General features: G+C 55.0%; 56 protein-coding genes. 32 read left to right on the forward strand and 24 right to left on the reverse strand.

The genetic code is table 11. The features are described from left to right. Nucleotides 1-135: 135 nt before the first annotated feature. A complete protein-coding gene (locus DS901_RS00635; RefSeq protein ID WP_113774994.1) occupies nucleotides 136-840 on the reverse strand; it encodes a hypothetical protein in 705 nt (234 codons plus the stop codon). Nucleotides 841-900: 60 nt separating this feature from the next. Further along, complete coding sequence (locus DS901_RS00640; protein WP_147249819.1) at nucleotides 901-1,578, reverse strand: hypothetical protein; 678 nt, start codon at nucleotides 1,576-1,578, stop codon at nucleotides 901-903. Nucleotides 1,579-1,688: 110 nt separating this feature from the next. Between DS901_RS00640 and DS901_RS00645 the strand changes: the two genes are divergently transcribed. The 5 genes from DS901_RS00645 (at nucleotide 1,689) to DS901_RS00665 (ending at nucleotide 8,859) form a co-directional block, all read left to right on the forward strand. Further along, the gene (locus DS901_RS00645; protein ID WP_113774996.1) at nucleotides 1,689-3,017 is read left to right on the forward strand and encodes an amidase; all 1,329 of its coding nucleotides are present in this window, start codon (nucleotides 1,689-1,691) and stop codon (nucleotides 3,015-3,017) included. Between the two features lie 78 nt (nucleotides 3,018-3,095). Then, entirely contained in the window at nucleotides 3,096-3,293 is a 198-nt protein-coding gene (locus DS901_RS00650; RefSeq protein ID WP_113774997.1) for a hypothetical protein, read from the forward strand. A gap of 179 nt (nucleotides 3,294-3,472) precedes the next feature. Next, on the forward strand, nucleotides 3,473-4,648 hold the full coding sequence (locus tag DS901_RS00655) for an aminotransferase class I/II-fold pyridoxal phosphate-dependent enzyme (protein WP_113774998.1): 1,176 nt from the start codon (nucleotides 3,473-3,475) through the stop codon (nucleotides 4,646-4,648). Between the two features lie 11 nt (nucleotides 4,649-4,659). After that, the gene (locus tag DS901_RS00660; protein WP_113774999.1) at nucleotides 4,660-7,731 is read left to right on the forward strand and encodes a DNA translocase FtsK; all 3,072 of its coding nucleotides are present in this window, start codon (nucleotides 4,660-4,662) and stop codon (nucleotides 7,729-7,731) included. Nucleotides 7,732-7,818: 87 nt separating this feature from the next. After that, a complete protein-coding gene (locus DS901_RS00665) occupies nucleotides 7,819-8,859 on the forward strand; it encodes a Hint domain-containing protein (protein ID WP_113775000.1) in 1,041 nt (346 codons plus the stop codon). 42 nt (nucleotides 8,860-8,901) lie between these two features. Here DS901_RS00665 and DS901_RS00670 read toward each other — a convergent pair whose 3' ends face one another. Then, complete coding sequence (locus tag DS901_RS00670) at nucleotides 8,902-10,077, reverse strand: Hint domain-containing protein (protein WP_113775001.1); 1,176 nt, start codon at nucleotides 10,075-10,077, stop codon at nucleotides 8,902-8,904. A gap of 215 nt (nucleotides 10,078-10,292) precedes the next feature. Then, on the reverse strand, nucleotides 10,293-10,499 hold the full coding sequence (gene rpsU / locus DS901_RS00675) for a 30S ribosomal protein S21 (RefSeq protein WP_008231221.1): 207 nt from the start codon (nucleotides 10,497-10,499) through the stop codon (nucleotides 10,293-10,295). A gap of 108 nt (nucleotides 10,500-10,607) precedes the next feature. On the opposite strand from rpsU, the gene DS901_RS00680 reads away from it, so the two are divergent. Continuing rightward, the gene (locus tag DS901_RS00680) at nucleotides 10,608-11,300 is read left to right on the forward strand and encodes a COQ9 family protein (protein ID WP_113775056.1); all 693 of its coding nucleotides are present in this window, start codon (nucleotides 10,608-10,610) and stop codon (nucleotides 11,298-11,300) included. Beyond that, a complete protein-coding gene (locus DS901_RS00685) occupies nucleotides 11,297-12,274 on the forward strand; it encodes an NAD(P)H-quinone oxidoreductase (protein ID WP_113775002.1) in 978 nt (325 codons plus the stop codon). Before DS901_RS00680 ends, DS901_RS00685 begins: the two co-directional genes overlap by 4 nt. 161 nt (nucleotides 12,275-12,435) lie before the next feature. Here DS901_RS00685 and DS901_RS00690 read toward each other — a convergent pair whose 3' ends face one another. The 6 genes from DS901_RS00690 to DS901_RS00715 form a co-directional block, all read right to left on the reverse strand. After that, nucleotides 12,436-13,062 (reverse strand): trimeric intracellular cation channel family protein, encoded by a 627-nt coding sequence (locus DS901_RS00690; protein WP_113775003.1) that lies wholly within the window; start codon nucleotides 13,060-13,062, stop codon nucleotides 12,436-12,438. Next, a complete protein-coding gene (gene rnhA / locus DS901_RS00695) occupies nucleotides 13,059-13,508 on the reverse strand; it encodes a ribonuclease HI (RefSeq protein WP_113775004.1) in 450 nt (149 codons plus the stop codon). Before rnhA ends, DS901_RS00690 begins: the two co-directional genes overlap by 4 nt. Next, on the reverse strand, nucleotides 13,508-14,104 hold the full coding sequence (locus tag DS901_RS00700; protein WP_258546613.1) for a class I SAM-dependent DNA methyltransferase: 597 nt from the start codon (nucleotides 14,102-14,104) through the stop codon (nucleotides 13,508-13,510). Before DS901_RS00700 ends, rnhA begins: the two co-directional genes overlap by 1 nt. Before the next feature lie 22 nt (nucleotides 14,105-14,126). Continuing rightward, nucleotides 14,127-14,741 carry a LysE family translocator gene (locus tag DS901_RS00705; protein ID WP_113775005.1) on the reverse strand — a complete coding sequence of 205 codons (615 nt, stop codon included), beginning with the start codon at nucleotides 14,739-14,741 and terminating at the stop codon, nucleotides 14,127-14,129. Continuing rightward, nucleotides 14,741-15,691, reverse strand: a complete 951-nt coding sequence (gene ispH, locus DS901_RS00710; RefSeq protein ID WP_113775006.1) for a 4-hydroxy-3-methylbut-2-enyl diphosphate reductase — start codon at nucleotides 15,689-15,691, stop codon at nucleotides 14,741-14,743. Before ispH ends, DS901_RS00705 begins: the two co-directional genes overlap by 1 nt. A 91-nt stretch (nucleotides 15,692-15,782) precedes the next feature. Continuing rightward, complete coding sequence (locus tag DS901_RS00715; protein ID WP_113775007.1) at nucleotides 15,783-16,358, reverse strand: LabA-like NYN domain-containing protein; 576 nt, start codon at nucleotides 16,356-16,358, stop codon at nucleotides 15,783-15,785. Nucleotides 16,359-16,466: 108 nt separating this feature from the next. On the opposite strand from DS901_RS00715, the gene folK reads away from it, so the two are divergent. The 12 genes from folK to recO all read left to right on the forward strand — a co-directional run bounded on the left by folK (nucleotide 16,467) and on the right by recO (nucleotide 25,806). Continuing rightward, on the forward strand, nucleotides 16,467-17,045 hold the full coding sequence (folK, locus tag DS901_RS00720; RefSeq protein ID WP_113775008.1) for a 2-amino-4-hydroxy-6-hydroxymethyldihydropteridine diphosphokinase: 579 nt from the start codon (nucleotides 16,467-16,469) through the stop codon (nucleotides 17,043-17,045). Between the two features lie 99 nt (nucleotides 17,046-17,144). After that, complete coding sequence (gene rpoZ, locus DS901_RS00725) at nucleotides 17,145-17,498, forward strand: DNA-directed RNA polymerase subunit omega (RefSeq protein ID WP_090201487.1); 354 nt, start codon at nucleotides 17,145-17,147, stop codon at nucleotides 17,496-17,498. Between the two features lie 39 nt (nucleotides 17,499-17,537). Then, complete coding sequence (locus DS901_RS00730; RefSeq protein WP_113775009.1) at nucleotides 17,538-19,670, forward strand: RelA/SpoT family protein; 2,133 nt, start codon at nucleotides 17,538-17,540, stop codon at nucleotides 19,668-19,670. 65 nt (nucleotides 19,671-19,735) lie between these two features. Continuing rightward, nucleotides 19,736-20,371 carry a DUF2062 domain-containing protein gene (locus DS901_RS00735; RefSeq protein ID WP_404932328.1) on the forward strand — a complete coding sequence of 212 codons (636 nt, stop codon included), beginning with the start codon at nucleotides 19,736-19,738 and terminating at the stop codon, nucleotides 20,369-20,371. A gap of 28 nt (nucleotides 20,372-20,399) precedes the next feature. After that, the gene (locus DS901_RS00740; RefSeq protein ID WP_113775011.1) at nucleotides 20,400-21,152 is read left to right on the forward strand and encodes a pyridoxine 5'-phosphate synthase; all 753 of its coding nucleotides are present in this window, start codon (nucleotides 20,400-20,402) and stop codon (nucleotides 21,150-21,152) included. A gap of 1 nt (nucleotide 21,153) precedes the next feature. Beyond that, nucleotides 21,154-21,591, forward strand: a complete 438-nt coding sequence (locus DS901_RS00745; protein ID WP_113775012.1) for an ABZJ_00895 family protein — start codon at nucleotides 21,154-21,156, stop codon at nucleotides 21,589-21,591. A gap of 13 nt (nucleotides 21,592-21,604) precedes the next feature. Beyond that, nucleotides 21,605-22,006 (forward strand): holo-ACP synthase, encoded by a 402-nt coding sequence (acpS, locus tag DS901_RS00750; protein ID WP_113775013.1) that lies wholly within the window; start codon nucleotides 21,605-21,607, stop codon nucleotides 22,004-22,006. Between the two features lie 52 nt (nucleotides 22,007-22,058). Then, complete coding sequence (gene lepB, locus DS901_RS00755; protein WP_113775014.1) at nucleotides 22,059-22,892, forward strand: signal peptidase I; 834 nt, start codon at nucleotides 22,059-22,061, stop codon at nucleotides 22,890-22,892. Continuing rightward, nucleotides 22,889-23,569 (forward strand): ribonuclease III, encoded by a 681-nt coding sequence (gene rnc, locus DS901_RS00760; protein WP_113775015.1) that lies wholly within the window; start codon nucleotides 22,889-22,891, stop codon nucleotides 23,567-23,569. Before lepB ends, rnc begins: the two co-directional genes overlap by 4 nt. Continuing rightward, nucleotides 23,566-24,483, forward strand: a complete 918-nt coding sequence (gene era, locus DS901_RS00765; protein ID WP_113775016.1) for a GTPase Era — start codon at nucleotides 23,566-23,568, stop codon at nucleotides 24,481-24,483. The genes rnc and era overlap by 4 nt, the downstream gene beginning before the upstream one ends. Nucleotides 24,484-24,486: 3 nt before the next feature. Beyond that, nucleotides 24,487-24,813 (forward strand): DUF1491 family protein, encoded by a 327-nt coding sequence (locus tag DS901_RS00770; protein ID WP_113775017.1) that lies wholly within the window; start codon nucleotides 24,487-24,489, stop codon nucleotides 24,811-24,813. Between the two features lie 267 nt (nucleotides 24,814-25,080). Next, nucleotides 25,081-25,806: a DNA repair protein RecO gene (recO, locus tag DS901_RS00775; RefSeq protein WP_113775018.1), complete on the forward strand. Its 726-nt coding sequence runs from the start codon at nucleotides 25,081-25,083 to the stop codon at nucleotides 25,804-25,806. On the opposite strand, the gene DS901_RS00780 is transcribed toward recO, so the two are convergent. After that, the gene (locus DS901_RS00780) at nucleotides 25,803-27,488 is read right to left on the reverse strand and encodes an acyl-CoA dehydrogenase family protein (RefSeq protein ID WP_113775019.1); all 1,686 of its coding nucleotides are present in this window, start codon (nucleotides 27,486-27,488) and stop codon (nucleotides 25,803-25,805) included. The genes recO and DS901_RS00780 overlap by 4 nt on opposite strands. Before the next feature lie 149 nt (nucleotides 27,489-27,637). Here DS901_RS00780 and DS901_RS00785 point away from each other — a divergent pair, with 149 nt between their 5' ends. Further along, nucleotides 27,638-28,408, forward strand: a complete 771-nt coding sequence (locus DS901_RS00785; protein ID WP_113775058.1) for a sulfite exporter TauE/SafE family protein — start codon at nucleotides 27,638-27,640, stop codon at nucleotides 28,406-28,408. A gap of 19 nt (nucleotides 28,409-28,427) precedes the next feature. Here DS901_RS00785 and DS901_RS00790 read toward each other — a convergent pair whose 3' ends face one another. From DS901_RS00790 to DS901_RS00800, 3 genes are read right to left on the reverse strand one after another with little or no spacing between them, the layout of a single operon-like run. Continuing rightward, complete coding sequence (locus DS901_RS00790) at nucleotides 28,428-28,832, reverse strand: hypothetical protein (protein ID WP_113775020.1); 405 nt, start codon at nucleotides 28,830-28,832, stop codon at nucleotides 28,428-28,430. Nucleotides 28,833-28,877: 45 nt separating this feature from the next. Further along, nucleotides 28,878-29,414, reverse strand: coding sequence for a DUF3859 domain-containing protein (locus DS901_RS00795; protein WP_113775021.1), 537 nt, complete (start codon nucleotides 29,412-29,414; stop codon nucleotides 28,878-28,880). A gap of 60 nt (nucleotides 29,415-29,474) precedes the next feature. After that, nucleotides 29,475-31,073 carry a phosphoenolpyruvate carboxykinase gene (locus tag DS901_RS00800; RefSeq protein ID WP_113775022.1) on the reverse strand — a complete coding sequence of 533 codons (1,599 nt, stop codon included), beginning with the start codon at nucleotides 31,071-31,073 and terminating at the stop codon, nucleotides 29,475-29,477. Nucleotides 31,074-31,373: 300 nt separating this feature from the next. On the opposite strand from DS901_RS00800, the gene DS901_RS00805 reads away from it, so the two are divergent. The 7 genes from DS901_RS00805 to DS901_RS00835 are packed head-to-tail and all read left to right on the forward strand — an operon-like array spanning nucleotide 31,374 to nucleotide 36,718. Then, nucleotides 31,374-32,075: a response regulator transcription factor gene (locus DS901_RS00805; RefSeq protein ID WP_113775023.1), complete on the forward strand. Its 702-nt coding sequence runs from the start codon at nucleotides 31,374-31,376 to the stop codon at nucleotides 32,073-32,075. A gap of 3 nt (nucleotides 32,076-32,078) precedes the next feature. Then, on the forward strand, nucleotides 32,079-33,803 hold the full coding sequence (locus DS901_RS00810; protein WP_113775024.1) for a sensor histidine kinase: 1,725 nt from the start codon (nucleotides 32,079-32,081) through the stop codon (nucleotides 33,801-33,803). Between the two features lie 9 nt (nucleotides 33,804-33,812). Then, nucleotides 33,813-34,238, forward strand: a complete 426-nt coding sequence (locus tag DS901_RS00815; RefSeq protein ID WP_113775025.1) for an HPr kinase/phosphorylase — start codon at nucleotides 33,813-33,815, stop codon at nucleotides 34,236-34,238. After that, nucleotides 34,235-35,149, forward strand: a complete 915-nt coding sequence (rapZ, locus tag DS901_RS00820; RefSeq protein WP_113775026.1) for an RNase adapter RapZ — start codon at nucleotides 34,235-34,237, stop codon at nucleotides 35,147-35,149. Before DS901_RS00815 ends, rapZ begins: the two co-directional genes overlap by 4 nt. After that, nucleotides 35,146-35,541 carry a PTS sugar transporter subunit IIA gene (locus DS901_RS00825; RefSeq protein ID WP_113775027.1) on the forward strand — a complete coding sequence of 132 codons (396 nt, stop codon included), beginning with the start codon at nucleotides 35,146-35,148 and terminating at the stop codon, nucleotides 35,539-35,541. Before rapZ ends, DS901_RS00825 begins: the two co-directional genes overlap by 4 nt. Further along, entirely contained in the window at nucleotides 35,538-35,807 is a 270-nt protein-coding gene (locus DS901_RS00830) for an HPr family phosphocarrier protein (protein WP_113775028.1), read from the forward strand. The genes DS901_RS00825 and DS901_RS00830 overlap by 4 nt, the downstream gene beginning before the upstream one ends. Before the next feature lie 32 nt (nucleotides 35,808-35,839). After that, complete coding sequence (locus tag DS901_RS00835) at nucleotides 35,840-36,718, forward strand: lysophospholipid acyltransferase family protein (RefSeq protein WP_404932329.1); 879 nt, start codon at nucleotides 35,840-35,842, stop codon at nucleotides 36,716-36,718. Here the strand turns inward: DS901_RS00835 and DS901_RS00840 are convergent. Next, on the reverse strand, nucleotides 36,715-37,590 hold the full coding sequence (locus tag DS901_RS00840) for a 3-hydroxybutyryl-CoA dehydrogenase (protein WP_113775029.1): 876 nt from the start codon (nucleotides 37,588-37,590) through the stop codon (nucleotides 36,715-36,717). The two genes, DS901_RS00835 and DS901_RS00840, sit on opposite strands and share 4 nt — an antisense overlap. Before the next feature lie 158 nt (nucleotides 37,591-37,748). Here DS901_RS00840 and DS901_RS00845 point away from each other — a divergent pair, with 158 nt between their 5' ends. The 3 genes from DS901_RS00845 to DS901_RS00855 all read left to right on the forward strand — a co-directional run bounded on the left by DS901_RS00845 (nucleotide 37,749) and on the right by DS901_RS00855 (nucleotide 40,930). Then, nucleotides 37,749-38,597 carry a DUF6473 family protein gene (locus tag DS901_RS00845; protein WP_113775060.1) on the forward strand — a complete coding sequence of 283 codons (849 nt, stop codon included), beginning with the start codon at nucleotides 37,749-37,751 and terminating at the stop codon, nucleotides 38,595-38,597. Between the two features lie 69 nt (nucleotides 38,598-38,666). Next, on the forward strand, nucleotides 38,667-39,836 hold the full coding sequence (locus DS901_RS00850) for a class I adenylate-forming enzyme family protein (protein ID WP_113775030.1): 1,170 nt from the start codon (nucleotides 38,667-38,669) through the stop codon (nucleotides 39,834-39,836). Further along, nucleotides 39,836-40,930, forward strand: a complete 1,095-nt coding sequence (locus DS901_RS00855; RefSeq protein WP_113775031.1) for a thiolase family protein — start codon at nucleotides 39,836-39,838, stop codon at nucleotides 40,928-40,930. Before DS901_RS00850 ends, DS901_RS00855 begins: the two co-directional genes overlap by 1 nt. Here the strand turns inward: DS901_RS00855 and DS901_RS00860 are convergent. From DS901_RS00860 to DS901_RS00875, 4 genes are read right to left on the reverse strand one after another with little or no spacing between them, the layout of a single operon-like run. After that, nucleotides 40,927-41,604 carry a nitroreductase gene (locus tag DS901_RS00860; protein ID WP_113775032.1) on the reverse strand — a complete coding sequence of 226 codons (678 nt, stop codon included), beginning with the start codon at nucleotides 41,602-41,604 and terminating at the stop codon, nucleotides 40,927-40,929. The genes DS901_RS00855 and DS901_RS00860 overlap by 4 nt on opposite strands. Continuing rightward, nucleotides 41,594-42,148 carry a biotin transporter BioY gene (locus tag DS901_RS00865; RefSeq protein ID WP_113775033.1) on the reverse strand — a complete coding sequence of 185 codons (555 nt, stop codon included), beginning with the start codon at nucleotides 42,146-42,148 and terminating at the stop codon, nucleotides 41,594-41,596. Before DS901_RS00865 ends, DS901_RS00860 begins: the two co-directional genes overlap by 11 nt. Next, a complete protein-coding gene (locus DS901_RS00870; protein ID WP_113775034.1) occupies nucleotides 42,149-42,763 on the reverse strand; it encodes an energy-coupling factor transporter transmembrane component T family protein in 615 nt (204 codons plus the stop codon). It abuts the gene before it with no gap. Beyond that, nucleotides 42,738-43,490 carry an energy-coupling factor ABC transporter ATP-binding protein gene (locus tag DS901_RS00875; RefSeq protein ID WP_113775035.1) on the reverse strand — a complete coding sequence of 251 codons (753 nt, stop codon included), beginning with the start codon at nucleotides 43,488-43,490 and terminating at the stop codon, nucleotides 42,738-42,740. Before DS901_RS00875 ends, DS901_RS00870 begins: the two co-directional genes overlap by 26 nt. Before the next feature lie 161 nt (nucleotides 43,491-43,651). On the opposite strand from DS901_RS00875, the gene DS901_RS00880 reads away from it, so the two are divergent. Further along, a complete protein-coding gene (locus tag DS901_RS00880; RefSeq protein WP_113775036.1) occupies nucleotides 43,652-44,047 on the forward strand; it encodes a hypothetical protein in 396 nt (131 codons plus the stop codon). 71 nt (nucleotides 44,048-44,118) lie between these two features. On the opposite strand, the gene DS901_RS00885 is transcribed toward DS901_RS00880, so the two are convergent. The 5 genes from DS901_RS00885 to DS901_RS00905 all read right to left on the reverse strand — a co-directional run bounded on the left by DS901_RS00885 (nucleotide 44,119) and on the right by DS901_RS00905 (nucleotide 47,928). Then, nucleotides 44,119-45,045 carry an electron transfer flavoprotein subunit alpha/FixB family protein gene (locus DS901_RS00885; RefSeq protein WP_113775037.1) on the reverse strand — a complete coding sequence of 309 codons (927 nt, stop codon included), beginning with the start codon at nucleotides 45,043-45,045 and terminating at the stop codon, nucleotides 44,119-44,121. Further along, nucleotides 45,045-45,803, reverse strand: coding sequence for an electron transfer flavoprotein subunit beta/FixA family protein (locus DS901_RS00890; RefSeq protein WP_113775038.1), 759 nt, complete (start codon nucleotides 45,801-45,803; stop codon nucleotides 45,045-45,047). Before DS901_RS00890 ends, DS901_RS00885 begins: the two co-directional genes overlap by 1 nt. A 472-nt stretch (nucleotides 45,804-46,275) precedes the next feature. After that, nucleotides 46,276-46,848, reverse strand: coding sequence for a cob(I)yrinic acid a,c-diamide adenosyltransferase (locus tag DS901_RS00895; RefSeq protein WP_113775039.1), 573 nt, complete (start codon nucleotides 46,846-46,848; stop codon nucleotides 46,276-46,278). A gap of 3 nt (nucleotides 46,849-46,851) precedes the next feature. Further along, nucleotides 46,852-47,058 carry a twin transmembrane helix small protein gene (locus DS901_RS00900; RefSeq protein WP_113775040.1) on the reverse strand — a complete coding sequence of 69 codons (207 nt, stop codon included), beginning with the start codon at nucleotides 47,056-47,058 and terminating at the stop codon, nucleotides 46,852-46,854. Between the two features lie 42 nt (nucleotides 47,059-47,100). Continuing rightward, nucleotides 47,101-47,928, reverse strand: coding sequence for an SDR family NAD(P)-dependent oxidoreductase (locus DS901_RS00905; RefSeq protein WP_113775041.1), 828 nt, complete (start codon nucleotides 47,926-47,928; stop codon nucleotides 47,101-47,103). A gap of 94 nt (nucleotides 47,929-48,022) precedes the next feature. Here DS901_RS00905 and DS901_RS00910 point away from each other — a divergent pair, with 94 nt between their 5' ends. Next, nucleotides 48,023-50,329 carry a DNA topoisomerase IV subunit A gene (locus DS901_RS00910; protein ID WP_113775042.1) on the forward strand — a complete coding sequence of 769 codons (2,307 nt, stop codon included), beginning with the start codon at nucleotides 48,023-48,025 and terminating at the stop codon, nucleotides 50,327-50,329. Nucleotides 50,330-50,579: the final 250 nt, after the last annotated feature.

The raw sequence follows: 50,579 nt of genomic DNA on the forward strand, positions 1-50,579 counted from the left end.
TTTGCGCACCCGCACGGATTGTGGGTTAATGTCTTATTTTATTGGGAAATGTAGTGTCGGCGAAACGTCGGACTTGCGTCGGCAAAGCGTCGGGCATTTTGGGTCGGCGTGAGTAAGGTAAATTGTCGTAAACAGTCACTGGACGCCGTCATCGAATTTCTGGAGAAGGTCTAGCGACCAGAATGACCGCGCGCTGAGATTCTTCCACCCTCTAGGACTATCGTCTGGTAGCTGAAGGGAGCTCATTGCATTGTAGGGGCCTGATCGTTTTTCCATCCACCAATACAACATTGTCTCGACCACTCCAGTGGTCACTTCTTCATCCGTAATTTCAAGAGTTACCTCAGCAAGCGAGTAGCCTGCACCAAACGTGTTTGCCAACGTTTCTGGATCGACCAAAATTACGCTAGTCGGGTCTGCAATATCTGTGAATGTGACCATCATGGGATAAGCATCCTGCGGCACTTCGGCTGATCCGCGATGGCGTTCAATTGATCTGGCCCAGCGGTCGAATTCGCTACCACGCGTGTAGGGGAACTGCGTGAATGTGTGGTAGGCGAGGTCTTCCACGCCGTCCAATAAGACAAACAGGTATTTGCCCGGTGCAACCTCGACCACGACCGCTTCGCCCCGGACATCGCTACGCACGCCGCGTGCTTCGGGGAGGTCGTACCAGCTGTCGCTATGGGTTTTTGTGATCTCGGTGACGCTATACCCGCTGACTTCCCCAGTTGGGGTTTGCACGGTGACGGTTAGTTTTTGGTGCCACGTGTATACCTTGTTGCAACTGGCGGTCAGCAGCAAGCACAGGACAAGCGTCGTGCGAGATATGATACTCATTCCGTTGGTTCCTTAACAAAATATGGTCGGTTCAAGGTAGAAGCAAATGTAGTGAAATAGTCACTTGAATAACTCCGTTGAAAAATCATTGGCGCTAAGTGAGTTGGCAAAGCGATTCTGAGAATTTACCGTCGTATAGCGTTGGCCATCCAGTCTGTTTGGCCAAATGGAAATTAACCAATTCAGCAATTGGGTGATTCCATCCGCTGTTACCACCTCATCCGTAATCTCCAACGCCATCCCAGTTAGCATAAAACCTTCACCGATGATTGTGGTCAGGTTGTTCGGATCGACCCTCTGCACGCTGGTTGGATCGTTGATATCGCTGAATGTGACCATCATGGGATATGCATCCTGCGGCACTTCGGCTGATCCGCGATGGCGTTCAATTGATCTGGCCCAGCGGTCGAACTCGCTGCCGCGCGTGTAAGGGAACTGCGTAAACGTTTGGTAGGCGAGGTCTTCCACGCCGTCCAATAAGACAAACAGGTATTTGCCCGGCGTAACCTCGACCACAACCGCTTCGCCCCGGACATCGCTACGCACGCCGCGTGCTTCGGGGAGGTCGTACCAGCTGTCGCTATGGGTTTTTGTGACCTCGGTGACGCTATACCCGCTGACTTCCCCGGTGGGGGTTTGCACCGTGACGGTCAGCTTTTGGTTCCACGTGTAAACCTTGGTGCAACTGGCGGTGAGCAGGAGGGTCATTAGTAAGCAAATGTGAATAAAAATACGCATTTTGGGTAAGGGAATTCCGGTTTTATGTTTGGTATTGAATTTTGATCGGCATTATTTCTTTCTAAGGTATACAGGGACGCGTAATCATTCAACAAAACCGGAGAATTTACATGCAAGACTGGCGATGGATGACGGCGGCTGATTTGGGGCGTGCGATTGGGGCGGGGGATATTGACCCGGTGGCCCTGACCGAAGTGTATCTGGATGCCATTGATGCGCATGAATTTCGAGATCGCATTTATGCGCGCGTGACGCATGCGCGTGCGCGGGCAGAGGCTGCGGCGGCGTCAGAACGGGCTAAATCTGGGTTTCGCCGGGGGCCGCTTGATGGTGTGCCTGTGTCTTGGAAGGATTTGTTTGATACGGCTGGCGTCGCGACCGAGGCTGGGACCGCCTTGATGGAAGGCCGGGTGCCTGAAACGGATGCGCTGGTGTTGCAAAACGCGACGGCGGCCGGGCTGGTGTGTCTTGGTAAAACTCATATGTCCGAGATCGCGTTTTCGGGGCTTGGGCTAAACCCGATCACAGCAACGCCGCCTTGTGTGAATGACCATGATGCAGTTGCGGGTGGGTCATCGTCTGGGGCGGCGACGTCAGTTGCGTTTGGATTGGCGGCGGCGGGCATCGGGTCTGATACAGGCGGGTCGGTGCGTATTCCTTCGGCTTGGAATGATTTGGTTGCGTTGAAAACCACGCATGGAAGGCTGTCGTTGGACGGTGTTGTGCCGTTGTGCCTGACGTTTGATACGGTCGGCCCGCTGTGCCGGTCGGTCGAGGATGCGGCGTTGCTGTTTGCGGCGTTGGATGGGGCAAAGCCTGTCGACTTGGGTGGTGAAACCCTAAAAGGTAAACGGTTGATGGTGCTGGATACGATTGCGCCGGATGATGTCCGCGATGCCCCCCGCGCCGCATTCCAAAGTGCGGTTGAGCGGTTGCAAAATGCGGGCGCGATTGTTGAACATTTTGCATTTCCGCCGCTTGTCGATGCATATGGCGTCGCCGGGGCGCTTTATGGTGCGGATAGCTATGGTTGGTGGCGTGACCTGGTCGAGGCGCACCCCGAAAAGATGTTTCCGCAGATTTTAGAGCGCGTGCGCGGTGGCAAGGCCGTGAGTGGCGCGGATTTCGTGGCGGGCTGGAACTTGCTGCGCGATATTCGCAAGCAATACACGGAGGTAACCGCGCAATTTGATGCGGTGATTATGCCGACGGCACCGATCCTGCCGCCCAATGTAGACCGGCTGCTATCAGATGAAGAGTATTACAAAACTGAAAACCTGCTGGCATTGCGCAATACGCGTGTGGCGAACTTGCTTGGTTTGGCGTCGATTACCTTGCCGACCGGGGTGCCATCTTGCGGGATTATGTTTAACGGGCATGGTGGTGGTGACGCTGCATTGTTGCGGCTGTGTCAGGCGGCAGAGGATGCGCTGGCGTAGCATCGGATCTGAAACGCCGACGGAAATGTGTCGTCGTGACGTTTAGGACGGACGTATCCTGAACATCGGAGAGAAAACATGTTTCGAAAACCATTTGCCGTATTGGCGACTGTCGCACTTGTGGCGGCACCATTGACGGCCCAAGCCCAACATATGCCGACACCAGCGCCAGCGTCCCAACCCGCTGCAAGCGGTGGACAAGGACCGGGTGTGAACGGGTTGGTCGTGGTTGCAGCGCTTCTTGTTATCGCGGGTGTTGTGGCGCACCGCCGCTGATCTGCGAGAACCTGTTACCATCGCGCCATCCAGCCCTAAGGGTGGCGCGATGCCCGCCGTTTCACTGGCGAAAAAACCACAATATGACTTCGATTCGCGGCTTGTTCTGGACAGGGCAGGGGGCAACGCGCTAGTTTGCTAAAAAACGGGGCGAAATGATCCCGTGAATTGAGGCAGTTATGGTATTCCCCGCGCGGTTTTCGAACCTCCCGGTTGCGATGTGGCCACGTTTGCGCGCGCTTTTAGACGTGCCAACGCAGGCAACAGATGTGATCAATATGACGATTGGCGAACCGCGCCATGCGTTTCCCGATTTTGTCGGTGATATTCTTGCGGCCAGTTTGCAAGGTTTCGGGAACTACCCAAACAATAACGGCACCGATGATTTGCTTGACGCAATTGCGGGGTTTTTGAACCGCCGTTACGGTCTGGACGTGGCACATGATCAGATTTTGGCGCTGAATGGTACGCGCGAAGGCTTGTATAACGCTGCGATGGCGCTCTCGCTCGAGACAAAGAATGGCACGCCAGTCATCCTGACGCCGAACCCGTTTTATCCGGTTTACGCGGTTGCTGCCTTGTCCGTTGATGCCGAACCAATTTTCGTGTCCGCGACCGAAGCAACCGGGCATTTGCCGGATTTTCATGTGCTGCCTGACGATGTTTTGGCGCGTACAACGGTTGCCTACATTTGTTCGCCAGCGAACCCGCAAGGCGCTGTCGCCGACGAAACTTACTGGCGTGCGCTGATCACTTTGGCCGAGAAACATGATTTCATCATTTTCGCGGATGAGTGTTATTCCGAGATTTACCGTGACACACCGCCACCCGGTGCGCTGCAGATCGCAACCGAAATGGGCGCAGACCCGGACCGCGTGGTGATTTTCCACTCGTTGTCAAAGCGGTCAAACCTGCCCGGCTTGCGGTCAGGATTTTGCGCGGGTGGTGTGAAATCTATCGCGCGGATAAGACAATTGCGTGCCTTTGCGGGCGCGCCGCTGTCTGGCCCATTACAGGCGGTATCTGCAAAAGTTTGGGCGGACGAAGTGCATGTGGTTGAAAATCGTGCGCTCTATCGCCGTAAATACGAGATTGCTGACCAGATTTTTGGCGACTTGCCGGGATATCTATCGCCGCAAGCGGGCTTTTTCCTTTGGCTCCCAGTCAAAGATGGCGAGGCCGCCGCGCTGAAACTCTGGCAAGACACAGGCGTGCGGGTTTTGCCCGGCGCGTATCTAAGTCGCGATGCCGCAGGTGAGAACCCCGGCACAGGATATATTCGGGTCGCGATGGTGGCCCATGAAGACGAATTGCAGCGTGGATTGACGTTAATCCACGACTGTTTGTACGGTTGAGGATAGTAAAGATGGCATCATATCAAACACGGCAGCGCGATCCACTTTTGGACAGCGCAACGCAAGCGGCGCTTGAAAAGCGTAGCAAAGAATTGGTGGGTCTGGGCCTTGGTCTGGCAGGGCTGTTGATTGCCTTGATCGTGGGAAGTTATTCGCCGGATGACCCGAGCTGGATTTCAGCAACTGATGCGCCCGTGCAAAACTGGCTTGGCCATTTCGGTGCGTCAATTGCGGCACCGTTGATGATGGTTTTGGGGCTTGGTGTTTGGGTTGTGCCTGTGCTGTTGATGGCTTGGGGTGCCCGGTTTGTACTGCATCACGGCCAAGACCGCGCGATTGGGCGCATTATCTTTGCGCCTGTCGCGATTGTTGTGGCCGCTGTCTATGCCGCGACGTTGACACCCGGTGTCGATTGGCCTGCAAACTTTGGCCTTGGTGGGTTGTTTGGTGATACGGTTCTGGGCGTTATTTTAACAATCGTGCCGTTCGGTGCGGTCTTTGGTGTGAAATTCCTGTCTTTCTTGACGGCGCTTGGACTGGTTGCGTTGATGGCGTTTGCGCTGGGGTTTACCCGCCCTGAACTGCGTGTCGCTGGTCGGTTTCTCGTCCTTGGTACTGTGATGCTTTATGCTGGCCTGTTGAAAATGGTTGGTAAAGGGGCCGTGCTTTCTGCGCAGGCGGCGCAAGGAATGAACGCGAATATTCAGGCTTACCGGGCGAGCGCCGCAGAGCGCCGCGCCGTTGATTTCGACGAAGGCACGGAAGATCTGATCGAGGACGAGGTTCCCGTTGCCCCCACACCAGATTTCAAAGCGCGCGCTGCTGCCGTCGTTCGCGCCCGCCCGGTGATGCCCGTTGCAGAACCACGGCTGACTGGCGATGCACCGAAAATGCCGCCAGCTCCACCGCTGACCGCCTCACGTACATTGGATATTCCCGAGGCCGCGCCGGAAACCGTGGAAACGCCGACCCAGCCCACCGGTGGCAGCTTTCTGTCCGGTTTGTTGAAACGCAACGACACGATGCCAGAGCCTGAATTGGTCACACCCGCACCGATTGCACCGATTGCGCCATTGGCCACGGATTCAGAACGCGTCACCAGCCGGATCGCGAATGCTATCAAAGCGCGTGAAATTCCACCGTCACCAACTGGCGTGCGGATTGAACCTGCGTTGACGGCGGGACGTGGCCCGCGTCCGCTTGTTTTTGCTGACCGTCAAGAACCAAGTGTTGAGACAGTCGCAGAACTTACGCCCGCGGTAGTAGCGCCTGTTGCGTCCTTGTCGATGCCAGAGGCAGAACCAGAGGTAACACGGATCTTGGAGCGCGCGCCGATTGCTGATCTTGAACCGATGCCCGAGCTTGATGATGATGACACGTCAAACCCAATGATGGACGCGGCGCCTTATGTTGCCGCACCGCATATGCCTATTCCGCCTGCGCATGTGCCGGTTGCTCCGACGCCGGAACCGCGCGCCGTTGTGCAGCATCCGCCAAAGCGTGTGTCGCAGCCGTCGCGCCAAGCTAAGGCCGAAGCACAGCCTGCGCTGGCCTTCGACGACAAATATGCCGATTATGAGCATCCGCCGCTCAACTTGCTGATGAACCCGATTGACATCCAGCGGCATCACCTGAGCGATGATGCGCTGGAACAGAACGCCCGCATGTTGGAAAGCGTTCTGGATGATTATGGCGTCAAAGGTGAGATCACATCTGTGCGCCCCGGCCCTGTTGTCACCATGTATGAGCTTGAGCCGGCTCCGGGTTTGAAAGCGTCACGCGTCATCGGGCTCGCCGACGATATTGCACGATCCATGTCTGCGCTGGCCGCACGGGTTTCAACCGTGCCAGGCCGGACAGTGATCGGGATCGAACTGCCCAATGAAAACCGCGAGAAAGTTGTCTTGCGCGAAATCCTGTCACACCGTGACTTTGGCGATGGCAATCAAAAGCTACCGCTTGCGCTTGGGAAAGATATTGGCGGAGAGCCGATTGTCGCGAATCTTGCGAAGATGCCCCACCTGCTGATTGCGGGGACCACGGGGTCTGGTAAATCGGTGGCGATCAACACGATGATCTTGTCGCTGCTTTACAAACTGACACCCGAAGAATGCCGGATGATCATGATCGATCCTAAGATGCTGGAATTGTCTGTTTATGACGGCATCCCGCATCTGTTGTCGCCTGTTGTGACTGACCCGAAAAAGGCAGTTGTTGCCCTGAAATGGGTCGTCGGCGAGATGGAAGAACGCTATCGCAAGATGTCCAAGATGGGCGTGCGCAACATCGACGGTTACAATGGTCGCGTCAAAGATGCGCTGTCCAAGAATGAAATGTTCAGCCGCACCGTGCAGACCGGGTTTGACGATGAAACTGGCGATCCGATCTTTGAAACCGAAGAATCCACGCCAGAGGTGCTGCCGTATATCGTCGTGATCGTCGATGAGATGGCTGACCTGATGATGGTGGCCGGCAAAGAAATCGAAGCCTGCATTCAACGGCTTGCGCAGATGGCGCGGGCGTCGGGGATTCACCTGATCATGGCGACACAGCGTCCATCTGTGGACGTGATCACTGGCACGATCAAGGCGAACTTCCCAACGCGGATTTCGTTCCAAGTGACGTCAAAAATCGACAGCCGCACGATCCTTGGTGAAATGGGTGCTGAACAGCTCTTGGGTATGGGTGACATGCTTTATATGGCGGGTGGGTCTAAGATTACGCGCGTGCATGGGCCATTCGTGAGCGATGAAGAAGTCGAAGAAATCGTGAACCATCTCAAAGGCTTTGGTCCGCCGGAATACATGTCTGGCGTTGTCGAAGGCCCACCTGATGATCAAGGCAGCAGCATTGATCTGGTGCTTGGGCTTGGTGACGGGTCTGACACTGAAAACGCGCTTTATGATACTGCCGTGGCGATTGTGATCAAAGACCGCAAGTGTTCAACGTCCTACATCCAACGCAAGCTCGCCATCGGCTACAATAAGGCCGCGCGCTTGGTTGAGCAGATGGAAGACGAAGGCGTTGTGAGTTCAGCTAACCACGTCGGTAAGCGCGAGATTTTGGTGCCTGAGCAGCAATAACCGGCCGATGATGGTGTGCGCGCGTTTGTTCATTTAATCTCAAGGGTAACAACTATACTGTTGCCCTAAGTTTAAGTGAAGAAGCCAATGCCAGTTGAAACAGTCTATACGCTAGAAGCCTCAAATATTACAATTTCGAATGGCGCACAGCTTTCGGGTCTTACCCAAGGGGATGGGTCCCATTTGATCGGTGAAACCATCACGCTTGACAATAACGACTGGCAAACAGTTGATGTCTTTGATTCGGATGGAAATTTCCAAGATTCAAGCGATACCCAATCCCTGAGCGGGGCACAGGTCTATGACGGGGTCCCATATGCCGATGGGCTGCGGGTAGAGGCGGAGTATACGCTGCTTGTCGAAGATTCTACGGGCACCCAGTACACGTTAGTGGCCTTCAACATCAATGAAGTGGGCGTTGCCTCCTTTGCTACCGTCGAGGGGCTTGCATTTGTCGGCGGTGTCGGGGGTTTCCCGCCGATTGGTGAGCCTCTCACCGTCATCTCTGCACAAGAGGGACCATCTGTGCCCTACACGACTCTTGCCTCGCCTCCGTGCTTTACGCGCGGTTGCATGATCAGTACGCCCAAGGGCACCATAGCTGTTGAGGATATTTGCGCAGGCGATCTAGTGGACACGCTGGACTCTGGCCCTCAGAAGGTCCGTTGGGTGGGGCGCGCACGGCTCCCGCGCGCCGCGCTTGTCAAAAACCCGAAATTTCTGCCCGTACTTATCAAACAAGACGCAATAGGCGCCGGACAGCCAAGTCGCGACATTTATCTGTCGCCGCAGCATCGGGTGCTGGTCACTGGCTGGCGAGCGGAATTGCTATTCGGCGAGGCCGAAATTTTGGTGCCTGCCGCTAAGCTGGCAAATGATCACTCTGTTATCGCGGATGAAATGTCAGGCGATATCGAATATTTTCATATCATGTTCGACCACCACGAAATTGTCTGCAGCGATGGGCTTTGGAGCGAAAGTTACCTGCCCGGGGTCGCGGAAACTGGGGCCATCGAGACGGAACGAGAACTTGAAGCTTTGTTTCCCGAACTATCAAAAAACGACGTTAAAAAAGTATCTGCGCGCGTTTGTATCTCGGACAAGCGTACCGCTATTTTGAATGCTTAGCCGGAAAATGGCGTTTTTCGAGTAAAAGATACCCAATCCGGATCACCGCTTTGCGCTTGCGTCGCTGGCAAATACTTGCGCCTCGAAGTTACGTAAACTGCGCCGCGCGAGGACATGTGGCATAGGTTGCGTTGCAAATGATTCTGGGAAAAGGCTGAACAATTCCGCTTGCCCCATATCTGTTCCATCGGTCAGTGCCTCCCAAGAGGGAAGCAGGCTTTCGCTGCATACGTTATCTGTTATGACGATTTCATGTGCTTCAAACAGGATATGAACGTAGTCGACAAAACCGGATTTGCGATACCGGATCGTTGTGTCGTTCACTAAGAATTTGGCGGGCACCAAGATTTCAGGCTCGCCGAATAGCAATTCTGCCCGCCATCCTGTGACCATCACGCGGTGGTTCGGGGATAGCTCTAAGTGGCAGCTATTCCCTATTGCGCCGGGGGCGAATTGCACCGGGGCGCTGTTTCCCAATGCGGGGAATCGTTTGCGCCCGATCCATCGAATTGGCTGATACCCGTGGTCTGCCGTCAGGACCATGTCGCCAACTTCAAGCGTCTCGATCAGTTTTTCACCGTCTGCCGTGCTAATGTAGGTGCCTGCGACAAAGCAAACCGGGCCACCATTGATAATTTCGACATAGTCACCGATATAGAAATTGGAGTTGCCTTCTTCAATTGTCCCACCATCAATGGAAGAATTGTAATTAAGGTCGAAGTCTCGTTCGCGATCAATCGTCACTGTTGCGCCGCCATTGGCCCCGATGTTTGTTCCCGGTGCAATTGTGAGCGTATTGCTGAGCGTTGGGCCGCCGTCGGATGGTATCAGCACATTGGCGTTAAACCTGACGTAGCTATCGCCAAGGCCAGAGATGTCTGATTGGACATTCGCGGTCTGTCCCGGGTTTTGAGGCGCGTAGTTGTATTTTATCAACGACGCATCTGGTGTTCCGGTGGCGACGCTTGCGAGGTAGGCTTGGTAGTCCGCGTAGCTATCAAATATCGTGAGATCAGAGATCGCGCTGCCGTTCCCAATCTCGCCATCCGCAGTTGGGTTGGTGACTTCGAATACAACAAGGTCGTCGGCGTCGAAGATGCTTGAGCCGTTTTGAAACGAAACCGTGCCGGCGTTGTTGTTGCCGCCACTAGAGTTGGTATTGATGTTTCCACCTTGGATAACGTCAGCGCCTAAAACAGCGAATGATGTAGTCGCCATAATACCCACTCCAATAATAGTTACCGTTTTCGAACACGTTCGGCCAACATAAGGATGCTTGGCTAAGGTTGATACTTGGCTAAAAGGATAGGAAGCCGCGTTTAAATGAAGTAAAACCCTTTTTAAGGGTTTGGATTCTATAGACGGCACGATTGCAGGCACAAAAAACCCCGCCAGATTGCTCTGACGGGGCTAAATTCGCTACGTTGGATTGCTTAGAGCAAACCTTCGCGCTGGAGCTTCTTCCGAGCCAGCTTGCGCTGACGACGGATAGCTTCTGCTTTTTCACGCGCCTTACGGACGGATGGTTTTTCGAAATGTTGCTTAAGCTTCATTTCACGAAAAACGCCTTCACGCTGAAGTTTCTTTTTCAGAGCACGCAACGCCTGATCGACGTTGTTATCACGAACACTAACCTGCATGTGGTTTTCACCACCTCTCTAAGTTGGATTTGCAAAAATTGCAGGAAATGGGCACATAGCAATGACGGAACCGTTTGTCTAGTACCTACCACCGCGAGGAGAATGCCGATGACGCATACAGCCATTGATCCAACCAAAGCCGCGCTGCTGGACGCGATCCTGCCGCATGTGGCCTTTGACGGCTGGTCGCCTGTTGCTTTGTCGCTGGCGGCAAAGGAAATCGGGCTGGATGACCCTTTGACGATCTGCCCGCGCGGGGCTGTGGACCTCGCGATTGCGTTTCATCAACAAGGTGATGCTGCAATGGTCGCCGCGCTTGCGCAAACGGATATGTCAGACATGCGTTTTCGCGACAAAGTGGCCGCCGCGATTCGCTTGCGCATTGCAGCTGTTGACGACAAAGAAGCCGTGCGTCGTGGCACGACCCTGTTTGCGATGCCGCATATGGCGGCAGACGGCACAAAACTGATCTGGGGCACCGTCGATGCGATTTGGACGGCCTTGGGGGATACATCACAAGATGCGAATTGGTACAGCAAACGCATGACGTTATCCGCCGTATATGCCGCTGTTGTGCTGTATTGGCTGGGTGATGATAGCCCCGATGGTGAAGCCACAGATGCGTTTATTGACCGCCGTATCGAAGGCGTGATGCAATTCGAAAAGGTCAAAGCGCGGGTGAAAGCAAATCCGTTATTCAAGCCGCTCACTGGGCCGCTTGACCGTATTATGGCCGGGATAAAGGCGCCAACACACCCCCCTCGCGATGATTTACCCGGCGTCTGGAAGGATCCGCAATGATGAAAGCCGTCGAAATCGCAAGCCCCGGCGGGCCTGAGGTGCTGACCCTGACGGACCGCCCGGTGCCCACGCCAGCCTATGATCAGGTGGTGATTAAGGTCGCTTATGCCGGGATCAACCGGCCCGATGCGTTGCAGCGCGCGGGCCTATATAATCCGCCCAGGAATGCCAGTGATCTTCCGGGTCTTGAGGCGTCAGGCACCATTGCGGCGATTGGCGCAGGAGTGACATCTGTGGCGGTAGGTGATGCTGTTTGTGCTCTCTTGCCCGGCGGTGGCTATGCCGAATACGTGGCCACACCTGCGGCGCATTGCTTGCCCGTCCCAAAGGGGCTGAGCATGGCGCAGGCGGCCTGTCTGCCGGAAACATTCTTTACGGTTTGGTCGAATGTCTTCATGCGCGGTGGATTGCAGGCGGGCGAGCGGTTTTTGGTCCATGGCGGTGGCTCTGGGATTGGCACAACGGCGATCCAACTGGCCAAAATCTTTGGTGCGCGCGTGTTTACCACGGCGGGTAACGACGAAAAATGCGCGGCTTGCGTGGGTTTGGGGGCCGAAGCCGCGTTTAACTATCACGACATCGATTTTGTTGAAAAAATGCAAGCGCTTGGTGGGGCCGATCTGATCCTTGATATGGTAGGCGGCCCGTATATTCAGCGCAATATCAAATCATTGGCGGATGACGGGCGATTGGTGCAAATCGCATTTCTGCAAGGGCCGAAGGTCGATATTAACCTGATGCAGGTTATGATGCGGCGGTTGACACTGACCGGATCAACGCTGCGCCCGCAATCTGACCTAGCCAAGGCGCGGATCGCGGAGCAATTGCGCGCGAACGTCTGGCCGCGGATCGCAGCGGGCGATATTGCCCCAGTGATGGATCAAGAATTCACGCTGGCGGATGCATCAGCCTCCCATGCGCGGATGGAAAGCAACGCGCATATCGGAAAGATAGTATTGCGCGTAAATGATTAGTGTAGGTCCGGAGCTCGGTTTTTACGACGTTCCGAGATCGCAATAATCAAAACAATTGGGACGACAAGTAAGCTCGCCCAACCTGAAAATACGCCTGCCGCAACGATAATAAGTACAATGAGAATTGGGTTTTCTCTTTATTGTATGCTTCGTAGGCGGATTTATTTTTGTCGCGGTGGAAAGGCTTTATAAACCGGCAGGTGCCAGCCGAATCCAATACTGCCTGCCCGCAGCGCAAATGCACAACCCGCGCAAGCCAGCAAGGCAAGCGGTTGGGGGAGCCCGCAGTAGAGCGCCGAGGTCGCAGCAATTCCTCCGAATAACGCGCAGGTCACGTAGAGTTCGCCTTGTTTCAGGACCAGCGGGACTTCGTTGCAGACTACATCACGCATCAACCCGCCAAAACAGCCGGTAATAATTCCCATGATCACCACAATGCTGGGTGGTTGCCCCATCGCAATCGCCACCGCGACACCCGCCGGGACTGCAACCGCCAGCGCGCATGCATCCAGCCAAACAATCGCGCGGTAGCGGCTTTCAAAAAGATGCGCCGTGAAAAATACCAATACGGCGGCGGCTGAGGCCACGCCAATATAAGTGGGATGCGCGACCCAAAACACCACGTCGCGGTTTAAGATGATATCGCGCAATGTACCGCCACCCACCGCCGTGAGGCTGGCAATGAACACGAAACCGATCAAATCAAGCTGCGCACGGCTGGCGACCAATGCCCCTGTGAGCGCAAAGACAAACACCGAAGCGTAATCAAGGAACGCGAGCACGGTCATTTTTTAAAGGGCGCCATGCCCGCGCGGGCCAGTTCATCTGCCCGTTCGTTTTCCGGGTGGCCAGCGTGGCCTTTGACCCATTCCCATGTCACGTCATGGCGCGCACGCGCTGCGTCAAGCCGTTGCCACAGATCGATATTTTTGATTTCGCCGCCTTTTTTCTTCCAGCCTTTGGATTTCCAGCCGTAAATCCATTTCGTGATCCCGTCTTTGACATATGAACTGTCGGTGACCAGCGTTAGCTTGGACGCGGTCGAAAGGGTTTCAAGCGCATTGATTGCGGCGAGCAGTTCCATCCGGTTATTGGTGGTGTGGGCTTCGCCGCCCTTAAGGTCACGTTCCTTGACGACGGTATCGCCGTCGCGTGCGATCAGAACCGCGCCCCAACCACCCGGACCCGGATTTCCAGAGCAAGCCCCGTCAGTGTAAACATATAAATCAGGCATTAAATCTTCCGTGCGCGCATGATGACAAAGGGGTCGTTTGTGCCAGCCATGCCGACCTCTTGGCCCTGTTTGGTGGCAATCACATCAAAGCCCGCGTCGGTCAACAGTGCGTGTAACCCGTCAACGGTGACATAGGTATAAAGCCGATCAATCTGATCGCGTTTTTCGCCTGCACCGACCTTCATACCGATGTGGAAAATGCCGCCATCACGCAGGGCGACAGCGATAGCGCGGATGTGGCGGGGCAGGTCGGTTTCAGGGGTATGGAGCAGCGAAAAGTTTGCCCAGACCCCGTCATAGGTCGCGATCATGTCGATATCATCAAACGCCATCAGGCGTGCGCCGATGTGATGTGTTTGGTTGGCACAATCAACCATGCCCTGTGCGGCATCAACGGGGTCAGGGACCAACCCAGCGTCACGCATATGCGCTGAGGCCGTTGCGGGTCCGCAGCCGAGGTCAAGAATATGCGCGCCCTTGGGCATTGTGTCGATAAATGCCTGCAAATCAGCATCGGGCCGAGCTGTGTTGGTCATTTTGGCGTAATCGGCAGCTTTGGCGTTGTAGGTTGCGATTGTGTCTTTGTCGGGCATCATCTGTCCCCATTTGGTGTGGTAATTATGGGTATTCGCATGCGAGCCGAAGGCCGAGTGCGGCGAAAAGTGCCGCGAATGATCGGTTCAACCATCGCATGGTCACCGCGCTTTGCAGGACTTTGTCACGTGCGAGTGCTGCAAAAACACCATAAAATACGAAGGTCACAAAGGTGATCGCCATGAATACACCACCCAGCATGATCATCTCTGTCGTGACGGTTTCTGCATTCCCCGAAAGAAATGGGGGCATCAGTGCAAGAAAAAAGATCGAAAGCTTGGGGTTTAGGATATTAATCAGCGCCCCCCTGCGGATGATCGCCGTGCTGGACTGTTTCGGGCCATCAGCGCGCATTGCGAGCAAGCCATCCGATTTGAGCGCCTGCCACGCCAAGTACATCAAATACCCGACACCTGCGAGTTTCACGATTTGATACAGCACTGCGCTTGTATGCAGGATCGCAGCCAACCCAAGCGTGGCGGCGAGTAGGTGCGGAATGACCCCAGCCGTACAGCCAGAGGCCGCAGCAATCGCTGCTTTGCGCCCCTGCCCAAGCCCGAGTGCGAGCGTGTAGATCACCCCCGTGCCGGGAATAATGCAAACGATCAGCGCAGTCAGCAGAAAGGAGGCACTGATCATTATGCCGTTTCTCGCAGCACGCGCGGGACTTTGAATTCGACGTTTTCTTGCGCTGTTTCAACCAGTTCAACGGTGACGTCATAGCGGGTGCGGAAGGCATCAATGACCTCATTGATGAGCACTTCGGGGGCGGACGCGCCTGCGGTGATCCCCATAGATGTAATGCCGTCCAGTGCGCGCCAGTCGATGTCGGTCGCGCGTTGGACTAGCTGGGCATAGGGGCAACCAGCGCGCGCGCCCACCTCAACCAGTCGTTTGGAGTTTGACGAATTGGGTGCGCCGACGACCAAGATTGCGTCGCATTTTGGTGCGATTTCTTTGACCGCTTCTTGGCGGTTTGTGGTGGCGTAGCAGATGTCTTCTTTGTGGGGCCCGACGATTTTCGGGAACCGCGTGTTTAGGGCCGCGACGATATCAATCGTGTCGTCCACAGACAGGGTGGTTTGGGTCACAAAGGCAAGGTGGTCCGGGTCGCGCACCTGCACGATCGCGACGTCATCAACTGTTTCGACCAAGAGCACTTCACCATCTGGTAGTTGCCCCATTGTCCCAACGGTTTCTGGGTGGCCTTCATGGCCGATCATGATCATTTGCAGCCCGTTGTCTGCGTGGCGCTGGGCCTCGATATGGACTTTGGACACCAACGGGCAGGTGGCGTCGACATAGATCATTTCGCGTTTTGCGGCGGCGGCAGGCACGGCCTTGGGAACGCCATGCGCCGAAAAAATCACAGGGCGGTCATCGGGGCATTCGTCAAGCTCTTCGACGAACACGGCGCCCAGTTCACGCAGCCCATCGACCACAAATTTGTTATGCACGATTTCGTGGCGCACATAGACTGGCGCGCCCCATTTCGCGATCGCCATTTCGACAATTTTAATCGCACGATCAACGCCTGCGCAAAATCCGCGCGGTGCGGCAAGATATAATGTCAAAGGAGATTTGGTCATCTGTATCCTCGGGTGATTGCCCTAGAGGTAAGACCTTGACGCCGCCGCGTCCAGTAGAGGACGCCAGACAGTTGCCCGTCTGGCGGAAGATTTATTCGCTGTCGTCTGCGACTTCGCCAACGAATTCAGGACGAGGTTCACGTGTTGGGCGTCCCACCACATCACGCAATTCGTCTAATTCAATGAAGTTGTCGGCCTGACGGCGCAGTTCATCAGCAATCATCGGCGGCTGACTGCGGATTGTAGAGACCACAGAAACGCGCACGCCTTGACGCTGCAGGCTTTCAATCAATGGGCGGAAATCGCCATCGCCTGAAAAAATCACAACGTGATCGACGTGCGGTGCAAGCTCCATCGCATTCACGGCCAATTCGATGTCCATGTTTCCCTTGACCTTACGACGGCCCATACTATCGGTGTATTCCTTGGCCGGTTTGGTCACCATGGTGAAGCCGTTGTAGTTAAGCCAATCAACCAAAGGGCGAATTGGAGAATACTCGTCATTCTCAAGCAAGGCAGTGTAATAGAACGCACGCAACATCTTGCCGCGGCGCATAAATTCCTGCCTAAGGAGTTTATAATCGATGTCAAAGCCCAGCGACTTTGCAGCTGCATAGAGATTTGATCCATCGATGAAGAGTGCGAGACGCTCGTCCCGATAAAACATGAAATATCCTTTCAAAAATATACACGTTGCCAGCAAACAGTGAGTGGTGTGTGTTGTGCTGAAGTCCCAATATAGTAATCTCTTAAGTATAACTGGCAAGTGGCGAAAATGATAGAAGAATTGGAAATTGCGCTTATCGCCTTCGGGAGTAACGAAAATTCAGTTTTTGGTGACCCTGCGGAAACTGTACTAAAAGCCATGAAAATAGTGGCGGGTATTTCAATTTCGAATCCCGTTTTTAGCGATTTTTATTGCACCCCGGCATTCCCAAAGGGGGCTGGTCCCGATTTCGTGAACGCGGCATTGGCCATCACCACAACCGACACGCCCAACGCGATTCTGGCCAAGTTACACGAGGTCGAGGCGATGGCCGGACGCACGCGCAAGGTGCGTTGGGGGCAGCGGACGCTTGATTTGGATTTGATCGCGGTTGGAGAACGGATCCTGCCTGACCAGAAAACCTACACCCACTGGCGCGAATTACCTTCTGAGGAGCAGCAAAGTGCTGCACCCGATCAATTGATTCTTCCGCATCCGCGCATGCAGGATCGGTCTTTTGTTTTAGTTCCGTTGAGCGATGTGGCCCCGCATTGGCTGCACCCTGTGCTACAAATGACGGTGACAAAAATGCGTGATGCCTTACCCGCCAAGGACTTAGCAGAAGTTACGTGGCGCGGTGCGGCATAATAATTATCTGCAGGTTCCGGCCTGCACCCCTTGTCAATCGTTTTGTTTCGCAATAAACAGCGCTCTTGCTATGTTCCCTTGTCCGACTGGAGTACGCCAATGGCCCGCGTCACCGTAGAAGATTGCGTCGATAAAGTACCGAACCGTTTTGATCTTGTGATGCTAGCGGCCCACCGTGCCCGCGAAATCGCCGCTGGTGCGCCGATTACCGTCGCCCGTGACAACGATAAGAACCCAGTCGTTTCTCTGCGCGAAATCGCCGAGGAAACACAGCAAGCCGATGATCTGCGCGAGCGGATGATCGAAGCGAACCAGACACAAATCGAAGTTGATGAGCCTGAAGAAGACAGCATGTCCTTGCTGATGGGCGCAGAGGCCGACAAACCCGTCGAAGACGATATGTCAGAAGAAAAATTGCTGCGCGCGCTGATGGAAGCGCAAGGCCAGCGCTAAAAGGCCTTTGCCGGCCTACAAAGATAGGTGCTGGACCAGATGACGACCGCTAACGAACTGATCGATCTGGTCCGCGCATATAACCCTAATTCAAACTCGGAACTTCTGCGCGATGCCTATGCATTTGGCGCAGAAATGCATGAAGGTCAGTTTCGCCATTCCGGTGAGCCTTATTTTACCCACCCTGTTGCCGTTGCCTGTATTTTGGCCGAACAGCAGATGGATGATGCCACGCTGATCACCGCGTTGTTGCACGACACAATCGAGGACACAAAAGCGTCCTTTGCTGATGTTGAAACCCGGTTCGGTCGCGAAATTGCTGATTTGGTTGATGGCGTCACGAAGCTGACCAATCTGCAACTGTCGTCAACCCAGACCAAACAGGCTGAAAATTTTCGCAAGCTTTTCATGGCAACCTCCCGTGATTTGCGGGTGACTTTGGTTAAGCTCGCTGACCGTTTGCACAATATGCGCACCATCCGGTCAATGCGTGATGAAAAGCAGGCCCAAAAGGCCCGCGAAACCATGGATATCTATGCGCCGCTTGCGGGGCGCATGGGGATGCAATGGATGCGCGAAGAGCTTGAGGATCTGTCGTTTCGTGTCTTGAACCCGGATGCGCGGAGTTCAATCATTCGCCGTTTTATCACCCTGCAACGCGAAGCGGGCGATGTGGTGCAAAAGATTACCGCCGACATGCGGGTTGAGCTCGAAAAAGTGAGCATCGTCGCCGAAGTATCCGGCCGCGCCAAAAAACCCTATTCGGTTTGGCGCAAGATGCAGGAAAAAGATAAAAGCTTTAGCCGTCTCGCAGATATCTACGGGTTCCGCATTATCGTCGCGACTGAAGCCGACTGTTACCGCGTTTTAGGTGCGATCCATCAGCGCTGGCGCGCGGTGCCGGGCCGGTTCAAAGACTATATCAGCCAACCGAAAACCAACGGCTATCGATCAATCCACACAACCGTGTCGGGCCGAGATGGCAAACAGGTTGAGGTCCAGATCCGGACCCGCGAAATGCACGAGGTAGCCGAAACCGGCGTTGCCGCGCATTGGTCTTATAAGAACGGTGAACGCGTCGAAAACCGCTTTGCCGTTGATCCGGTGCGCTGGATTGCATCACTGACCGAACGGCTTGATGAAGATCAGGACCACGACGAATTTCTCGAAGCCGTGAAGCTTGAAATGTACACCGATCAGGTGTTTTGCTTCACCCCCAAGGGCGATGTGATCAAATTGCCGCGCGGTGCGACGCCGATTGATTTTGCTTATGCCATCCATACGCGCATTGGGTCGGCCTGTGTCGGTGCAAAGGTGGATGGCATCCGCGTGCCGTTGTGGACCAGGTTAAAAAACGGTCAATCCGTCGAAGTTATCACCGCTGAAGGTCAGACCCCCCAAGCCACATGGATAGAAATTGCTGTTACAGGCCGGGCAAAAACCGCGATCCGCCGTAGCCTGCGCGAAGAAGACCGGGGGCGTTTCGTGCGTCTGGGGCGTGAACTGGCGCGCGTGGCTTTCGAAAATGTTGGTAAAAAGGCGACTGACAAGGCGCTGGTAACAGCGGCCAAGGCGATGGCGATTTCCGATGCCGATGAATTGCTGGCGCAACTGGGCAGTGCAGAAATCACTGGCCGTGATGTCGTGCGCGCGATCTATCCTGAACTCGAAGCGCGTGACGGTGAAGAAGTCGATAAGAATCGCGCCGTTGTTGGGCTTGCCGTAGGACAAGAACAACAGCGCGGGGCCTGCTGCCAGCCCGTGCCGGGTGAGCGTATTCTAGGGATCGCGTTTCGCGGACAGGGCGTTGTCGTTCATGCGATCGATTGCGAAGCCTTGGCCGATTACGAACACCAACCCGAACGCTGGGTTGATCTACATTGGCACGAAGGCACCCACGCCGCCGTCAACACCGTGACCTTTGACGTAACGATCACCAACGATTCCGGCGTGCTGGGACGAATTTGCACATTGATCGGCGAACAGAATGCAAATATTTCTGACCTCAGGTTCATCGACCGGAAACCAGACTACTTTAGGTTACTGATCGATGTCGATCTACGCGACACAGAGCATCTGCACCGGGTCATGACCGCCCTAGAGGCGGAGAGCAATGTATCGTCGATCGTGCGGCACCGTGACCCGGCGCTATCAAATATGCGGCGCAGCTAACGCGCGAGTTAAGGAACAACGTTTTGGTGTTTAAGCGCAGGGATAGGCGACCGATCTGGCAGATCGTGCTCGATTTTATCTATCCACGCGGCGGTTGGGCGCGGGCGTTCGAATATGTCAAACACCGTGTGCGCCGTCTGCCTGATACGCCTGAAAAAATTTCACGTGGTATTGCCGTTGGTGTGTTCGCGTCGTTTACCCCATTTTATGGGCTGCATTTTGTGATTGCGGCGCTTCTTGCGCAGGTGATGCGCGGGAATATACTGGCGGCGTTGTTGGGCACATTCTTTGGCAACCCGTTGACTTATATCCCCATCGGGGTCGCGGCCTTGTCGATGGGGCATTTGCTGCTTGGCCGGCCCTTTAATGCGGCGATCTTTGGGTTTGGTGACCGCGCGGCGGAATTTTGTGGGCTCGGCTGTCGTTTTGGCAACGCATTTTCCGACATAACCCATAATTTTATCGCGATGTTCACACCTGCGCGCGCCGACTGGCATGGGTTGGCCCAATTCTATCACGAGCTGTTTCTACCCTATATGGTCGGCGGAATCATTCCGGGTATTCTTTGCGGTGCGGGTGCCTATTACATCTGCGTGCCGTTGATTTCTGTCTATCAAAAACGCCGCCGAAAGGTGCTGCGCGACAAGCTTAGCCAGCTAAATAAAAAACCTGAGATCACGGGTGACGACAGCCCCAGATAATCCTAGTGTTCCAGAAAAGGGGATCGTGATGGCAGCTGAAAAATTACGTCTTGGGGTGAACATTGATCATGTGGCGACCGTGCGCAATGCGCGCGGCGGCGATCTGCCGGACCCGGTGCGTGCGGCATTGATGGCGCAAGAGGCTGGCGCAGACGGGATTACCGCCCACCTGCGCGAAGATCGCCGTCATATTATCGATAGCGATATTGATCGTTTGGTTGAACAACTGTCGGTGCCGTTGAACTTTGAGATGGCCGCGACAGAGGAAATGCAAGCCATTGCCCTACGCCATAAACCACATGCGGTCTGCCTTGTGCCCGAAAAACGCGAAGAGAAGACCACAGAGGGTGGTTTAGAGGTCGCGCAGCAAGACAATAAACTCGCACATTATATCAAACCTTTTGTCGATGCTGGGTCGCGCGTGTCACTATTTATTGCTGCCGACAAAGTCCAAGTCGAAGCCGCCGCGCGGATCGGTGCACCGGTGATCGAACTCCATGCGGGCGCCTATGCCGATGCATGGGCCGAAGAACGCTGGGATGTGCGTGATAGCGAATTGGCCAAAATTACGGACATGACCGCCTATGCGCATGAACTGGGGCTTGAGGTGCATGTCGGTCACGGGTTGACCTATGACAGCGTCGGCCCGATTGCCGTGCTGCCACAGGTGCGTGAATTGAACATCGGGCATTTCATCATCGGCGAGGCAATTTTTCGCGGGCTTGGCCCCGCGATTGTTGAAATGCGCCGTCTGATGGATGCCGTACGGCAAGGAGACTAAGGTGAATTATATACGTTACACGGGCATCGTATTTGCTTTGACCGTTGGTCTTCCCATTGCGCTTGGCTTACTGATGCAGGTGACCGGGGTAAACCTGTCCAGCTCGGCCACATCGATCATACCAGCAATGAGTGCTGCGGGAAATGAGGGCCAAAAGTTTGCGAAGAATCGTTTGCGTATGCCAACGCGAGCAGAAACAGCGCCGTTTGTTGTGTTGGCAACGCTAATCGCCGGGGGCTTTCAGGTGTTGTTCACGGCAATCGTCATTACAAATGTTTCTGGCTATGAACAATTGCTGCAAAAATCGTCATCCGCTGGTTTGGTTGTCGGGATGCTGGTATTTGTCGTTATTGTGATTGCGATTTGCAATCTGGTATTTCTGCGGATGGGTTGTAAAAATCAGCTCAAAGCGCTTGAGAAGATCGGCAAACCCAAATGAAAGTCGCAATGTAATGATCCTTGGCATTGGCACGGACCTTGCGAATATTGAGCGCATCAAAGGCACGCTTGATCGGTTTGGCGACAGGTTTCGCAACCGCGTCTTTACCGATATTGAACAGGCCAAGGCAGAGCGTCGCAAAGATGTCGCAGGAACCTATGCCAAACGCTGGGCTGCGAAAGAGGCTTGTTCAAAGGCGCTGGGCACTGGGCTTGCCATGGGGATTTCGTGGAAAGATATGGCGGTGACCAATATGCGCAGTGGGCAACCCACAATGCAAGTCACCGGATGGGCCAAAGAGCGGCTGGACGCCATGACCCCACCGGGACACGAAGCCGTTATTCACGTGACTTTGACCGATGATCACCCTTGGGCACAGGCCTTTGTCGTGATCGAGGCTCGCCCTGCGCCTTGACAGGACGGGCGCGCCGCCGCATGTAGCCTCAAACACCTAAAAGGAATTGGTAATGGCCGAACAAGCCGAAAAAACTGGGCCCGTCGCAGCTGTCATTGAAACGGTCAAAACCGTCTTCTGGGCGCTGGTCATTGCTGGGCTGTTTCGTACCATCTTGTTTCAGCCGTTCTGGATCCCGTCAGGGTCGATGAAAGACACGATGCTGGTCGGCGATTTCTTGTTCGTGAACAAGATGGCTTACGGCTATTCCTATGCATCTTGCCCGTCTATCCCGTTCTTGAATCTTGGAGCGGACAAGTTTTGTGGTTTCGCCGAAGATTACGATGACCGTCTATTTGGGTCCGACCCAGAGCGCGGAGACATCGTGGTTTTTCGCCACCCTGTAACGGGTCAAGATTTTGTCAAACGCCTTATCGGCCTGCCCGGCGACCGTATTCAGATGAAAGATGGCCTGCTCTATATCAATGACGTTGCTGTCATTGTGGAAGACGCGGAACCGTTTGTTGAAATTTCTGAACCGCAAGGCCCGCAAGGACGCATGCCGTCATGTAGCAATGGTGCTGTCGGAGATGGCGCTGAGTGCATAAAAGAACGCCAAATTGAGACGCTTCCTAACGGCGTCAGCCATAGCATCTTGAACACGGGCAACCGTCAGCAAGACAATACACAAGTTTTTGTCGTGCCGCAGAATGAATTCTTCTTCATGGGCGATAACCGCGATAATTCTACAGACAGCCGTTTCCCGCAGTCCACTGGTGGCGTTGGTTTTGTCGAACGCAAAGACCTGATCGGGCGCGCGGATCGCGTGATCTTTTCATCGGCGGGGCGGTCGATGCTCTATTTCTGGACATGGCGTCCTGATCGCTTCTTTAAGGCCTACGATTGAAAATCTCAGCTGAACTCACCGCGTTTTCAAAAAGGCTTGGCTATCAGTTCGCCAAACCGGAATTTCTGCTGCGTGCGGTCACCCATTCGTCGATGGTCAGCCCGCATCGCGACGATAACCAACGACTAGAGTTTCTGGGCGACCGTGTGTTGGGGCTCGTGATCGCGGACGCGCTACTGGAGGCCGATCAGGCTGCACCCGAGGGCTTGCTAGCGCCGCGTTACAATGCACTGGTGCGCCGCGAAACCTGTGCCGAAGTTGCCCGCCAGATTGATCTTGGCGCGGTGCTAAAGCTTGGTCGGTCTGAGATGAAATCGGGCGGACGCCGCAAAGAAGCTTTGTTGGCTGATGCAATGGAAGCTGTCATCGCTGCGATCTACCAAGACGGTGGATTTGACGTGGCGCGCGCCGCCGTGCTGCGTCTTTGGGGCGCGCGCGTGCAAAACGTTGCCGTCGATGCCCGTGATGCCAAGACGGCTTTGCAAGAATGGGCGCAGGCCCGCGGCGAAGTCCCCCCGCAATATGTCGAGGTCGCGCGCACTGGACCTGACCATGCCCCCGTGTTTACTATTGAGGTGCGTCTTGCCTCTGGCCCGTCCGAGCAAGCGACCGCAGGCGCCAAGCGCAACGCCGAACAGGCCGCAGCGGCAGCCCTTTTGAAGAAAGTGAAGTCATGACTGATGCCCCAACCAAGGCGGGATTTGTCGCGCTTATCGGCGAACCGAATGCCGGGAAATCCACGCTACTAAACCTGATGGTCGGCGCGAAAGTGTCGATTGTGACCCATAAGGTGCAGACCACCCGCGCCCGCATTCGTGGCGTTGCGATGGAAGGCAACGCGCAGTTGATTTTTGTTGATACACCGGGTCTGTTTAAACCACGTCGCCGTCTTGACCGCGCGATGGTAGCGGCCGCCTGGGGCGGGGCTGCGGATGCGGATGTCGTGGTCTTATTGATCGAGGCGCATCGGGGTATGACCGATGGGGTGAAAACAATCCTCGAAGCACTGGCTGAACGTAGTGGCAAGGCTAAGGTCGCGCTGGCGATCAATAAGATCGACAAGGTGAAGTCCGAAGTACTGTTGGCGCTGACCAAAGAAATGAATGATGCCTACCCGTTTGCGGACACATTTATGATTTCGGCTGAACGCGGCCACGGCTGTGACGCGCTCCGCAAATGGTTGGTCGAACAAGTGCCGGAGGGACCGTTTCTTTATCCCGAAGATCAGATCGCGGACCTGCCAATGCGCATGATCGCCGCCGAGATGACCCGCGAAAAACTGACCCTGCGCTTGCACCAAGAATTGCCCTATGAGCTGACGGTCGAAACCGAAAATTGGGAAGAACGCCCCGATGGCTCTGCCCGCATTGATCAGCTGATCTATGTCGCGCGTGACGGGCATAAGGGGATCGTGCTGGGCAAAGGTGGCGAGACCGTGAAATCGGTTAGCCAGGCGTCCCGGCTTGAGCTCGAAGAATTTCTTGGTCGCCGTGTGCATCTGTTCATGAAGGTGAAAGTGCGCCCCAATTGGCTTGAAGAATCTGAGCGTTATTCCGAAATGGGTTTAGATTTCAAAGACGGCAATGCGTAGCCTATGCGGCTGACAGCGGATATTTGGGTTTCGGCCTATTTGACGCGGTTGCGGCTACAGGAGATCCCTGCTTTTGTTGTGGCGCGCGGTGATGCCACCGCTGGCGCTGTTTTGGTGAAAATGAATACGCTGGATGGCAAGGCGTGTTGCTACCAACGTAGCTTTGATCTGATGACGGGCGACCGCAAATGGGTTGTTTTGGTCGAAGGTGATGAGCCGCTTGTTGATGCATCAGTTCAAAAACAACGCGGGTTTGATACCGACCTATGGGTGATCGAGGTCGAGGACCGTCAGGGCCGTCACCTGCTTGATGAACCTGGGCTTACATAACTTTTATGCCTCCGGCGGGAGTACTTTTGGCAAGATGATAGGCAAGAGGCTCATTGGTAACAGATTGTTAAGCAACTTCTACCAAAGTGATGTCGCGGTACAGGCTGGAGAGCCGATGGCCGTGCGAGGTGATGTGGCGTAAGCCAGTTCACTGGGGTAAGGTGGTATCAATATCATCTTGCCCCAAATACTCCCGCCGGAGGCGGCTGAGGCTTGCAATTTGCGATCCCGCCCGCTGATATGGCACAATGATCTGGACATACCCCAATGATTGAATGGCGCGATGAGGCGGTCTTGCTGGCGACGCGCTCGTTTGCTGAGACCTCGGTCATCATCGACGTGTTTAGCCCGACACAGGGGCGGCATGCTGGGGTGGTACGTGGCGGGACCAGCCGAAAGATTGCGCCAATACTTCAGCCTGGCGCCCAGCTGGCGGTCGCGTGGAAAGCACGGCTTGAAAGCCATATTGGTGCCTTTACGGTTGAACCGATCCGTAGCCGCGCGGCAGTTGCGATGGGCGGGCGTATGGCGCTTGCAGGGTTAAGTGCGACCTGTGCAATTCTATCGCTTGTCTTGCCTGAGCGCGCACCGCACCCTGCGCTTTATACACGTACGATTGGGCTCTTGGACCTATTGGGGCAGGCGGACATATGGCCCTTGGCCTATCTGCGGTGGGAGCAGGCCCTGTTAGAGGAAATGGGGTTTGGCATGGATCTATCTGCCTGTGCCGTGCGCGGCACCAATGAAGAATTGATCTATGTCTCGCCCAAAACCGGGCGCGCGGTGAGCCGGCAAGCCGCAGGCGAATGGGCTGATCGATTACTGCCTTTGCCCCCCGTCTTGGCCGGGCAGGGTGAGGCTAGTAACGCCGATATTGTAACGGCGTTGCGGACCACAGGTCATTTTCTAGAGCACCGTCTGATCGCGTCGCTTGGCAGTCGGCCGATCCCATCTGCGCGCGCGCGGTTGATCGATGCGATTGCGCGCGATTAGTCCAGCACGCGCCGTGCAATCACCTGCGCTTGAATTTCGGCGGCCCCTTCAAAGATGTTCAGAATACGCGCGTCGCAAAGCACACGGCTAATCTGATATTCGAGCGCAAACCCGTTGCCCCCGTGAATTTGCAAGGCATTGTCGGCGCAGGCCCAGGCGATACGCGCGCCCAGTAGTTTGGCCATGCCGGCTTCGAGATCGCAGCGGCGGTAGTTGTCCTTTTCGGCGGCGCTGAAATAGGTGAGCTGCCGCGCAACCATGAGTTCAACGGCCATCATCGCCAATTTGCCTGAGACACGCGGGAAATCGATCAGGGATTTACCGAATTGTTTGCGGTCTTGGGCGTATTGCATGCCCAAATCCAGTGCGGATTGCGCAACCCCAATTGCCCGCGCGGCGGTTTGGATGCGCGCGCTTTCAAAGGTCTGCATCAGTTGCTTAAATCCTTTGCCGGGCTCTTGGCCGAGCAGGTTTTCCCCCTTGACTTGGAACCCATCAAAGCCAAGCTCGTATTCTTTCATGCCGCGATAGCCGAGCACTTCGATCTCGCCGCCAGTCATGCCGGGGGTTGGAAAGGGCTCTTCGACGGTGCCAGGTGTCTTTTCAGCCAAGAACATCGACAGCCCCCGGTAATCGGTGGTGTCAGGGTCGGTGCGTGCGAGCAGGGTCATGACATGCGTGCGGGCCGCATGGGTGATCCATGTTTTGTTGCCGGTGATTTCCCAGTCGTCGCCGGATTTGACCGCACGCGTGCGCAGACTGCCGAGATCAGAGCCCGTGTTCGGTTCGGTAAACACCGCTGTTGGCAGGATTTCAGCGCTTGCGATGCCGGGCAACCATTGCTGTTTTTGTTCATCTGTGCCGCCGCAAAGGATCAATTCGGCGGCGATTTCTGAGCGTGTACCAAGGCTGCCGACCCCGATATATCCGCGCGACAGTTCTTCGGACACCACGCACATTGATGCTTTGGACAGCCCAAACCCACCGTATTCTTCGGGGATTGTCAGGCCGAAGACGCCCAGTTCGGCCATCTCGTCGATCACCTCTATAGGAATTAATTCGTCTTTGAGGTGCCATTCATGTGCATGTGGCGTAATTTTTTCGACACTAAACCGGCGGAATTGTTCCCGGATCATCTCCAATTCGTCATCAAGTCCGGTTACCCCGACAGTGACATTGGCAGATTGTTCTTGCATGAGCGCGACAAGCCGCGTGCGCGCGGTTTGGGTGTTGCCTGCTTGGGTCAGGGTCATCACTGCAGGCTGCATGAGCGCGCGCATATCATCTTGAGAAAGCCCGATATCTTGCAGGCGCAGAATTTCCCCTTGGCTCATCGGGATGCCACCGTAGACCTGCCACAGGTATTCGCCAAAGGCGATTTGATGGATCAATTGTTCGACGTCGCCAAATTTACCATCTGCCTGAAGACGTGTCGCCCAATTGTGCATCTGGTGAAGCGCCTGAGTATAGGTCGCGAGCCAAGCCAGCCCATGCGCTGCGGTCTGGTGCTGTTCGATCAACTGTGCGCTGACCCTATCGCCGTCCGTTACCGTGGCGCGGACCGCTGATTTGGCGCGTGCAAAGACGTCATCGACAGCTTCAAGCGCTGCTGCCGTAAGGCCGAGTAAATCCCCTAAGATCGGGGTGGTTGCGTTGAGTAGGTCCTGACCATCGTGCGGCATCTGTCGAATCCTCTTTTTTTGCACGTGCAGAGATAGTCATTTTGCAGGTGCAGCGCAATATTAATTCGAAATATGATCAAAATTTGACGTAAAGTGTCGCGGTGAAATTTTCTAATGCATGCGAGATCGCAAACGCGTATGCAGGGCGAATGATTGATCTTTTTGCCATTCTACCGCTTCCTCTTTTGCTTTTTGCCTGCACCATCACCTTGGTAGGTGGGTTCGTGAAGGGCGCCGTTGGTTTTGCGATGCCGTTAATCATGGTGTCTGGCATGGGGATATTGATTGACCCGCAAACAGTCGTGGCTGGGGTTATCATTCCGATTGTGGTGACCAACGCGATGCAGGTTGCACGCGCCGGGCTTGGCCCCGCGTGGGAAGGATTTAAAGAGCATTGGCGCTATGTGTCGATTGTTTGCGTGATGATCCTCGTGTCCGCGCAGTTCTTGCGCAGTATCCCTGCGGATACGATGTTTTTGGTGCTTGGCGTACCTGTGGTCGGGCTGTGTGTTATTCAGTTAGTCGGATGGCATCCGCTTATTCCACAACGTTATCGGCGTGTATTTGAATGGGGTGCGGGTGCTGTATCAGGTGCGCTTGGTGGGCTGGCCGGGACATGGGGCCCGCCGACAGTGCTGTATCTTTTGGCTTTGGATACGCCGCGCGCGCGCCAGATGGCGGTGCAGGGTGTGATTTATGGGCTTGGGTCAGTGATGCTCTTGCTCGGGCATCTGCGGTCTGGTGTGCTGAACGCGCAGACATGGCCGCTTTCGGCGCTATTGGTGGTTCCGGCGATCGTAGGGATGTGGCTTGGGTTCAAGCTTGGGGATCGGTTCGATCAAGAACGGTTTCGTCGTGTCACATTGTGGGTTTTGGTTTTGGCCGGGGCAAACCTGATCCGACGGGGACTGATGGGGTAGGGTTTCGCAAACTCCAGTTTTACAGATGAATATAGGCGAGCAGGCCTTCAACTGTGTCTGGAAATGCGCCTTTGGCTTCATGCTCCCCCAATATCAACGGCGCCCTAAGCAAGAACGCCTTCTTTTGGGATCGTAGAATACGTGCGTCCTGCTTGTTTTTGGCGACGAAGTTTAGCCATGTGAGGAGCGTGTCGGGGTCTGGTGCATGAGTTTGGTCAATAGATCCGATCACGTCGTTGCCGTCTAAATCTAGGTCTATCCGCTGGCCTAACCCGTTCAATGCAAACCCGATACCACCAGCCTCAACCATCCAAGGTTCCATTCCCGAACACATATTATCAAGGGTACGGTAAATCGAAATATCATCAGGCACTGCGTAGGTTGTGCTTTCGTTGAAAATGGTGACATCTGATAGCCAGTGCATGTTTAGGGTCTCTTGTGGTTTCAATCTCTGGCTGTTGCCCTTGCTCTACGATAGCATGTCCACATACCCACATACAGACGCCAGATCGGGTCGGTTTTCGGGCGCGACGACATCAAAACTCACGGTATAAAGTGGTTTATCATTGCGCATTGCGGTGATCGTCCAAGGGCCAGTTTGCAATTCATACGCATAGTCAAATTGGTAGAATGTAAACGACCCGCCGTCGCCGCCGATTCCGGTGGTGTAGCTTTGGGTCGTGGCGCCGTTGTCGCCCATAGGCGGGTGGGTGATCACGATAGTGACGTTATCAAGCCCCTCTGCCCGCAGCGCGCGTGATCGCACGCCAAACCCGACCCCAAAGGCTGCAGGTACCACTTGGCCGTTTGAGACAAAGTTGGGCGGTTCATCGACCACATGGGTGATCCCTGCAAGCGTATCAGGCGCGGGGCTTGTCGTGATTGTGTCGGGTGCGCAGAGGATGCCGATTTCGATCTCAGCGATTTCCGTGCTGACCATATCGGCTTGAGCCGCAGCAACTTTGGGCGCGATGATCAGACAAAAAATGGTCAGCCAATGTTTCATAAGCTGACCATAGCGTTGGTTCGCTGTGAACGTAAGGTGGATCTTGATCCACCCTACGCCCTAGCCGATTGCGGCTGATTTCACGTCATCGTCGATGAACGGTACATATTTTGCGAAGTTGTCGCTAAACATCTGCACCAACTTAGCAGCCTGCGCGTCATAGGCGGATTGGTCAGCCCAAGTGTTGCGTGGGACCAACAGCGCATTATCGACGCCAGCCACATCAAGCGGAACCTCAAAACCGAAGTTCGGGTCCTTGGTAAACGCGCCTTCCGACAAGGATCCGTCAAGCGCTGCTGCCAAAAGCGCACGTGTCGCTTTGATCGGCATGCGTGATCCGGTGCCGTAAGCGCCGCCGGTCCAGCCTGTGTTGACCAACCAACATGTCGCGCCGTGGCTGGCGATTTTGCTGCGTAGCAGGTTGCCATAGACTTCGGGGCGGCGTGGCATGAAGGGCGCGCCGAAACATGTGCTGAACGTGGGTTCTGGTTCGGTGACGCCTTGCTCTGTGCCGGCGACCTTTGATGTGAAGCCAGACAAGAAGTGGTACATTGCTTGCGCCGGTGTCAGTCGCGCGATTGGAGGCAAGACCCCAAAAGCATCGCAGGTCAGCATGATGATGTTTTTCGGGTGCCCGCCAAGCGCTGTTCCCGACGCATTCGAGATGTAGTTCAACGGGTAAGCGCAGCGCATGTTGGCGGTCAAGCTATCGTCTTCGAAGTCCAATTCCAGCGTTTCTGGATCAAACACCATGTTTTCGATGACCGTGTGCGGCATAGAACATGTGGCGTAGATCTCTGGCTCGGCTTTCGGGTCAAGGCCGATGGTCTTGGCGTAGCAGCCGCCTTCAAAGTTGAACGTGCCGCGATCGGACCAGCCATGCTCATCATCGCCGATCAGCACCCGTGATGGGTCGGCAGACAGTGTGGTTTTCCCAGTGCCTGACAGCCCAAAGAACACAGCCGTATCGACCGGGTTGCCCGGCGCATGGTTGGCTGAGCAGTGCATCGGCATGATGTCTTCTTCGGGCAGAATGTAGTTCAGCAAGGTGAACACGGATTTCTTATTCTCGCCTGCGTATTCTGTGCCCCCGATCAGAATCAGTTTGCGATCAAAGTTGAGCGCAATCACAGTTTCTGACCGGCACCCGTGCTTTTCAGGGTCTGCCTTAAAGGTCGGGCAGTTGATAATGGTGAATTCTGGTGCGAATGTTTCCAACTCATCTGCGCTTGGGCGGCGCAAAAGGTGCCGGATGAACAGCCCGTGCCACGTCAGTTCAGTGATAACCCGTACATCCAAACGGTGGGCCGGGTCGGCGCCGCCGAACAGGTCTTGAACCTCGTATTTGCCGCCTTGCATGTGCGTGAGCATATCCGCGTAGAGCACGTCAAATTTATCAGATGCCATCGGCGGGTTGTTTTCCCACCAGATTTTATCTTCGACAGACGGTGTGCGCACGACAAATTTGTCTTTCGGTGACCGACCTGTGTGCGTGCCGGTGGTCACGAGGAATGTGCCGCCTTTCCCGGTGACACCTTCGCCTGCGGTAACTGCGGCGTCATGCATTTCTTGTTCAGAGCGGTTATAATACACATAACCCAGCCCTGTGATGCCTTGATCTTCAAGTTTCATCGATGGGTTGACCGTACCTTGGTCCATGGGTTCGCTCCTTAAATGATTTGGCCGGGATGGCCTGCGATAAGTCTCCTTAACACCAAGGTTTCGCGGCTTCATAGCCCGACTTGCTTTAGTTAGCGCAATCATGTGCATGTTAGCGCAATCACTCGCGAAATTTAGTTTCGCGCTCATGAATTGTTAGCGTGCAAACCTGCAAAACTGCACCAATTGCGGCCAAAATGTGGCAACTCATCAATTGGGGATTGATTCGCCCTGTCAAAAGGATGAAAACGGAATGACGAAAGATAATCCATTGAGAACGGCCATTAAGGAATAAGATAGATGTCCAGAATTGCATTGGTCGATGATGATCGAAATATCCTGACCTCTGTGTCAATGACGCTTGAGGCTGAAGGGTTTGAGGTCGAGACACATAACGATGGTCAGTCGGCGCTTGACGCATTTAATCAGCGCATGCCAGACCTTGCTGTGCTGGATATTAAGATGCCACGTATGGACGGCATGGATCTGCTACAGCGCCTACGCCAAAAGACATCGATGCCAGTGATCTTTCTGACCTCAAAAGATGACGAAATCGACGAAGTTCTGGGTCTTCGTATGGGGGCAGACGATTACGTCAAAAAGCCGTTCTCGCAGCGTTTGCTGGTTGAACGTATTCGTGCGCTTTTGCGTCGTCAGGATGCGATTGCGGGCGAAGAGATCGAAGAGACCGAAGAAACCAAAGTAATGGCGCGCGGCGAATTGGTAATGGACCCCCTGCGCCATGCCGTGAAATGGAAAGGGCGCGACGTATCTCTGACAGTCACAGAGTTCCTATTGCTTCAGGCGTTGGCCCAGCGCCCCGGATTTGTCAAAAGCCGTGATCAGCTGATGGATGTGGCCTATGATGACCAAGTGTATGTAGATGACCGAACCATTGACAGCCACATCAAGCGGTTGCGCAAAAAGATGCGGAACACCGATGACGAATTCTCGGCAATCGAGACGCTCTATGGTATCGGGTATCGCTATAACGAAGAGTAGCGGATGACCGCCGCACCCAAGATCGACGTTCGCAATTTGCAGTCAGTGCGCGCGGCTGCGCGTGATCCTGATCTGGTGCTTGGCGATGATTGGGATCTCGCTGATGCTGATGGCGAAGTCACGCTGTCTCGCGGTGGATTACTCTCGCTACGCCGCTCGCCGATTGCCCGCAAAATCATCATGATCAATCTGATCGCGATGATTTTGCTGATTGCGGGCGTGCTGTACATGAGCCCATCGCGCGACCACCTTGCCTATCAACGTGCGCAAGGTCTGGTCAACGAGGCGCGGTTGATTTCCGATGTGTTCGAGGCGCAACTGCCAAATACAGCCCCGGTCAATTTTGTGACTGCTGATGGTATTGATCCGGCTGAAACGCTCGCAGGTCTAAACCTGCGCGGTGGGGTGCAGGTGTCAGTCTATTCGCTTGATGCAACCCTTGTCGCAACCGCAACGGGCCAATTGAATGCAACCGAGCTTGCAGAGCTTGAAAGTCATACAGGCGGTACATTTTTAACAGATTTCTTGTCAAAAATCTGGACAGGCATCGCATCAATGACAATCAACAGGGGTGACGCGCTGACCCCTGAGCAACAGCTTTTGGCGCTTTCGCAGGAAAAGGTACGACAGGCGATCGTTGGGGGCACCAACCTAGAAACGACGACAATTGGCGCGGTGACCAGTTTTATTGTGACCACGCCAATCATGCAAAATGGCGCGGCGGTTGGCGTGGTTGCGGTGATGACTGCTGCGGGTGAAGTTGACAGCCTTGTGCAGCGAGAACGCGAACAGGTGCTGCGCCTGTTCTTGGTCGCCATAGTGGTCAGTATCGGGCTTAGCTTGGTGCTGGCTTCGACGATTGCGAACCCGCTTGCAGATCTTGCTACCGCGGCTGAGGCAAGCCATGATCGCAACGCGCGCAAAATGTCTGCCGCGCGTGTGCGCATCCCTGATTTGACGGCGCGGCCTGATGAAATTGGGCGCCTCTCTGGCGCGTTGCGGGGCATGGTGTCTGCGCTTTACGAGCGGATTGAAGGCAACGAACAATTTGCGGCTGATGTGGCCCACGAGATTAAAAACCCACTTGCGTCCTTGCGCTCTGCGGTTGGGACGATGCCCTTTGCAAAACGCGAAGATCAGCGCGAAAAACTGATGAAAGTGATCGAACACGATGTGAAACGACTGGACCGTCTGGTCAGTGATATTTCCAATGCCTCTCGGCTTGATAGCGAACTTGTTAAAGAAGAAGAACAGACCTTTGATCTGATTAAGATGCTCGAAAACATTATCGAGTTTTTGGGCAAAGAGGCGCGGTCTAAAGGAATTGAGTTTGTCGCCGATTTGCCCAACGATGCGATTGAAGTGCGTGGACTTGAAGGGCGTTTGGCGCAGGTCTTTGTCAACCTGATCACAAATGCCGTCTCTTTTTGTGATGACGGTGACGCGATCCGTATCTGGGCCCGCAAGCGCGAGAACAGGGTGCTTGTGGTCGTCGAAGACACCGGTCCGGGCATTCCCGAGGACGCATTGGCCAAGATTTTCCAGCGGTTTTACTCTGAACGCCCAGAGGGTCAGTTCGGGAACAATTCAGGTCTCGGGCTTGCGATTTCAAAGCAAATCGTTGAGGCACATGACGGTGTGATCTGGGCAGAGAATATCCGGCCGACAGAAGCTGACTCAACCTCTGCCCCACTTGGCGCACGTTTCGTTGTTGGCCTTCCAATTTAGGGTGCGGTGATGAACGGGCCTCATACCGTTCACGCGAGTTGCGTCGCATATGACGGCAAAGCGGCTTTGTTTTTGGGGGCTTCTGGCAGCGGTAAGTCGGCATTGGCACTGCGAATGATGGCGCTGGGTTGTGATTTGGTCGCCGATGATCGGGTGGTGCTGACAGCGCAGGAAGGCGCATTGGTCGCGACCTGTCCTGAAACGATCGCGGGGCTGATTGAGGCGCGTGGTATTGGCATTCTAAACGCGGCAAATGTGCCCAATGCTGTCGTGCAGGTCGTCGTTGACATGGATATGCAGGAACAAGACCGTCTGCCGGAAACGCGGTATGTGACCTTATGTGATTTGCGCACCCCCTTGATTCATCGCGGGGTTGGTGATCACTTTGGGCCAGCTATTGTGCAGCTTCTCAAAGCTGGCTGGAGTAATCGATGACAGCGCTACCGCCCAAAACTGACCCCACACCGCCTGCCATCGTTTTGGTGACCGGCCCATCGGGGGCGGGACGGTCAACTGCGATCAATGCGCTCGAAGACCTTGGCTATGAGATCATTGACAACTTGCCGCTGTCCTTGCTGCCACGCCTGTTGGATGGGCCACCACCGGGTCGCCCGTTGGCGCTGGGGTTGGATGTCCGGAACCGTGATTTTGGTACCAACGCGCTGATTGTGGCGATTGACCAGCTTGCGGGACGTCCGGATCATAATGCGCAGGTGCTTTACCTTGAGGCCGACGAGCAAGAGTTGGTGCGTCGCTATTCCGAAACGCGTCGGATGCACCCGCTGGCGCCAGCGGGATCGCCGCTGGCTGGGATCGCCCGCGAGCGCGATCTGCTTAGCCCTGTCCGTGCCCGTGCAGATGTGCTGATCGATACCACAGGGATGTCGCCACACGATCTACGCGCAGAGATTGATCGCTGGTTTGCCCCCGGTGATGGGCGACCTTTGGGAGTTACGATCCATTCATTTTCCTACAAACGTGGCCTGCCACGGGGCATGGATATCGTGATTGACTGCAGATTTCTGCGAAATCCACATTGGGAGGAAGGTTTACGCCCCCTCGACGGGCGCGACGTCGCCGTCGCTGAGTATGTAAAGGCGGACCCCCGTTTCGCAGAGTTCTTTTCCCGGCTAAAATCGTTGGTTGACCTCCTGCTTCCCGCCCACAAGCAGGAAGGTAAATCGCATTTGTCTATTGGTCTTGGATGTACCGGAGGGCAACACCGATCTGTCGCTATGACAGAGCACCTTGCATCTGCCCTTGCAGAAGACGGGTGGCATGTGTCTAAACGGCATCGAGAAATGGAACGGCGCGACGCGCTGGGTAACAAAGGACACGCGGTTTGATTGGTATCGTCATCGTCGCACATGGCAGGCTAGCGCAGGAATACCTATCTGCGGTTGAACATGTCGTCGGTGAACAGGCCGGTGTTATCAGCATTGCAATTGGCCCCGAAGATGATCGCGCCGAGAAACAAGCCGAAATTTGCGATGCCGCCGATGCCGTAGATGCCGGCGATGGCGTCGTGATTGTAACTGATATGTTCGGCGGATCGCCGTCAAACCTATCGTTGCGCGCCTGCAGCCCTGACAACCGACGTATCCTTTATGGGGCCAATTTGCCAATGCTGATTAAGCTGGCAAAGTCCCGCCGGCGCACCGTTCCTGACGCAGTTGAAGCTGCTATAAACGCAGCTCACAAGTATATTAACAGCCACAATGGCGGAACGCATATATGACCACCACCCGCCTAGAAATAGAGAATATCAAAGGCTTACACGCGCGCGCTTCGGCGAAGCTGGTCGAAGTCGTCGAAAGCTTTGACGCACAAGCAACCGTTAGCAAAGACGGCGAAAGCGCCACTGGTGACAGTATCATGGGGCTCTTGATGCTTGGTGCCTCAATAGGTACTTATATCGACGTTGAAACCACGGGCCCGCAGGCTGAGGCGCTAAGCGCCGCTATCACAGAATTGGTTGCCGACAAATTCGGCGAAGGCAACTAGCGGCCCGATGTGGCCTATTAGGATGAATTGACGTGACTGAAACAACCCGGCACACACAGACCTCTCCGGTTGTGGATCAAGATGCACCACGCGTCTATGACCGTGGTAGCCTGACCTATTCAAATACGTTTGAAAGCCCGTTTAAGCGCAATATGATCCGCGTCATCGAATTTTTCACGGGTAAATTGCCGATCATACGGATGATTCGGAAATTTGAACGGATGGGCAAATATCAAGGACAAGACTTTTGGCGTGGGACGCTGGATGTCATGGAGATTGAACTGCAAACCCCGCAAGATCAATTGGACAATATACCTAAAACTGGCCCAACCGTGCTTGTCGCGAACCACCCGCATGGCATGGTCGATGGAATGATCTTGGCCGATTTGATCGGCCGGGTACGCACCGATTACCGGATTTTGACGCGTTCTATCCTGACTGGAATTGATAAAGAAGCAGGGGATTTCATGATCCCAGTTCCGTTTCCACATGAACCCGACGCCCATACCAAGATGATCGAAATGCGCCGCACTGCGATGGATCACCTTAAAGGTGGCGGGCTGATCGCGCTGTTTCCGTCTGGCGTTGTGGCGTCGTCTGAAACCATGTTCGGTCCCGCGATTGAGGCGGAATGGAACGTGTTCACATCAAGCATGATCCGTAAATCTGGCGCAAAGGTAGTGCCTTGCTTCTTTCCTGGGGCAAATTCACGGTGGTATCAGATCGCGAACCGCATCTCGGCCACGCTGCGCCAAAGCCTGCTGCTGCATGAAATCGCGCATGCGTGCGGCAAACCGCAAAAACCGGTGGTGGGAAAGCCGTTTGATGATGACGACGTGAAGACACGCCAAAAAGAGCCACGTGTCTTTATGGCGTGGCTCCGGGAGCAAACCTTGGGCCTACGCGACTAGCGCGTCGGCACCGGGGTTTCACCGCGATAATCATAAAAACCGCGTTTGGTTTTGCGGCCGAGCCAGCCTGCTTCGACATATTTTGTCAGCAATGGGCAGGGGCGGTATTTGGTATCGGCCAAGCCATCATGCAGCACGTTCATGATCGCCAGGCAGGTGTCCAGTCCAATGAAATCGGCCAACTCAAGCGGCCCCATCGGGTGGTTAGCGCCGAGTTTCAACGATGTATCAATTGATTTGACGGATCCGACGCCCTCATACAGCGTATAGATCGCCTCGTTGATCATTGGCATCAGGATGCGGTTCACGATGAAGGCAGGGAAATCTTCGGCCGTCGCCGATGTCTTGCCCAGACGTTCCACAACTTCGTGACAGGCTTTGAAAGTCTCTTCGTCGGTCGCAATCCCGCGGATCAGTTCGACCAACTGCATGATTGGCACCGGATTCATAAAGTGGAAACCCATGAATTTTTCGGGCCGGTCGGTCCGTGACGCGAGGCGGGTGATTGAGATGGACGAGGTGTTTGACGTGAGAATCGTTGTTGGTTTGAGATGCGGTTGCAGCTCTGCAAAAATCGCGGTCTTGATTTCTTCGCGCTCTGTTGCCGCTTCGATGATTAAATCCATTTGACCAAGGTCGGTGAGCGTTTGTGTCGTTGCGATCCGGGCCATTGCTGCTGCTTTGGTGTCAGCGGTGATGGCCTCTTTACTGACTTGCCGCTCAAGGTTGCGGTCGATCAAAGCGACAGCTGCGGAGAGCGCATCGGCGCTAATATCCGTCATCACTACGTCATAGCCCGCCAACGCAAACACATGCGCAATCCCATTGCCCATTTGCCCGGCACCAACGATGCCCACACGTTCAATCGCCATTTTTCATTCCTTTGCAGATTGGATGCACCATAGGCCCCCATGCCGGGGGGCTTCAAGCCGCCCGGTTGATGAAAAGTTAAATTGAATTTTGTCATTAGCAAATTAGCAAAGTATTTGAGCGAATCTGCGCGCTGTAACCTTAAAAAGTGGTGGGTCGTATGAAACAACAGGTGGTCGAGACTGACGAAATTGGTTACGCGCCCTGTCATTATGGGCATTCAAAGATGATGTTTCGTGGGCCGCGCAAGCAATTGGATCAGCCCTATCTGGCGTTCCTTGGCGGGACCGAAACCTACGGTAAATTCATCCAACAGCCGTTCCCTGCGCTGGTGGAGCGGGGAATGCGTCAAGCCTGTGTGAATTTTGGTGGCGTCGGTGCGGGGATTGATGCCTTTGTGAATGATCAATCCGTGCTCGAAATTTGCCGCGATGCAGATTTTACAGTGTTGCAAATAATGGGGGCAAACAATCTGTCGAATCGATTCTATTCGGTGCACCCGCGTCGCAATGACCGATTTGTCGATGCGTCATCAGTGCTGCAAGCGATCTACAATGATGTCGATTTTTCCGCGTTTTCGTTCATCCGGCATATGCTTGGCGCCTTGCACGACCAATCGCCGTCACGATTTGAAATTGTTGTGAACGAGCTACGCCAAGCGTGGTCAGCACGGATGAAAAACCTGTTGGGGAAAATCGGCAGAAGGGTAATTTTGCTGTGGTTTTCTGATGAGCTGTTGAATGATCAAGATTGGTCTATGCGTCCCGCGCAACTTCAAACCGACCCGCTTTTTATCACAGCGACCATGGTCGAAGAACTGCGCCCGCTTGTTGCGGATATTGTTGTTGTGAACCCGTCAACAGACGCGTTGTCCGAAGGTATCAAAGGCATGATCTACCCACCCTCACAAGAGGCGATGGCGTCAGAAATGCTCGGCGTGCGTTGCCATCAAGAGGCGAGCGCACAGATTATTGAAGCTATTCGCGCACAGAATTCCATGACGACATGACACGACAACCGCGATTGTAGCCTGTTTGCGTTCCATCACGCCGCGTGAAGGTGTAAAGATGCGGTTAACATGACGCAGCACCCCACCTTTTCGCTTCACGCTAGCAGCACCGTCCTAACACCGGACGTGCCGGGCCTTGGCGTGCTTGTGGATTGTCTGCGTGAACGGTGCGGGTTTATGGCGCGGCAATCGACACTGCCTCCAATCACGCCCAGTCATGATGCCCAGCAATGGGTGCTTTGTACGACGTCTGGGACAAGTGGCCAGCCCAAAATCATTCGACGCAACCCGCTGTCATGGACGCAAAGCTTTGCGATTACTGCGGATCATTTTGGGGTTGGGTCAGACGACATTTACGCGACTTTCGGGTCGTTGGGGCATTCATTGAGCCTATACGCAAGCGTCGAGGCGCTTTGCCTTGGTGCGGATATATGCGGCTTGGCGCGAATCTCGCCAAAGCGGCAAGCGTTGGAGATCGCTGCAATGGGTGTGACGGTTATTTATGCCACGCCAACGCAATTGAGATTATGGCTGAAAGGAGCAGCGCAAGCGCAGATCACATCATTCCCAAAGCTGTGCTTTGTGTTTTGCGGTGGCGGGGCGTTGTCTGAAAAGGTGAAAAGCGCTGTGCATGCCATCTGCCCGCAGGCCCAGATCATAACGTTCTTCGGCGCGAGCGAAACAAGCTTTATGACCATCGCGGATAGTCAAACACCGGTCGGTTCGGTTGGGCGGGCCTATCCGGATGTGCAAATGCGGATTGATGCGCCGCAAGGTGAAGTGGGTGAGATTTGGGTGGCGAGCCCTTATCTTTTTGATGGTTACGCCAGCGGGGATCACGAAGACACGCAATGGGATGGCCCGTTTTTGAGCATCGGTGAGATGGGACATTTGGATGCGCAGGGCAACTTGTTCCTAAGGGGGCGTAAGAACCGGATGATCACGGTTGCTGACGTCAACGTCTTTCCCGAGGATATCGAACGCTGTGTTTCACAGCTAGAATCGGTGCACGATTGCGCAGTTGTGTCTGAACCGGATGAAACGCGGGGGAATCGGTTGATTTGTTTTGTGGCGTATCACGGCGCACCACTGTTACCCGCCGAGGTGCAGGCCCATTGCAGAGAAACCTTGGGGCAGTATTGCGTGCCGAAAGAGGTGCGCGCGATTGCGCAGATGCCTTTGCTTGCTGCGGGCAAGCCTGACTTGGCGCGGTTGCGCACTATGGCCGTCGCGGGTTGATGTCGCGCTCGTATCTTATCGCTGCTCGGCGCAGCCCAATCGCACCTCGGAGTGGGGCCTTTGCCGCATTGTCTTTTGCCGATTTAGCGCAGCCCGTATTGCAACAAATCTTGGCCGATGCAGGATTGGCCCCCGCCGAAGTCGATGAATTGATCGTGTCCAATGCGCTTGGCGCTGGCGGGAACCCCGCGCGGGTCATTGGGTTGCAGGCCGGGTTGCCTGATCGGGTCGCGGGGCTATCGATTGACCGCCAATGCGCGGGCGGTATGGATGCGCTGTTGATCGCGGATGCGATGATCCGGTCGGGTCAGCACGATGTGGTGATCGCTGGCGGTGTCGAAAGCTATTCGCGTCGTCCGTTGAGATCGCGTACATTTGCGGATGGGCGCCCGCCCGAAGCTTACGACCAAGCACCGTTCACTCCTTGGCCTGACCGCGATCCGGATATGGCAGAGGCGGCGCAAGCATTGGCGCAGGCATGGGGGATTTCAAAGGCGGATCAAGACGCTTGGGCGATCCAGAGCCACGCGCGCACGCAGGCGACCAAGCATCCTGAAATAGTCCCAATTTCTGGCGTTATGCGTGATCCGTTCACGCGTCAATTGACCCAGCGCCTTTGTGACAAGGCACCCGTTGTGACGGGCACAATTACGGCGGCAAACATGGCTGTCGCAGCCGACGGGGCGGCATTTGTTGTCATGGTGTCTGAACGTTGGGTCGCGCAGCGACGCGCGGTTGCGTTTGCCGCGGGGCGGACGGTTGGTGGGGATCCTAAAGTGCCCGGCACCGCACCGATTGCCGCGATAGAGGCAACTTTGGCGCAGGCCCGCCTTTCGGTCGCTGATATCCAATGCGCCGAGATCATGGAGGCTTTTGCCGTGCAGGCAATCGCCTGCCAACAAGGCGCGAAATTGCCGCTTGAGATCGTCAACACTGGCGGTGGCGCATTGGCGTGGGGGCACCCGGTTGGGGCGTCAGGGGCCGTTATGGCCGCGCGTTTATATCATCAGCTTGGGCAGACTGGCGGCGCTGGCATCGCGGCGATCGCGGCAGCTGGCGGGATCGGCTCGGCGATTGTGTTGCGCGCTGATTAGTCAAAACCGTCAAATGTTGTGAACGCATCCAACGAAAGCCGTTCTGTGCGGAATTGGTTCACTGGGGCGCTTTGGTCGGCCACGCCGACGGCGATTCCGCAGACCACCAATTCATCCTCTGACAACCCCATATGATCATGCGCGATACGCCCATAATTTGCGATCGCACCGATCCCCGTGGCACCTAATCCCGCATCTTCAGCCGCCAATAAAAACGTCATAATCGCCATACCAAGATCCATGAAGCAGCCTTTGCCCATGGTGCGGTCGATGGTCACGATAACGCCGACGGGGGCATCAAAGAACCGGTAGTTTTTTGCAAATTGCGCCCGGCGGCCTGGAACATCACGGCGCGCGATGCCAAGTGCTTCGTAGAGCGCAAACCCGGCCTTGCGTTGCCGATCCTTGAGCGCAGGTGTCATCATTTCTGGAAAGTAGGAGTATTCCAGATCGGCAGGCGTACCTTGTGCATTTGCCGCGAGCAATCGTTCGGAAAGCACGGCCAGTGGCGCGCCAGTCAGCACATGAAACTTGCCTGGTTGTAGGTTTGCGCCGCTTGGCGCTTGGCGCGCGGCTTGGCACAGCCGTTCAAGTGTGGGGCGGTCAACCGGGTCTTGGGTAAAGGCCCGAACCGACCGCCGCCGTGCTAATATGTCGTCAAAATCAGTGGGCATCGACACGGGAAAGCACGCTTGCGGGGCGCGCTGTGGCCAGTGCAGATGTCAGCATCGCTGCGATCCCTGCTTTCAGCAGATCACCGGGCACATAGACGAGCGCGATTTTTGCGGCTTCAATCAGTGTTTTATCAAGCATCACAGACATGCCGATGATCCCAAACACATACATGACAACGATGCCGCCCAGCACCGAGGCAACGCCTGCAACAATCAGCAAAGGTGCGGTACGCCATTTTTCAACGATCAACCCAATGACGAATGCGGCGATGGGCCAGCCGATCAAGAATCCAACTGTCGGCGATGCAAACACGCCTAAGCCGCCGCGTCCGCCTGACAAAAGCGGCAGGCCGATAGCAACCAAGAGCACGAACAAGAGCACCGCAAGCGTACCGCGCTTTGCGCCCAAAACGGTGCCGCACAGCATAACGCCCAGTGTTTGCGCTGTGATTGGCACCCCAAAACCAAGCGATACAGGCGGGATTAGCCCCAGTGCGGCGATCAGGGCCGCGAACAGCGCGATAAGTGTGACATTCTTTTCCATTTAGCTATCCTTTAATGCGTCGAAACCGCCGCGTGCGCGCAGGGCCTCTGCGACTTGGTCCGCGTCATCTAACGCGATTATGGTGAAAGGTAAAATGATCCGCCAACCCGCGCGTCGGTGCGACCGGGCAGACCAAGCCTCAGACAGGCGCGTGCCCTTTTCCACAAGCACAGGGGTCAGCCGGATCACCATCGCGATGGCAAGTTCCAGCACATTGGCGCGTAGTCCAAACCGGGCCAACGGCTTTGTCAGGACGCGGATGACATCAATCATATCTGTCAGTTTGGTGGTCATCGTCACAAGATTAGCCAGTGCCACAGCCGACAACATCCTTAAAATAATGGTCGCGCCCGTTGCGCCGTCATGTGTCCAAAGGTGCCAGACCGCAATGACGATGATAAACGGGGCCAGCACGCGCAAATGACGTATGCTGGCGACGAAAAACGCGCGGCCCGGAAGCGCAGACAGCGATAGCACCCCGACAAAGACGGTCGCATGCAGAGCGAGATTTTGGATCAAAAACAGCCCACATGTCGCGGCGCATAGCCCTGCGAGCTTGGCACCGGCGGGCCAGCCATGTGCGCGGGTCTTAATCGGAGAGGTCAGAGATATCATCAGATCCCCCCAAGGCAGTCATCCGCGCGATGTAGGCGGGCAATACCTCTGCAGCCGCGCCAACTTGAGCGATTTCGCCTTGTTCAAGCCAGATCACCTGATCGTATCCGGCCAAATCATCCGGATCGTGAGAGATGTGGATGACGCCCCCAGCATAGCGCGCAAGATACCGGTTCAGTTGCGCCTTAGTCGGGATATCGAGGCCCGAGAAGGGCTCATCTAGAATGATTGCCTTGGGTGACATCGCGGTGATGGCCATCAGGCACACCAAGTGTTTTTGCCCTTGTGACAGCGTGTTGATATAGGCGCCTGCCCAATGTGCTTTGCCAAAATTGGTGAGCGTGTCTTGGGTCATTGCGGCGGCGGCATCTTTGGTCGCCCCAAGCTGGCGAAGCCCAAAACTGATTTCCTCATCTACGGTCGGAAAAATAATTTGGTGGTCGGGGTTCTGGAACAGAATGCCGATCTGCTTCAACGCGGCTTTGCGGTCTTTGAATAGGTCGTGCCCGCCCACCAGAGCATTGCCCGCGGTTGGTGCAGCCAGTCCCGCAATCACCCGCGCAAGCGTGGATTTTCCGGACCCGTTACGCCCGACGACACCCACGCGGGCAGCGGTTGTTTGCAACGTAATATTCGAAAGAATCACCTTACCGCCGACAGCATAGGACAGGTCACTCAGCGCGATGTCATTTGCGCGCGTGGTGCTTTTTGTCTGAAGGCCGTCCATTCTCTTTGCGCCCCGCGTCAGGTTTGCGATTGGGTAATGGATAACGGGAAGGGGGGCAAGATGACGAACAGTCATCTAGAGTGCGCTTCTGTGGCCACAGTTCCATGGCACATGATTTGAGACGCGCTATAATGGCAAGGGCGCGAATGGAGGCACTATAAATGTACATACGATTTGTGCGCCAAAACATTGTTGATGGTATAGCAGCAAGGGAAGGCTTCTTTTGCGCGGCCTATGAATTACGTGATACCGTTGGAGTCGATCAGCATACCTTTACGTATCTCAACACCCTTCTCGGTTGGTTTTACCATAATTTGCAGACGCCTGATCGTTTTAATCGATCAACGTCGAAGGGAAACTACAGGCGCAATGCGATGGGGCTAAGCTGGTTCAAACCTGACGCAAAGGACATGATTGCGAAAGCCTTTGAATTAGTTGCCTTGCTAGAAGAAAACGGACACAGGATTGAGATCATTAAGAGCCATCGTATTGGCTACATTGTTTTCGAAGATCAGCACCAAGTCGTCGCCGAACCATTCGCGGACACGCCGCGTTGACTTTGTTTCCTTACAACGAAAAAGGGCCCGCTTTTTCAAGCAGGCCCTTTAAACGGGTTGTGTAAGATCGCTTACAGTTTTTCTGTCAGCTCTGGAACCGCGTCGAACAGGTCTGCGACTAAACCGTAATCGGCGACTTGGAAGATCGGTGCTTCTTCGTCTTTGTTGATAGCGACGATGATCTTACTGTCTTTCATACCGGCAAGGTGCTGGATCGCACCCGAGATACCGATTGCGACGTAAAGATCAGGGGCAACAACCTTGCCTGTTTGACCAACCTGCCAATCGTTCGGGGCATAGCCACTGTCGACAGCTGCGCGTGATGCGCCGACGGCGGCACCCAGTTTGTCTGCCAGCTTTTCGATCAAGGCAAAGTCGTCTTCGGAGCCAACACCGCGACCGCCAGACACAACAACACCCGCGGATGTCAGTTCCGGGCGATCTGATTCCGCAACCTTGTCTTCGACCCATTCGGACAGGGCCGGATCGGCGGCGGCACCGACTGTTTCAACAGCGGCAGACCCACCCATACCAGCGGCATCAAAGCCAGCGGTCCGGATTGTCATCACTTTGGTCGCGTCAGCAGATTTGACGGTCTGGATAGCGTTACCTGCATAGATTGGGCGCTCAAATGTATCAGCGTCCACGACGGCGGTGATTTCAGAGATAACCATCACATCAAGCAATGCCGCAACGCGGGGCATGATGTTTTTCGCGTCAGTTGTGCCGGGCGCAACGATGTGGCTGTAGTCGCCAGCAAGCGAAACAATCAAATCTGCGGTTGGTTCGGCCAGTCGGTGGTTCAAAGACGCATCTTCGGCACAAAGTACCTTAGCAACGCCATCGATTTTTGCGGCCTCATCAGCCGCAGCTTGTGCGGTTGCACCGGCGCAAAGCACGGTAACATCACCCAAAGCGGTCGCAGCGGTCACTGCTTTTGCAGTCGCGTCAACCGCCAACGTGCCGTCGGTGACTTCGGCAAGGAGTAGAACAGCCATTATACAGCCCCCGCTTCTTTGAGTTTCTCGACCAGTTCATCCACTGATCCAACGATGATCCCAGCCTGACGTGATGCAGGCTCGGTTGTGCTGACCACTGCAAGACGCGGTGTCGCATCAACGCCGTAGTCGGCAGGTGTTTTCTCATCAAGCGGCTTTTTCTTCGCCTTCATGATGTTGGGCAGCGACGCATAGCGCGGTTCGTTCAGGCGCAAGTCGACGCTGATGATGGTTGGCGTTTTGACTTTGATTGTTTGCAACCCGCCGTCAACTTCGCGTGTGACCACGGCGCTGTCACCGTCCAAGTTCACTTCGGAGGCGAATGTCGCTTGTGACCAGCCCAGCAACGCAGACAACATTTGACCTGTGGCGTTCATGTCGTTGTCGATGGCTTGCTTGCCGCAAAGCACGAGACCTGGCTCTTCTTCTTTGACGATCGCAGCAAGGATTTTCGCAACAGCCAAAGGTTCGATATCTTGGTGCACGTCATCAGCTGCAATCACCAAAATCGCACGATCAGCGCCCATAGCCAAAGCGGTGCGCAATGTTTCTTGCGCTTGTTTTACGCCGATAGAAACAGCGATGACTTCTTCCACTTTGCCCGCTTCGCGCAGGCGAATGGCTTCTTCGACGGCGATTTCATCGAATGGGTTCATGGACATTTTGACATTTGCGAGATCGACGCCTGTGCCGTCCGCTTTGACGCGAACCTTCACATTGTAGTCGATCACGCGCTTGACGGGTACGATGACCTTCATCTGCGTTTTTCTCCTAAGAAAATTGATCGTAGTTATTCTCGTGACAGTGTTAGCGAGTCGTAACAGGTGACAACAGTGTAAAATCGACGCGGTAAGGGGCTAGGACGTCACGTTCTTGACGTTTGCGTCAGCTAGACGGGGCCGTACATCGGTCAAAAAGGCCAAATCAACGGGTGTTTTTGAGCGCTGCATTTTCGGGATGGAAAATGTGAATAGGCTTTAACGTATTGTTATAATTTTAAAATATAAGAAATTACGCGTAATTTCGTCAACGCGCACCTGTGAGGTTTCGATCTAGGGGCGCTGTTGTGACGATGTGCGCGGTAAACGGCGAGTCAAAAAAACTGGCTCTATCGGACACCTTCAATCTGGTATTAGAAGAATTCCTTATTTGCGTCAAAAATCGCCGATACTCGTGCAATGTATTGATCATCGTGCTGTGCGCGTAGGGTGGATCTTGATCCACCGCACCTTAGCGGTTTGCGCCCGGCACCCATAGCACGTCTTGTTTACCGTTGGCATTCGCAATCCGGCTGGCTTGAAAAAACCAATCTGACACGCGGTTCAGATATTTCACTGCAACAGGGTTCACGTCGTCGGTGCACGCCAGTTCAACAACCAACCGTTCGGCCCTGCGTGACACCGTTCGGCATAGGTGCAGATGCGCGGCAAGCGCCGATCCGCCCGGTAGAACGAAGCTGCGCAACGGATCAACCTGCGTGGTCATTGTGTCGATTTCGATCTCTAGGCGGCTTACTTGTGCGCCGGACATCCGCAGCGGCGGGTGGTCTGCGTCGGCGTCTTTATCCATATCGGGCCGACACAGGTCTGCGCCCAAATCAAACAGATCGTTCTGGATCATCTCCAGTTGTGCATCCATTTCACCGGTTGCATGCAAGCGCGCTAATCCGACGGTTGCGTTTGTTTCATCAACGGTGCCGTAGGCGTTCACGCGCAGATCATGTTTCGCAACCCGGCTGCCGTTTCCCAGTGCGGTTTCACCTGCATCGCCGGATTTCGTGTAGATTTTGTTTAAGACAACCATGGATCAGCCTCCTGAGCTGCGAAGATACGCAAACGCGACGATCAGCACGACCGCAAAGAACTGCGCCCCGATCCGCCAGCGCATGATCCGATTTGCGTGTTTGCGGTTAAATTCCCCCCCTTTGGCAAAGGTGCCGATGCCAAACATGAGAATCGCCAGAACGGCGAACGCCGAAATTGCTGCAATCCAAAAAAACGGGTCATTTGCCATAGGTGTCATCCTTTTCGGGTTCGGTTCCCTGCGATGTAGCGGTTAGCCGCGTAAAATCAATGCGTCCAACCACCGCGTCGGCAAGATACGCCGCAACGCGCCCATAAGATAGGTCGGCGTTGTCACATAGTAGCGCGGCTTGGGCCGTTTTGCTGTTAGAGCATGCAAGAGTTTCTTAGTCACAGCGGATGGCGGCAGCTCAAACTGATCTGGGCCGCTGTCGGTATAAAGCCGTGACAATATGTCTTTATATTCGTCAACACGCGCTGATTTTTCCCAATCAACCCATTTTTCGAAATGCGGGATCGCGTTTTGGCGGATGTCAGAGGTGATCGGGCCGGGTTCGATCAAGATCACCTTAATCGGGGTGTTGTGCATCTCAACGCGCAACACATCGGTCAGCCCTTCAAGCGCGAATTTCGTCGAAACATATGCGCCGCGCCATTTCATACCCACCAGCCCAAGCACAGATGAACAATTGATGATCCGCCCATGCCCTTGGGCGCGCATCACGGGAATCACTTGGCGGGTTAGCGCGTGATAGCCAAACACATTAACTTCATAGATGTCGCGCAGCGCCCCGGTTGGCAGGTCCTCCAGCGCGCCAGGGCAAGCGAATGCGCCGTTATTATAAAGCGCATCTAACGTGCCGCCTGTGGCCGCCAAGACATCTGCCAGCCCTGCGGTGATGCTGGCCTCATCGGCGTAATCAATCAGCGGGCTCTCAAAACCTTCGGCAATCATCCGGTCGCAGTCTTTTTGTTGGCGGCAGCTTGCAAAAACCCGCCATCCCGCTGCGCGCAACCCATGTGCTGCGTCATAGCCGATGCCGCTTGAGCAGCCAGTGATAAGGATTGTTTTCTGTGTCATAGCGCATATGTGCCGGGTTCGCAGTAAGGTCACAAGCACCTGCAAAGAGTTTCTAAGCTTTACGTGGCAAAATCGCAGGGCTAAACCAAACCCTATGACTGATCAGACCAGCGACCCGGCTATGGGCCCCATCGACACGACCGAAACTTTGCGCAAGGCCATTGGTGACCGCTACCTGACCTATGCGCTGTCGACAATTATGCACCGGGCCTTGCCGGACGCACGTGACGGGCTGAAGCCAGTTCACCGTCGGATTCTATATGCCATGAGCCGCCTCCGCCTGTCTCCGACTGGCGGGTTCTTGAAGTCTGCCAAAATCAGCGGCGACACGATGGGTGATTTCCACCCGCACGGCGATGCCGCGATCTATGATGCGATGGCGCGTTTGGCCCAAGATTTCAACGTCCGCTACCCGCTGGTCGATGGGCAGGGGAACTTTGGGAATATTGACGGCGATAACCCCGCCGCGTCGCGGTACACAGAGGCGCGGATGACCGCCGCTGCAGAGGCGTTGCTTGAAGGTCTTTCCGAAGATTCGGTCGATTTTCGCGACAACTATGATGGGCGCCTGACCGAACCTGCCGTGCTGCCTGCGACATTTCCCAACCTTTTGGCAAACGGTTCGACGGGTATTGCGGTGGGGATGGCGACCAATATCCCGCCCCATAATTTGCATGAATTGATCGAAGCCTGCCTGCACCTGATCAAAACACCTGACGCGCGTGACGATACATTGCTCAACTATATTCCCGGCCCGGATTTTCCGACCGGCGGTGTTATCGTTGAACCCGAAGAAAACATCGCAACCGCTTATCGCACCGGGCGCGGTGCGTTCCGTCTGCGTGCCAAGTGGGAGGTCGAAGACCTTGGCCGTGGTACATGGCAGATCGTTGTCACTGAAATCCCCTATCAGGTGCAGAAGTCGAAATTGATCGAAAAGCTGGCCGAAGTGATCCAGTTAAAGAAAGTACCGTTGCTTGCGGATGTGCGCGATGAATCCGCTGATGATATTCGCATCGTGCTGGAGCCGCGCGCCAAAACCGTCGACCCAGAAGTCATGATGGGCATGCTGTTCCGCAATTCCGACCTTGAAACCCGGTTTAGCCTAAACATGAACGTGTTGATTGACGGGGTGACGCCGAAAGTTTGTTCACTCAAAGAAGTGTTGCGCGCTTTCCTTGATCACCGGCGCGAGGTGCTGGCCCGCCGTAGCCAGTACCGTCTTGAAAAGATCGATCACCGGCTTGAGGTTTTGGAAGGGTTTATCATTGCCTTTCTGCATTTGGACCGCGTGATCGACATTATCCGGTATGACGATGACCCCAAAAAGGCGCTGATCGCAGAAGATTGGGCCAAGACCCATGTGCGCGCGACGTCAGAGGCAGACTACAAATCGCCCACGGGTCTTGATCCTGAGGTTTCGCTGACCGAAACCCAAGCCGAAGCCATTTTGAACATGCGTTTGCGCAGTTTGCGCCGCCTAGAAGAAATGGAACTGGTCGCGGAACGGGACGCCTTGCGCGCCGAACGCGCGGGGATCGAAGAATTGCTCGCCAGCGATGATTTGCAGTGGGCCAAGATCGCAGAACAGCTACGCGAAACCCGCAAGACTTTTGGGCGCGATAGTATTGGCGGTGCGCGACGTACGCAATTTGGCGCGGCTACTGAAATTATTGATGTGCCGCTTGAGGCGATGATCGACAAAGAACCGATCACTGTCGTCTGTTCCAAAATGGGATGGATCCGCGCGATGACTGGGCACATTGATCTGACCCGCGAGTTGAAATTCAAAGATGGCGACGGCCCGCAGTTTATCTTCCACGCCGAAACCACCGACCGCCTGTTGGTGTTCGGTGCGAATGGTCGTTTTTATACAGTGTCAGCTGCGAACCTGCCCGGCGGGCGTGGTATGGGGGAACCCCTGCGTTTGATGGTTGATCTGCCGAACGAAGCTGAAATCATTGATATTTTGATCCATAAGCCGGGCGCAAAGCTGCTGCTTGCATCGAGCGAAGGTAACGGGTTTGTTGTTCCCGAAGACGATGTCGTCGCGCAAACCAAGACCGGTAAACAAGTGCTAAACGTCGCGAGCGGCACAGCAAGTGTTTGCAAACGTATCGACGGTGATTTTGTTGCGGTGGTCGGCGAAAACCGCAAGGTGCTGGTGTTCCCGCTAGATGAATTGCCTGAAATGGGGCGAGGCAAAGGCGTTCGGCTACAAAAATACAAAGACGGTGGCATGTCCGATGCGACGACATTTACGCGGGCCGAAGGACTTAACTGGCTTGACCCTGCGGGGCGGACGCGCACCGAAACGGAATTGGCTGAATGGACTGGCAAACGGGCCAGCGCTGGACGGATGGCGCCACGTGGGTTCCCGCGCGACAATAAATTCAACTAGGTCATCGGTGCAGATCAATCACGATTGGGGCGCCGCCAAATTGGAATGCCGTCAGAAAACGCGGCAAGTTTCCTATGCAATTTTTCGGTATGATTGGCTGGGGTATAGCATGAATGCCCCGGCATTTGAAATTCAACGATATTGGGTTGATTTCTGGGCCGATTCCAAATACATCGCCCGCGATGTTGGACCGGGCCACAATGGCCCCACAAAATTAAGGGCCCTGTGAAATGGCTAAGGAAAAGTTTGA

Origin of the sequence: Loktanella sp. D2R18 (genome assembly GCF_003318235.1) — a bacterium.
GTDB lineage: Bacteria > Pseudomonadota > Alphaproteobacteria > Rhodobacterales > Rhodobacteraceae > Yoonia.

Bases quoted from the DNA above. Each gene is read 5' to 3' on its own strand.
- DS901_RS00635 (WP_113774994.1), bottom strand. From the start codon at position 840: ATGAGTATCATATCTCGCACGACGCTTGTCCTGTGCTTGCTGCTGACC.
- DS901_RS00640 (WP_147249819.1), bottom strand. From the start codon at position 1,578: ATGCGTATTTTTATTCACATTTGCTTACTAATGACCCTCCTGCTCACC.
- DS901_RS00645 (WP_113774996.1), top strand. From the start codon at position 1,689: ATGCAAGACTGGCGATGGATGACGGCGGCTGATTTGGGGCGTGCGATT.
- DS901_RS00650 (WP_113774997.1), top strand. From the start codon at position 3,096: ATGTTTCGAAAACCATTTGCCGTATTGGCGACTGTCGCACTTGTGGCG.
- DS901_RS00655 (WP_113774998.1), top strand. From the start codon at position 3,473: ATGGTATTCCCCGCGCGGTTTTCGAACCTCCCGGTTGCGATGTGGCCA.
- DS901_RS00660 (WP_113774999.1), top strand. From the start codon at position 4,660: ATGGCATCATATCAAACACGGCAGCGCGATCCACTTTTGGACAGCGCA.
- DS901_RS00665 (WP_113775000.1), top strand. From the start codon at position 7,819: ATGCCAGTTGAAACAGTCTATACGCTAGAAGCCTCAAATATTACAATT.
- DS901_RS00670 (WP_113775001.1), bottom strand. From the start codon at position 10,077: ATGGCGACTACATCATTCGCTGTTTTAGGCGCTGACGTTATCCAAGGT.
- rpsU (WP_008231221.1), bottom strand. From the start codon at position 10,499: ATGCAGGTTAGTGTTCGTGATAACAACGTCGATCAGGCGTTGCGTGCT.
- DS901_RS00680 (WP_113775056.1), top strand. From the start codon at position 10,608: ATGACGCATACAGCCATTGATCCAACCAAAGCCGCGCTGCTGGACGCG.
- DS901_RS00685 (WP_113775002.1), top strand. From the start codon at position 11,297: ATGATGAAAGCCGTCGAAATCGCAAGCCCCGGCGGGCCTGAGGTGCTG.
- DS901_RS00690 (WP_113775003.1), bottom strand. From the start codon at position 13,062: ATGACCGTGCTCGCGTTCCTTGATTACGCTTCGGTGTTTGTCTTTGCG.
- rnhA (WP_113775004.1), bottom strand. From the start codon at position 13,508: ATGCCTGATTTATATGTTTACACTGACGGGGCTTGCTCTGGAAATCCG.
- DS901_RS00700 (WP_258546613.1), bottom strand. From the start codon at position 14,104: ATGATGCCCGACAAAGACACAATCGCAACCTACAACGCCAAAGCTGCC.
- DS901_RS00705 (WP_113775005.1), bottom strand. From the start codon at position 14,741: ATGATCAGTGCCTCCTTTCTGCTGACTGCGCTGATCGTTTGCATTATT.
- ispH (WP_113775006.1), bottom strand. From the start codon at position 15,691: ATGACCAAATCTCCTTTGACATTATATCTTGCCGCACCGCGCGGATTT.
- DS901_RS00715 (WP_113775007.1), bottom strand. From the start codon at position 16,358: ATGTTTTATCGGGACGAGCGTCTCGCACTCTTCATCGATGGATCAAAT.
- folK (WP_113775008.1), top strand. From the start codon at position 16,467: ATGATAGAAGAATTGGAAATTGCGCTTATCGCCTTCGGGAGTAACGAA.
- rpoZ (WP_090201487.1), top strand. From the start codon at position 17,145: ATGGCCCGCGTCACCGTAGAAGATTGCGTCGATAAAGTACCGAACCGT.
- DS901_RS00730 (WP_113775009.1), top strand. From the start codon at position 17,538: ATGACGACCGCTAACGAACTGATCGATCTGGTCCGCGCATATAACCCT.
- DS901_RS00740 (WP_113775011.1), top strand. From the start codon at position 20,400: ATGGCAGCTGAAAAATTACGTCTTGGGGTGAACATTGATCATGTGGCG.
- acpS (WP_113775013.1), top strand. From the start codon at position 21,605: ATGATCCTTGGCATTGGCACGGACCTTGCGAATATTGAGCGCATCAAA.
- lepB (WP_113775014.1), top strand. From the start codon at position 22,059: ATGGCCGAACAAGCCGAAAAAACTGGGCCCGTCGCAGCTGTCATTGAA.
- era (WP_113775016.1), top strand. From the start codon at position 23,566: ATGACTGATGCCCCAACCAAGGCGGGATTTGTCGCGCTTATCGGCGAA.
- DS901_RS00770 (WP_113775017.1), top strand. From the start codon at position 24,487: ATGCGGCTGACAGCGGATATTTGGGTTTCGGCCTATTTGACGCGGTTG.
- recO (WP_113775018.1), top strand. From the start codon at position 25,081: ATGATTGAATGGCGCGATGAGGCGGTCTTGCTGGCGACGCGCTCGTTT.
- DS901_RS00780 (WP_113775019.1), bottom strand. From the start codon at position 27,488: ATGCCGCACGATGGTCAGGACCTACTCAACGCAACCACCCCGATCTTA.
- DS901_RS00785 (WP_113775058.1), top strand. From the start codon at position 27,638: ATGATTGATCTTTTTGCCATTCTACCGCTTCCTCTTTTGCTTTTTGCC.
- DS901_RS00790 (WP_113775020.1), bottom strand. From the start codon at position 28,832: ATGCACTGGCTATCAGATGTCACCATTTTCAACGAAAGCACAACCTAC.
- DS901_RS00795 (WP_113775021.1), bottom strand. From the start codon at position 29,414: ATGAAACATTGGCTGACCATTTTTTGTCTGATCATCGCGCCCAAAGTT.
- DS901_RS00800 (WP_113775022.1), bottom strand. From the start codon at position 31,073: ATGGACCAAGGTACGGTCAACCCATCGATGAAACTTGAAGATCAAGGC.
- DS901_RS00805 (WP_113775023.1), top strand. From the start codon at position 31,374: ATGTCCAGAATTGCATTGGTCGATGATGATCGAAATATCCTGACCTCT.
- DS901_RS00810 (WP_113775024.1), top strand. From the start codon at position 32,079: ATGACCGCCGCACCCAAGATCGACGTTCGCAATTTGCAGTCAGTGCGC.
- DS901_RS00815 (WP_113775025.1), top strand. From the start codon at position 33,813: ATGAACGGGCCTCATACCGTTCACGCGAGTTGCGTCGCATATGACGGC.
- rapZ (WP_113775026.1), top strand. From the start codon at position 34,235: ATGACAGCGCTACCGCCCAAAACTGACCCCACACCGCCTGCCATCGTT.
- DS901_RS00830 (WP_113775028.1), top strand. From the start codon at position 35,538: ATGACCACCACCCGCCTAGAAATAGAGAATATCAAAGGCTTACACGCG.
- DS901_RS00840 (WP_113775029.1), bottom strand. From the start codon at position 37,590: ATGGCGATTGAACGTGTGGGCATCGTTGGTGCCGGGCAAATGGGCAAT.
- DS901_RS00845 (WP_113775060.1), top strand. From the start codon at position 37,749: ATGAAACAACAGGTGGTCGAGACTGACGAAATTGGTTACGCGCCCTGT.
- DS901_RS00850 (WP_113775030.1), top strand. From the start codon at position 38,667: ATGACGCAGCACCCCACCTTTTCGCTTCACGCTAGCAGCACCGTCCTA.
- DS901_RS00855 (WP_113775031.1), top strand. From the start codon at position 39,836: ATGTCGCGCTCGTATCTTATCGCTGCTCGGCGCAGCCCAATCGCACCT.
- DS901_RS00860 (WP_113775032.1), bottom strand. From the start codon at position 41,604: ATGCCCACTGATTTTGACGACATATTAGCACGGCGGCGGTCGGTTCGG.
- DS901_RS00865 (WP_113775033.1), bottom strand. From the start codon at position 42,148: ATGGAAAAGAATGTCACACTTATCGCGCTGTTCGCGGCCCTGATCGCC.
- DS901_RS00870 (WP_113775034.1), bottom strand. From the start codon at position 42,763: ATGATATCTCTGACCTCTCCGATTAAGACCCGCGCACATGGCTGGCCC.
- DS901_RS00875 (WP_113775035.1), bottom strand. From the start codon at position 43,490: ATGGACGGCCTTCAGACAAAAAGCACCACGCGCGCAAATGACATCGCG.
- DS901_RS00880 (WP_113775036.1), top strand. From the start codon at position 43,652: ATGTACATACGATTTGTGCGCCAAAACATTGTTGATGGTATAGCAGCA.
- DS901_RS00885 (WP_113775037.1), bottom strand. From the start codon at position 45,045: ATGGCTGTTCTACTCCTTGCCGAAGTCACCGACGGCACGTTGGCGGTT.
- DS901_RS00890 (WP_113775038.1), bottom strand. From the start codon at position 45,803: ATGAAGGTCATCGTACCCGTCAAGCGCGTGATCGACTACAATGTGAAG.
- DS901_RS00895 (WP_113775039.1), bottom strand. From the start codon at position 46,848: ATGGTTGTCTTAAACAAAATCTACACGAAATCCGGCGATGCAGGTGAA.
- DS901_RS00900 (WP_113775040.1), bottom strand. From the start codon at position 47,058: ATGGCAAATGACCCGTTTTTTTGGATTGCAGCAATTTCGGCGTTCGCC.
- DS901_RS00905 (WP_113775041.1), bottom strand. From the start codon at position 47,928: ATGACACAGAAAACAATCCTTATCACTGGCTGCTCAAGCGGCATCGGC.
- DS901_RS00910 (WP_113775042.1), top strand. From the start codon at position 48,023: ATGACTGATCAGACCAGCGACCCGGCTATGGGCCCCATCGACACGACC.